The 57174-nt window shown below is 56.5% G+C and carries 55 protein-coding genes (1 of these 55 only partly in view); 33 read left to right on the forward strand and 22 right to left on the reverse strand.

The annotated features are described in order from the left end of the window. The 6 genes from ACMGG5_RS10460 to adrA form a co-directional block, all read left to right on the forward strand. A protein-coding gene (locus ACMGG5_RS10460) for an extensin family protein (protein WP_148768967.1) crosses the window boundary here: on the forward strand, positions 1-149 show its end. Its footprint begins 535 nt before the window's first position; 149 of the gene's 684 nt are visible here — the last part of the coding sequence; the start codon falls outside the window, past its left edge; the stop codon is at positions 147-149. A 168-nt stretch (positions 150-317) separates the two neighbouring features. Next, positions 318-1532 carry a multidrug efflux MFS transporter gene (locus ACMGG5_RS10465; protein WP_024906785.1) on the forward strand — a complete coding sequence of 405 codons (1215 nt, stop codon included), beginning with the start codon at positions 318-320 and terminating at the stop codon, positions 1530-1532. Between the two features lie 210 nt (positions 1533-1742). Beyond that, a complete protein-coding gene (gene iraP / locus ACMGG5_RS10470) occupies positions 1743-2003 on the forward strand; it encodes an anti-adapter protein IraP (protein WP_024906786.1) in 261 nt (86 codons plus the stop codon). Positions 2004-2102: 99 nt separating this feature from the next. Beyond that, entirely contained in the window at positions 2103-3518 is a 1416-nt protein-coding gene (gene phoA, locus ACMGG5_RS10475) for an alkaline phosphatase (RefSeq protein WP_420277822.1), read from the forward strand. Positions 3519-3607: 89 nt separating this feature from the next. Beyond that, entirely contained in the window at positions 3608-3928 is a 321-nt protein-coding gene (gene psiF, locus ACMGG5_RS10480; RefSeq protein WP_023334671.1) for a phosphate starvation-inducible protein PsiF, read from the forward strand. A 102-nt stretch (positions 3929-4030) separates the two neighbouring features. Further along, a complete protein-coding gene (adrA, locus tag ACMGG5_RS10485; protein ID WP_420277823.1) occupies positions 4031-5134 on the forward strand; it encodes a diguanylate cyclase AdrA in 1104 nt (367 codons plus the stop codon). Between the two features lie 16 nt (positions 5135-5150). Here adrA and proC read toward each other — a convergent pair whose 3' ends face one another. Beyond that, positions 5151-5960, reverse strand: coding sequence for a pyrroline-5-carboxylate reductase (gene proC, locus ACMGG5_RS10490; protein ID WP_024906789.1), 810 nt, complete (start codon positions 5958-5960; stop codon positions 5151-5153). A gap of 97 nt (positions 5961-6057) precedes the next feature. On the opposite strand from proC, the gene ACMGG5_RS10495 reads away from it, so the two are divergent. The 5 genes from ACMGG5_RS10495 (at position 6058) to ppnP (ending at position 8694) form a co-directional block, all read left to right on the forward strand. Beyond that, the gene (locus ACMGG5_RS10495; RefSeq protein ID WP_010428006.1) at positions 6058-6516 is read left to right on the forward strand and encodes a YaiI/YqxD family protein; all 459 of its coding nucleotides are present in this window, start codon (positions 6058-6060) and stop codon (positions 6514-6516) included. 143 nt (positions 6517-6659) lie between these two features. Beyond that, a complete protein-coding gene (gene aroL, locus ACMGG5_RS10500; RefSeq protein WP_061715888.1) occupies positions 6660-7184 on the forward strand; it encodes a shikimate kinase AroL in 525 nt (174 codons plus the stop codon). Positions 7185-7228: 44 nt separating this feature from the next. Beyond that, positions 7229-7420: a protein YaiA gene (gene yaiA / locus ACMGG5_RS10505; protein ID WP_023334675.1), complete on the forward strand. Its 192-nt coding sequence runs from the start codon at positions 7229-7231 to the stop codon at positions 7418-7420. A 237-nt stretch (positions 7421-7657) separates the two neighbouring features. Further along, on the forward strand, positions 7658-8335 hold the full coding sequence (locus ACMGG5_RS10510) for an AroM family protein (protein ID WP_024906791.1): 678 nt from the start codon (positions 7658-7660) through the stop codon (positions 8333-8335). A 71-nt stretch (positions 8336-8406) separates the two neighbouring features. After that, on the forward strand, positions 8407-8694 hold the full coding sequence (ppnP, locus tag ACMGG5_RS10515) for a pyrimidine/purine nucleoside phosphorylase (protein WP_008503270.1): 288 nt from the start codon (positions 8407-8409) through the stop codon (positions 8692-8694). Positions 8695-8742: 48 nt separating this feature from the next. Here the strand turns inward: ppnP and rdgC are convergent, their stop codons facing one another. Next, entirely contained in the window at positions 8743-9657 is a 915-nt protein-coding gene (rdgC, locus tag ACMGG5_RS10520; RefSeq protein WP_023310540.1) for a recombination-associated protein RdgC, read from the reverse strand. Positions 9658-9780: 123 nt separating this feature from the next. On the opposite strand from rdgC, the gene mak reads away from it, so the two are divergent. Continuing rightward, positions 9781-10686, forward strand: a complete 906-nt coding sequence (mak, locus tag ACMGG5_RS10525) for a fructokinase (protein ID WP_061715887.1) — start codon at positions 9781-9783, stop codon at positions 10684-10686. Between the two features lie 66 nt (positions 10687-10752). Here mak and sbcC read toward each other — a convergent pair whose 3' ends face one another. Continuing rightward, entirely contained in the window at positions 10753-13884 is a 3132-nt protein-coding gene (gene sbcC, locus ACMGG5_RS10530) for an exonuclease subunit SbcC (protein WP_420277824.1), read from the reverse strand. Then, the gene (gene sbcD, locus ACMGG5_RS10535; protein ID WP_420277825.1) at positions 13881-15086 is read right to left on the reverse strand and encodes an exonuclease subunit SbcD; all 1206 of its coding nucleotides are present in this window, start codon (positions 15084-15086) and stop codon (positions 13881-13883) included. The genes sbcC and sbcD overlap by 4 nt, the downstream gene beginning before the upstream one ends. A gap of 187 nt (positions 15087-15273) precedes the next feature. On the opposite strand from sbcD, the gene phoB reads away from it, so the two are divergent. From phoB to ACMGG5_RS10570, 7 genes are all read left to right on the forward strand, one after another. Next, complete coding sequence (gene phoB, locus ACMGG5_RS10540; RefSeq protein ID WP_008503265.1) at positions 15274-15963, forward strand: phosphate response regulator transcription factor PhoB; 690 nt, start codon at positions 15274-15276, stop codon at positions 15961-15963. 21 nt (positions 15964-15984) lie between these two features. Continuing rightward, positions 15985-17280, forward strand: a complete 1296-nt coding sequence (gene phoR / locus ACMGG5_RS10545) for a phosphate regulon sensor histidine kinase PhoR (protein ID WP_023310544.1) — start codon at positions 15985-15987, stop codon at positions 17278-17280. Between the two features lie 409 nt (positions 17281-17689). Then, positions 17690-19009, forward strand: a complete 1320-nt coding sequence (gene brnQ, locus ACMGG5_RS10550; protein WP_024906795.1) for a branched-chain amino acid transporter carrier protein BrnQ — start codon at positions 17690-17692, stop codon at positions 19007-19009. 81 nt (positions 19010-19090) lie between these two features. Then, complete coding sequence (gene proY, locus ACMGG5_RS10555) at positions 19091-20464, forward strand: proline-specific permease ProY (protein ID WP_048225862.1); 1374 nt, start codon at positions 19091-19093, stop codon at positions 20462-20464. Positions 20465-20626: 162 nt separating this feature from the next. Then, entirely contained in the window at positions 20627-22444 is a 1818-nt protein-coding gene (gene malZ / locus ACMGG5_RS10560; protein WP_420277826.1) for a maltodextrin glucosidase, read from the forward strand. A gap of 88 nt (positions 22445-22532) precedes the next feature. Beyond that, entirely contained in the window at positions 22533-25142 is a 2610-nt protein-coding gene (locus tag ACMGG5_RS10565) for a DUF2339 domain-containing protein (RefSeq protein WP_420277827.1), read from the forward strand. Continuing rightward, positions 25139-26524: a DUF3999 domain-containing protein gene (locus tag ACMGG5_RS10570; RefSeq protein WP_420277828.1), complete on the forward strand. Its 1386-nt coding sequence runs from the start codon at positions 25139-25141 to the stop codon at positions 26522-26524. Before ACMGG5_RS10565 ends, ACMGG5_RS10570 begins: the two co-directional genes overlap by 4 nt. Positions 26525-26567: 43 nt before the next feature. Here the strand turns inward: ACMGG5_RS10570 and ACMGG5_RS10575 are convergent, their stop codons facing one another. Further along, positions 26568-27170, reverse strand: coding sequence for a peroxiredoxin (locus ACMGG5_RS10575; protein WP_008503347.1), 603 nt, complete (start codon positions 27168-27170; stop codon positions 26568-26570). A 127-nt stretch (positions 27171-27297) separates the two neighbouring features. Next, positions 27298-27879: an ACP phosphodiesterase gene (gene acpH / locus ACMGG5_RS10580; protein ID WP_024906800.1), complete on the reverse strand. Its 582-nt coding sequence runs from the start codon at positions 27877-27879 to the stop codon at positions 27298-27300. A gap of 92 nt (positions 27880-27971) precedes the next feature. Here acpH and queA point away from each other — a divergent pair, with 92 nt between their 5' ends. From queA to ACMGG5_RS10615, 7 genes are all read left to right on the forward strand, one after another. Next, the gene (gene queA, locus ACMGG5_RS10585) at positions 27972-29042 is read left to right on the forward strand and encodes a tRNA preQ1(34) S-adenosylmethionine ribosyltransferase-isomerase QueA (protein ID WP_032646148.1); all 1071 of its coding nucleotides are present in this window, start codon (positions 27972-27974) and stop codon (positions 29040-29042) included. Between the two features lie 53 nt (positions 29043-29095). Further along, positions 29096-30223 carry a tRNA guanosine(34) transglycosylase Tgt gene (tgt, locus tag ACMGG5_RS10590; RefSeq protein WP_420277829.1) on the forward strand — a complete coding sequence of 376 codons (1128 nt, stop codon included), beginning with the start codon at positions 29096-29098 and terminating at the stop codon, positions 30221-30223. Positions 30224-30245: 22 nt separating this feature from the next. Further along, positions 30246-30578 (forward strand): preprotein translocase subunit YajC, encoded by a 333-nt coding sequence (gene yajC / locus ACMGG5_RS10595; protein WP_003859109.1) that lies wholly within the window; start codon positions 30246-30248, stop codon positions 30576-30578. Positions 30579-30605: 27 nt separating this feature from the next. After that, positions 30606-32453 carry a protein translocase subunit SecD gene (secD, locus tag ACMGG5_RS10600; RefSeq protein ID WP_071995326.1) on the forward strand — a complete coding sequence of 616 codons (1848 nt, stop codon included), beginning with the start codon at positions 30606-30608 and terminating at the stop codon, positions 32451-32453. A gap of 10 nt (positions 32454-32463) precedes the next feature. Then, the gene (gene secF, locus ACMGG5_RS10605) at positions 32464-33435 is read left to right on the forward strand and encodes a protein translocase subunit SecF (RefSeq protein WP_024906803.1); all 972 of its coding nucleotides are present in this window, start codon (positions 32464-32466) and stop codon (positions 33433-33435) included. Positions 33436-33577: 142 nt separating this feature from the next. Next, on the forward strand, positions 33578-33943 hold the full coding sequence (locus ACMGG5_RS10610) for a VOC family protein (protein ID WP_032646150.1): 366 nt from the start codon (positions 33578-33580) through the stop codon (positions 33941-33943). A gap of 14 nt (positions 33944-33957) precedes the next feature. Then, the gene (locus ACMGG5_RS10615; RefSeq protein WP_048992545.1) at positions 33958-34638 is read left to right on the forward strand and encodes a helix-turn-helix transcriptional regulator; all 681 of its coding nucleotides are present in this window, start codon (positions 33958-33960) and stop codon (positions 34636-34638) included. An 88-nt stretch (positions 34639-34726) separates the two neighbouring features. On the opposite strand, the gene ACMGG5_RS10620 is transcribed toward ACMGG5_RS10615, so the two are convergent. Both ACMGG5_RS10620 and ACMGG5_RS10625 read right to left on the reverse strand, forming a co-directional pair. Beyond that, positions 34727-35590 carry a nucleoside-specific channel-forming protein Tsx gene (locus tag ACMGG5_RS10620; protein WP_024906806.1) on the reverse strand — a complete coding sequence of 288 codons (864 nt, stop codon included), beginning with the start codon at positions 35588-35590 and terminating at the stop codon, positions 34727-34729. Between the two features lie 267 nt (positions 35591-35857). Then, complete coding sequence (locus ACMGG5_RS10625; RefSeq protein ID WP_024906807.1) at positions 35858-36397, reverse strand: DUF3251 domain-containing protein; 540 nt, start codon at positions 36395-36397, stop codon at positions 35858-35860. 152 nt (positions 36398-36549) lie between these two features. Between ACMGG5_RS10625 and nrdR the strand changes: the two genes are divergently transcribed. From nrdR to thiL, 5 genes are all read left to right on the forward strand, one after another. Further along, entirely contained in the window at positions 36550-36999 is a 450-nt protein-coding gene (gene nrdR, locus ACMGG5_RS10630; RefSeq protein ID WP_008503337.1) for a transcriptional regulator NrdR, read from the forward strand. A 4-nt stretch (positions 37000-37003) separates the two neighbouring features. After that, positions 37004-38107, forward strand: a complete 1104-nt coding sequence (gene ribD / locus ACMGG5_RS10635) for a bifunctional diaminohydroxyphosphoribosylaminopyrimidine deaminase/5-amino-6-(5-phosphoribosylamino)uracil reductase RibD (RefSeq protein ID WP_420277830.1) — start codon at positions 37004-37006, stop codon at positions 38105-38107. An 87-nt stretch (positions 38108-38194) separates the two neighbouring features. Next, positions 38195-38665: a 6,7-dimethyl-8-ribityllumazine synthase gene (gene ribE / locus ACMGG5_RS10640; RefSeq protein WP_006176874.1), complete on the forward strand. Its 471-nt coding sequence runs from the start codon at positions 38195-38197 to the stop codon at positions 38663-38665. Between the two features lie 21 nt (positions 38666-38686). Beyond that, entirely contained in the window at positions 38687-39106 is a 420-nt protein-coding gene (gene nusB, locus ACMGG5_RS10645) for a transcription antitermination factor NusB (RefSeq protein ID WP_024906809.1), read from the forward strand. Positions 39107-39183: 77 nt separating this feature from the next. Continuing rightward, complete coding sequence (gene thiL, locus ACMGG5_RS10650; RefSeq protein ID WP_048992548.1) at positions 39184-40155, forward strand: thiamine-phosphate kinase; 972 nt, start codon at positions 39184-39186, stop codon at positions 40153-40155. A gap of 54 nt (positions 40156-40209) precedes the next feature. On the opposite strand, the gene ACMGG5_RS10655 is transcribed toward thiL, so the two are convergent. The 4 genes from ACMGG5_RS10655 to xseB form a co-directional block, all read right to left on the reverse strand. Next, positions 40210-41184, reverse strand: coding sequence for an aldo/keto reductase (locus tag ACMGG5_RS10655; protein WP_148769544.1), 975 nt, complete (start codon positions 41182-41184; stop codon positions 40210-40212). A 63-nt stretch (positions 41185-41247) separates the two neighbouring features. Continuing rightward, on the reverse strand, positions 41248-43110 hold the full coding sequence (dxs, locus tag ACMGG5_RS10660) for a 1-deoxy-D-xylulose-5-phosphate synthase (protein WP_024906812.1): 1863 nt from the start codon (positions 43108-43110) through the stop codon (positions 41248-41250). Between the two features lie 24 nt (positions 43111-43134). Further along, entirely contained in the window at positions 43135-44034 is a 900-nt protein-coding gene (gene ispA, locus ACMGG5_RS10665) for a (2E,6E)-farnesyl diphosphate synthase (RefSeq protein WP_008503332.1), read from the reverse strand. After that, positions 44035-44277 (reverse strand): exodeoxyribonuclease VII small subunit, encoded by a 243-nt coding sequence (gene xseB, locus ACMGG5_RS10670; RefSeq protein WP_370884074.1) that lies wholly within the window; start codon positions 44275-44277, stop codon positions 44035-44037. It lies immediately after the preceding gene. Positions 44278-44468: 191 nt separating this feature from the next. Here xseB and thiI point away from each other — a divergent pair, with 191 nt between their 5' ends. Further along, on the forward strand, positions 44469-45917 hold the full coding sequence (gene thiI, locus ACMGG5_RS10675; RefSeq protein ID WP_370884073.1) for a tRNA uracil 4-sulfurtransferase ThiI: 1449 nt from the start codon (positions 44469-44471) through the stop codon (positions 45915-45917). 69 nt (positions 45918-45986) lie between these two features. Here the strand turns inward: thiI and yajL are convergent, their stop codons facing one another. Together yajL and panE are read right to left on the reverse strand one after the other, a co-directional pair. Next, complete coding sequence (gene yajL, locus ACMGG5_RS10680; protein WP_157188684.1) at positions 45987-46577, reverse strand: protein deglycase YajL; 591 nt, start codon at positions 46575-46577, stop codon at positions 45987-45989. Beyond that, positions 46540-47451, reverse strand: coding sequence for a 2-dehydropantoate 2-reductase (panE, locus tag ACMGG5_RS10685; RefSeq protein ID WP_148769546.1), 912 nt, complete (start codon positions 47449-47451; stop codon positions 46540-46542). The genes yajL and panE overlap by 38 nt, the downstream gene beginning before the upstream one ends. 121 nt (positions 47452-47572) lie before the next feature. Here panE and ACMGG5_RS10690 point away from each other — a divergent pair, with 121 nt between their 5' ends. Further along, on the forward strand, positions 47573-48064 hold the full coding sequence (locus ACMGG5_RS10690; RefSeq protein WP_023334701.1) for a YajQ family cyclic di-GMP-binding protein: 492 nt from the start codon (positions 47573-47575) through the stop codon (positions 48062-48064). 31 nt (positions 48065-48095) lie between these two features. On the opposite strand, the gene ACMGG5_RS10695 is transcribed toward ACMGG5_RS10690, so the two are convergent. The 8 genes from ACMGG5_RS10695 to ACMGG5_RS10730 form a co-directional block, all read right to left on the reverse strand. Next, positions 48096-49457 carry an MFS transporter gene (locus ACMGG5_RS10695; RefSeq protein ID WP_024906816.1) on the reverse strand — a complete coding sequence of 454 codons (1362 nt, stop codon included), beginning with the start codon at positions 49455-49457 and terminating at the stop codon, positions 48096-48098. A gap of 149 nt (positions 49458-49606) precedes the next feature. After that, complete coding sequence (gene cyoE / locus ACMGG5_RS10700) at positions 49607-50494, reverse strand: heme o synthase (protein WP_157188686.1); 888 nt, start codon at positions 50492-50494, stop codon at positions 49607-49609. Positions 50495-50505: 11 nt separating this feature from the next. Next, positions 50506-50832 (reverse strand): cytochrome o ubiquinol oxidase subunit IV, encoded by a 327-nt coding sequence (locus ACMGG5_RS10705; protein WP_006176899.1) that lies wholly within the window; start codon positions 50830-50832, stop codon positions 50506-50508. Continuing rightward, complete coding sequence (locus ACMGG5_RS10710; protein WP_023334703.1) at positions 50832-51446, reverse strand: cytochrome o ubiquinol oxidase subunit III; 615 nt, start codon at positions 51444-51446, stop codon at positions 50832-50834. Before ACMGG5_RS10710 ends, ACMGG5_RS10705 begins: the two co-directional genes overlap by 1 nt. Beyond that, complete coding sequence (gene cyoB, locus ACMGG5_RS10715) at positions 51436-53427, reverse strand: cytochrome o ubiquinol oxidase subunit I (protein WP_014168864.1); 1992 nt, start codon at positions 53425-53427, stop codon at positions 51436-51438. Before cyoB ends, ACMGG5_RS10710 begins: the two co-directional genes overlap by 11 nt. A 16-nt stretch (positions 53428-53443) precedes the next feature. Then, the gene (gene cyoA, locus ACMGG5_RS10720; protein WP_232938508.1) at positions 53444-54391 is read right to left on the reverse strand and encodes a cytochrome o ubiquinol oxidase subunit II; all 948 of its coding nucleotides are present in this window, start codon (positions 54389-54391) and stop codon (positions 53444-53446) included. A 477-nt stretch (positions 54392-54868) separates the two neighbouring features. After that, positions 54869-56344: a muropeptide MFS transporter AmpG gene (gene ampG / locus ACMGG5_RS10725; RefSeq protein ID WP_032646163.1), complete on the reverse strand. Its 1476-nt coding sequence runs from the start codon at positions 56342-56344 to the stop codon at positions 54869-54871. 46 nt (positions 56345-56390) lie between these two features. After that, the gene (locus ACMGG5_RS10730; RefSeq protein ID WP_023310568.1) at positions 56391-56969 is read right to left on the reverse strand and encodes a lipoprotein; all 579 of its coding nucleotides are present in this window, start codon (positions 56967-56969) and stop codon (positions 56391-56393) included. Positions 56970-57174: the final 205 nt, after the last annotated feature.

Raw genomic sequence — 57174 nt, forward strand, 5'->3', positions numbered from 1 at the left:
GCTGGAAGGCGGCAACAACGCAGCCCTGGCTGAAAGCCATGCTGGCGGCAAGCTGCGGCTACTACGGAAACGGCCTGGGGCCGGAGTATAACGCGGCGCATGCTAACCATTTTCATCTGGGCATGCGCGGTTTCGGACTCTGTCGGTGAAGCATAATATTCCGCCAGGAAATGGATGAATTGTGACTTATTTCACAAATATGATGACTGGGAAGATAAAACACCAAAGTCAGTCAGGCCGCATCTCTGGTGCGACGTCAAAACGCGTAACTTGCTAATCTGACGGCGAATTCGCCTAAAAATGAAGACTATTTCTTTATGGAATCCTGGAAAGTTAATCTCATCTCGGTCTGGTTCGGCTGCTTCTTCACCGGGTTGGCCATCAGCCAGATCCTGCCGTTCCTGCCGCTGTACGTCTCGCAACTGGGGGTGACTTCGCATGAAGCGCTCTCCATGTGGTCCGGTCTGACGTTCAGCGTCACGTTTCTGGTCTCCGCCATTGTGTCTCCGATGTGGGGCAGCCTGGCGGATCGGAAAGGCCGAAAACTGATGCTGCTGCGCGCTTCGCTCGGGATGGCGATTGCCATTCTGCTGCAGGCCTTCGCCACCAACGTCTGGCAGCTGTTTTTCCTGCGCGCGGTGATGGGGCTGACATCCGGGTACATTCCGAATGCCATGGCGCTGGTCGCCTCTCAGGTGCCGCGCGAGCGTAGCGGCTGGGCGCTGAGTACGCTTTCCACGGCACAGATCAGCGGCGTCATCGGCGGTCCGCTGCTGGGGGGCTTTCTGGCGGACCACGTCGGGCTACGCGCGGTATTTATCATCACTGCGGTTCTGCTGGTGGTCAGTTTTCTGGTGACGCTCTTTCTGATTAAAGAGGGGGGCCGTCCGGTTATCAGTAAATCTGAACGTCTCAGCGGCAAGGCTGTCTTCGCCTCGTTGCCTTACCCGGGGCTGATGATCAGTCTGTTTGTGACCACCATGGTGATCCAGCTCTGTAACGGTTCGGTCGGTCCGATTCTGGCGCTGTTTATCAAGTCGATGGAGCCGGATAGCACCAATATCGCTTTTCTGAGCGGCATGATTGCCGCCGTGCCGGGCGTATCCGCCCTGATTTCCGCGCCGCGTCTGGGAAAACTGGGTGACAGGATCGGCACGGCGCGCATCCTGATGGCGACGCTGATCTTTGCGGTGGTACTCTTCTTCGCGATGTCGTTTGTCACCTCTCCGCTTCAGCTTGGCGTATTGCGATTTCTGCTCGGGTTTGCTGATGGCGCCATGTTGCCTGCGGTGCAGACCCTGCTGGTTAAATATTCCAGCGACCAGGTGACGGGGCGTATTTTTGGATATAACCAGTCATTTATGTATCTGGGGAATGTTGCCGGTCCGCTTATTGGCGCATCCGTTTCCGCGATGGCCGGTTTTCGCTGGGTATTTGCGGCGACAGCGATTGTTGTTTTAATCAATATTATCCAGCTGGCTATTGCGCTGCGACGCCGCAGACAAATGGCGGAGGCCAAATCGGCGAGATAACACTTTCGCAGATGTATTATATATTCTTATGGTCGCCGCATTTTTATATAACAAAATGCGGCGTCTTTTTATAGAAAAACGTTTCGATCACGGCGCTACCTCTTTATTTCTGTTCCTGTGTCACTTTTGCATACCATAATTAATTTCTTCTCTTTGCAATAGGGATTCAGAGTGATAACGTCAGACAAAACTGAAAAAGGAACTGGCACGATGAAAAACCTCATTGCTGAATTGCTGGTTAAGCTGGCACAAAAGGAAGAAGAGTCAAAAGAGCTGGTGGCTCAGGTCGAAGCGCTTGAAATTGTGGTCACCGCGCTGCTGCGACAAATGGCAAAAACCGATCAACAGGCGTTGATAGAGAGCGTGGAAGGTGCGCTGGACAGCGTCAGGCCTGAATCGCAGGTTCCGGTTGAGGATGCCGAGATGCTCCACCAGTACGTAAAGAAGCTGTTAAGGCATCCTCGCAGCTAAACCGTCACAGGACGTAACGACGTGTCATAGAATTGTCATGCAGGATGCCTATAGTCGCTCTGTTTTTATTTTTATGTATTTGTACATGGAGAAAATAAATTGAAACAGAGCGCACTTTTCATTGCATTACTTCCCCTGTTAATTACCCCTGCCATTTATGCTGATACGACGCAAACCAGCGTGCTGGATAATCGTGCGGCAAAAGGGGATATCACCCAGCCTGGCGGCGCGCGCCGTTTATCAGAAGATCAAACTGCCGCTATTCGCGCTTCGCTGAATGATAAGCCGGCGAAAAATATTATTCTGCTGATTGGCGATGGAATGGGCGATTCCGAAATCACGGCGGCGCGAAATTATGCCGAGGGAGCGGGCGGCTTTTTTAAAGGTATCGATGCCTTACCGCTGACCGGACAATATACCCATTACGCGCTGGATAAAAAAACCGGTAAACCGGATTACGTAACGGACTCCGCGGCCTCTGCCACGGCGTGGTCCACCGGCGTGAAAACCTATAATGGCGCGCTGGGTGTGGATATTCACGAAAAAGATCATCAAACCCTTCTGGAGATGGCAAAAGCGGCGGGCCTGGCGACCGGCAACGTCTCCACTGCTGAACTCCAGGATGCAACGCCCGCGGCGCTGGTGGCGCACGTTACATCGCGTAAATGCTACGGCCCGTCAGCGACCAGCGAAAAATGCCCAACGAATGCGCTGGAAAAAGGCGGCAAAGGCTCGATTACGGAACAACTGCTGAACGCGCGTCCTGACGTGACCCTGGGCGGCGGCGCGAAAACCTTCGCGGAAACCGCGACGGCGGGCGAGTGGCAAGGCAAAACGCTGCGCGAGCAGGCGCAGGCTCGCGGCTATCAGCTGGTGAGTGACGCAAATGCTCTGTCGGCGATAAGCGAGGCGAACCAGGACAAGCCGCTGCTGGGGCTGTTCTCTGACGGCAACATGCCCGTGCGCTGGGAAGGACCAAAAGCCTCTTATCACGGCAACATCGATCAGCCTGCCGTGACCTGTACGCCGAACCCGAAACGTACGGACAGCATACCGACGCTGGCGGCGATGACCGATAAAGCGATCTCTCTTTTGAGCAAGAGCGAAAAAGGGTTCTTCCTGCAGGTTGAGGGCGCGTCGATCGATAAACAGGATCATGCCGCGAATCCGTGCGGTCAGATTGGCGAAACCGTCGATCTGGACGAAGCGGTGCAGAAGGCGCTCGCGTTCGCGAAAAAAGACGGTAACACCCTGGTGATCGTCACCGCGGACCATGCGCACGCCAGCCAGATCATTCCGCCAGATACCAAAGCCCCTGGCCTGACGCAGGCGCTGAACACCAAAGATGGCTCCGTCATGGTGATGAGCTACGGCAACTCTGAAGAAGAGTCCATGGAGCACACGGGCACCCAGCTGCGCATTGCCGCCTACGGTCCGCATGCGGCCAACGTGGTAGGCCTGACCGATCAAACGGATCTGTTCTACACCATGAAGGCGGCGCTGGGTCTGAAATGATAAAAGCCCGGCGGAAATCACATCTGTCGGCTGGTTTTTTTCCTGTCACGAACCAGACTTACAGGGAATGTTCACAAAAGGATGGTGCAATGAAAACAACATTACTGGTTACTCTGCTCTCCGGCCTGTTCCTGGTCGCATCGGCGAACGCGGAAGAGAAAACGTTAACGCCGCAGCAGCAGCGTATGACCACCTGTAATCAACAGGCGACGTCTCAGAGTCTGAAGGGCGATGCTCGCAAGACCTACATGAGCGACTGCCTCAAAAACGGCGCCGCGAAGCCGGCTGAAAAAAGCCTGACCCCGCAGCAGCAAAAAATGCGCGAGTGTAATGCGAAGGCAACCGAACAGTCCCTGAAAGGGGACGACCGCAGCAAGTTCATGAGTGCCTGCCTGAAGAAAAAAGTGTAGTTCTAACGGGTGAGCGGCTCCGGCGGCTCACCCGAAATTTCATACTTTCCCCGCAGACCCCCTCTCTATAATTTGGGAAAATGTTTCAGAATATTCCCAAAAATGATGAATGATGAAACGTATTACAACAAAAAGCGCATTCGGGAAGAGTGGAATTTAACCCTTTCTCAGGATGACCCTCACCGCGCCGGCATTCAGTTTGCCCGGCGAGTTAGGCTGGCGCGCGCCGTGGGGCTGGCGGCGATGTTTTTCCCGGTTGCGGGAATGCTGGTCACCCATTTTTTACCCGGAGGCTGGTGGCTTTTACTGGTGGGGTGGTCGTTCGTCTGGCCCCATTTCGCCTGGCAGCTATCCTGCCGGGCCACGTCACCTCATCAGCAGGAAACTTTCAATCTTAAAGTAGATGCCACTATTGCCGGGCTCTGGATCGGCGTGATGGGGATGAATGCGTTACCCACGGCAGCGCTGGTGATGATGGTGGGGATGAATATGATGGGCTCCGGGGGCTGTCGTCTGTTCATCCCGGGGATCGCGTTGACGCTGCTCTCCGCGCTGGTGACCCTGCCACTCGTCGGGAAGGTGGCCGTCTTCAACCCCGACCCCGTGGAGTGGGGCTTAACACTGCCTGTTCTCGTATTTTATCCTATGCTGTTTGCCTGGCTCAGCCACCGCACTGCCGTCAGGCTTGCGGAGCACAAGCAGCGGCTGGAAATGATGAGCACCCGCGACGGCATGACCGGGGTCTTTAACCGCCGACACTGGGAAATGCTGTTGCGAAATGAATTTGAGCATTGTCGGCGCGACCACAGCACCGCCACGATACTGCTGATTGATATCGACCACTTTAAAAACATCAACGACACCTGGGGGCACGACGTGGGCGATGAGGCGATCATTGCTATTACGCGCCAGCTCCAGCGGTCAGTACGGTCAGGCGATGCTATCGGCCGGTTTGGTGGGGATGAGTTTGCGGTGATCATGTCCCAGACAGCAGCTGAAAGCGCCATCGCCGTGATGTCGCGGTTGCATGAGCGGCTGGAAAACCTGACGTTACCGTGCGCGCCAAAAGAAGCGCTGCGCATCAGCGTAGGCGTTGCCCCCTGGGGACCGCAGTTTGGACATTATCGGGAATGGCTGAAGGCGGCTGACGTGGCGCTGTACAGGGCGAAAAATGCCGGGCGCGGCCGCACCGAAGTGGCGGCCTGACGCCCGACGGAGAGTATCAGGATTTACTCAGCTTCTCTGATTTTTCCATGCATTTTGCCATCGCTTCAATGACCGCCGAGCGGAACCCGCGCTCTTCCAGCACCCGCACCGCTTCGATGGTGGTACCGCCCGGGGAGCAGACCATATCTTTCAGTTCACCCGGGTGTTTGCCGGTTTCCAGCACCATTTTGGCGGAGCCCATGACGGCCTGCGCGGCGAACTTATACGCCTGCGCGCGCGGCATTCCGCCAAGCACGGCGGCGTCGGCCATCGCTTCTAAAAACATGAAAACATAGGCAGGGGCTGAGCCACTCACGCCGACCACCGGATGGATCATCGATTCGGCAATCACTTCAGCTTCACCAAAGCAGCGGAAAATGTTCAGCACATCGGCCACTTCTTCCGTGGTCACCAGCGCGTTAGGCGTGACGGAGGTCATGCCGGCGTTGACCAGCGAAGGGGTGTTGGGCATCGCGCGGACGATTTTACGATCGTGACCCAGCGCGCGCGCCAGCTGATCGAGCGTGACGCCCGCGGCAATCGACACGACCAGCGTTTCTTTGTTCAGGCTGGAGGTGATATCGCTCAGCACTTTGATCATGATGTTCGGCTTGACGGCGCCAAAGACGATATCGGCGACCTGGGCCACTTCCTGCGCGCTTTCGGCAGCGTTGATCCCGTATTGATCGCGCAATGCGGCGACCTTGTCCGGTGACGGGGTATAGACCCAAATCTGACCCGGCAGCACCTGCCCGCTGGCGATCAGACCGCCCAGGATGGCTTTGCCCATGTTACCGCAGCCGATAAACCCGATTTTCTTGTCCATCACGATTCTCCGTCATTATGCGTTGTTTTCTCTGATTGATAGCTTAACAACGAAATGCAGGCGACAATAGTCGACAGAGTCATTATGGGGAGACAATATGGCGATTTGGGTTGATGCGGACGCGTGTCCGAATGTGATTAAAGAGATTTTATTTCGCGCCGCCGAGCGCGTTCAGATGCCGCTGACGCTGGTGGCAAACCAGAACATTCGCGTGCCGCCTTCGCGGTTCATCCGCTCTTTGCGCGTGCCGGCCGGGTTCGACGTGGCGGATAACGAAATTGTTCGCCTGTGCAGCGCGGAGGATCTGGTGATCACTGCGGATATTCCGCTGGCCGCTGAAGTGCTCGAGAAAGGGGCGGCGGCGCTCAATCCGCGCGGGGAGCGTTACTCGCCTTCGACCATTCGGGAAAAGCTCACCATGCGCGATTTTATGGATACGATGCGGGCCAGCGGCGTGCAGACCGGTGGACCGGACAGCTTGTCCCAGCGCGATCGCCAGCAGTTCGCTGCCGAACTGGATAAATGGCTGCTGGAAGTGAAGCGCCGCACAGCGTAATGATAATTATTGTCAATTTGTGGTACAGTGTGGCCTCCACAGGGTTGTCATCCCGTACCGCTTTGCAGTAAAGTAATCGAAACATCTTCTGCAATTATTTCTTTACACTCTTCAGCCATTCGGCATCAAGGGGAACACCTGGCATGACCCAACCCATCTTTTTAGTTGGCCCCCGCGGCTGTGGGAAAACCACCGTTGGCCTGGAGCTGGCACGCGTGTGTCATCGCCAGTTTGTTGATACCGACCACTGGCTGCAAACCGAGGCCGGAAAAACCATCGCTGAGATCGTTGAGCAAGAGGGATGGGAGAGCTTTCGCGCACGCGAAACCGACGCACTGAAAGCGGTCACTACCCCGTCTGCCGTGATCGCGACCGGGGGTGGCATTGTTCTGGCGGAGTGTAATCGTCACTTTATGCGCGAAAAGGGGATCGTGATTTATCTCAGTGCGCCGGTGTCGGCTCTGGTCGGGCGTCTGGAAGCTTTTCCGGAAGAGGGGCAACGCCCTGCGCTGACCTCCAGGCCACTCAACGAAGAGGTGAGTGAAGTGCTGGCCGAACGCGATGCGTTATACCGCGAAGCGGCTCACCACGTGGTGGATGCGTCAGCCACTCCCGAAGACGTTGTGATTCAGATTATTACCGCCCTGCGTTTGGCGTGTGCCAGCTAAGCGGCGTCTATACTTATAGCTCAGACATAAAAAAAGGATGAGCTATGCCAACCAGACCTCCCTATCCGCGTGAAGCGCGCATTGTTACCGTTGAAAAAGGCCATACGGGTCATACCGTGACCTGGTATCAACTGCGTGCGGATCACCCAAAACCGGACTCGCTGATCAGTGAACACGAGACTGAGCAGGAAGCGCTGGATGCGAAACGGCGCTATGAAGATCCCGACATAACCTGAATGTTTTCCTAAACGCTCCAGGATCGTGCCTGAATCACACTTTTTACCCATCGGGAAAGTTAAGCAGGAGTTAATATTTAGTTATTACAAGTAACTCCGGTATCGGCAGGCGATCTTTACATTTCGATGTCGGGATCACCTGCTACGCTTGGTGCTGTTTTGTTGAAAAAATGAACTGTGCAGCGTAGTGAGCCTGTACCTGTGTACACGATGTTGGAGTAATGGAAGGCGATAAAAATGAAGGCAACGTTGGCGATCCTCACCATTGGTGTGGTCCCTGTAAGCGAAGTGTTACCGCTCTTAACCGAGCACGTATCTGAACAACAGATAACGCATCTCAGCCTGCTGGGGAAGATGAGTCGGGAAGAGGTCATGGAAGACTACGCTGTCGAGGCGGGGGAGGATCCCCTGGCGACGTTATTAAGTGACGGTAAACTGGCGCACGTTTCACGCCAGAAAATCGAGCGCTCGCTGCAGGGCGTGATAGAAGTGCTCGATAATCAAGGTTATGACGTTATTTTGCTGATGAGTACTGCCCCCATTAAAGGTCTCACGGCGCGTAATGCGATTTTGCTGGAACCGATGCGCATCATTCCGCCGCTGGTGGCCTCTATCGTTGATGGTCATCAGGTGGGGGTGATTGTTCCCATTGAGGAGCTCATGGATAACCAGGAGGCAAAATGGCACGTGCTGGAAAAAGTGCCCTTGTATGCGCTGGCAAATCCGTTCTGGGACAGTGACGCTAAACTCATTGCTGCCGGGAAGGAGCTGCTGGAGAGAGGGGCAGATGTCTTGATCCTGGACTGCCTGGGGTTCCACCAGCATCATCGTGATTTGCTGCAAAAAGCGCTGGATGTGCCGGTGCTGTTATCCAACGTTCTGATGGCTCGCCTGGCCTCGGAACTCCTCATGTAATGATTTTGCGTGACAGGTGATGAGCATGGCCCCTATAGTGAATTTTTATCTAAAAATATAAGGGCCAGTTCATGCTTCAGAGTAACGAATACTTTTCCGGTAAAGTGAAATCCATTGGTTTTACCAGCAGCAGCACTGGCCGCGCCAGTGTCGGCGTAATGGCGGAAGGGGAATACACCTTTGGCACCGCGGAAGCGGAAGAAATGACGGTGGTCAGCGGCGCGCTGAACGTCCTGCTGCCGGGTGAAACGGAATGGAAAGTTTACGCTGCCGGACAAGTTTTCAACGTCCCTGGCCACAGCGAATTTCATTTGCAGGTGGCTGAGCCTACCTCTTATCTGTGCCGCTACCTGAAATAAAAAATTAGCCGGGTGGCGCTAACGCTTACCCGGCCTACGTTTTGCCCGTTATCTCTGCGCTTCGCCGCCGAGACCTTCCACCAGATTCTGAATCAACGCGGCCAGCTCGCCGGTCATCAGGATGAAGTCCGCGTCAAAACGCTGGGCGTAATCTTCCCTGTCGATATCTTCGTTCTGATCGCGCAGCTCATCGCAGAACTTCAGACGCTTCACGGAGCCGTCGTCGCACATCACGAACTGAATACGCTGCTGCCAGTCGAGCGCCAGTTTGGTGACCACTTTACCCGCTTCGATGTGTACGGCGATCTCGTCGCTCACCAGATCCTGCTTCTTCGCGCGGATCACGCCACCGTCTTCCAGCAGGGCTTTCAGCTCGGCTTCATCAAGGATCTGGAAACCCTGTGCCGCAGCACCGCTGCGTACCCATTCGGTCAGCGTTAACTCAATTGGCGTTTCCAGCGCCAGCGGCACGACCGGTAACGAGCCGATGCTTTTGCGCAGCAGGGCCAGCGTATCTTCTGCTTTCTTGGCGCTGGCGCAGTCCACCATGATCAGCCCGTTAACGGTATCGATCCACATCATGGTCTGGCTGAAGCGGCTGAAGGCGCGCGGCAGCAGGGAGTGCAGCACTTCGTCTTTCAGCGAATCTTTTTCGGTCTTTTTCAGCTTGCGGCCCTGTTCGGCTTCCAGCTTGAAAATTTTCGCTTCGAGCGCCTGCTTAACCACCGGCGTCGGCAGGATTTTCTCTTCTTTACGGGCGCAGACGATGATTTGACCCGTGCTGCTGGCGTGGGTCAGTGCATCGCTTTGTGAACCCATTGGCGGAACCCAACCGGTTTTCGCCATATCCTGGCTACCGCAAGGGGAAAAGGTATAAGCGGCTAACTGTTTTTCCATCTCTTCTGCACGCAGCGAAACGTCGCGGCTGAGACGGTAAACCATCAAATTTTTGAACCACAGCATGATAATTTCCACGGCCTTGTCGTTAAATCAGCGGGCATGATAACGAATTGTCGCATCGCTTGCATTGCTAATCGGGAAGCGTGCTTCTACTCTGTTGATAATCAAAATAATGAGGAGAGTCTTGTGCGTATTGGGATCGATTTGGGCGGCACCAAAACAGAAGTTATCGCACTGAGCGAGCAGGGGGAGCAGCTGTTTCGCCACCGTCTGCCGACGCCGCGCGATGATTATCACCAGACTATCGAGACGATTGCCAGGCTGGTTGAGATGGCAGAGCAGGCGACTGGGCAAACCGGCAGCGTCGGGATGGGGATCCCGGGGTCGATCTCGCCGTATACCGGCGTGGTTAAAAATGCTAACTCCACCTGGCTCAACGGCCAGCCGTTTGATAAAGATTTAAGCGCGCGTCTGAACCGGGACGTGCGTCTGGCCAACGACGCCAACTGCCTGGCGGTCTCTGAGGCCATCGACGGCGCGGCAGCGGGTGCCCAGACCGTGTTTGCCGTTATTATCGGCACTGGCTGCGGCGCGGGGGTGGCGTTCGGGGGGCGCGCCCATATCGGCGGCAACGGCACGGCGGGCGAGTGGGGACACAACCCGCTGCCGTGGATGGATGAAGACGAGCTTAAATACCGCGCTGAAGTCCCATGCTACTGCGGAAAACAGGGCTGTATCGAGACGTTTATCTCCGGCACCGGGTTTGCGACCGACTACCACCGTCTGAGCGGCCAGCCGCTCAAGGGCAACGAAATCATGCGTCTGGTCGAAGAACAGGATCCTGTCGCCGAACTGGCGCTTAGCCGCTACGAAATGCGGCTGGCGAAATCGCTGGCTCACGTGGTGAATATTCTCGATCCTGACGTGATAGTGCTGGGTGGCGGCATGAGCAACGTCGATCGGCTTTACGCCACGGTGCCGAACCTGGTGAAACAGTGGGTCTTCGGCGGTGAATGCGAAACCCCGATCCGCAAAGCGCTGCACGGGGACTCCAGCGGCGTGCGCGGCGCGGCGTGGTTATGGCCAGAATAAACGTTTATTCCCTCTCCCTGTGGGAGAGGGTTAGGGTGAGGGCATCAGACCGCACGATCACCCCATTCATTCCACCGCAAACACCTTATCCAGCCTGCTATACCCCAGGCCGTTGATCTTCTTCACCTTAATCTGCACCGGAATGCGCTCTTTCATCGCCTCAACGTGGCTGATCACGCCGATGGTTTTCCCGGTGGCGTTCAGCGCGTCGAGCGCATCCAGCGCGGTATCCAGCGTTTCACTGTCGAGCGTGCCGAACCCTTCATCCAGGAACAGGGAATCGATCCGCGTCTTATGACTCACCAGATCGGAAAGGGCCAGCGCCAGCGCCAGGCTGACCAGGAAGCTTTCGCCGCCCGAGAGCGTACGGGTATCGCGAACCGCATCCGCCTGCCAGGTATCGACCACTTCCAGCTCCAGCGCGTCGCTGGCCTTACGCTGCAGCAGATAACGCCCGTGCAGACGGTTAAGCTGCTGGTTTGCGAGCCAGACAAGATTGTCCAGCGTCAGCCCCTGGGCGAACTTACGGAACTTGTCGCCGGTGCTGGAGCCGATCAGCGCGTTCAGGTACCCCCAGTCGTCCGCCTGGCGCGCGGCCTCTTCAATTTGCTGCATCAACGCCAGCTGGTGCTGACGGTTATCGCTGTCCTGCTTAAGCTGCTGGCGGATCTCGCCCTGATGCGTGGTGTTCTCGCGCAGCCGCTGCGCCAGCTGCTGCAGCTGGCTTTGCAGCGCAGGTGCATCGGCGTCGAGCCCTTCCGGCCGCAGCGCCAGATGAGCCTGCAGCTGCTGGTTAGCCTGGCCGGAAAGGGCCGCGGCCTGCTGTATCTGGCTTTCCAGCGACTGTTTCAGCTGTTCGAGGTGGCGAATAGCGTCGTCATCCAACAGCGCGGCAAGGAACGCGTCCCGATCGGCAAAGCAGCTTGCCGAGAGCGCCGCGGTGAACTGCGTCTGCGACTGCTGCAGACGCTCTTGCTCCAGCGTCTCCTGCTGCTGTTGCGCGGTCAGCTGGCTCTGTAGCGACACGCACTCGTCGTGGATGTCGCGCCAGTTATCAGGAATAACCGGTTCGGCGTCTGCGCTTTTCGTTGCCGGAAGCGCGTCGAGCAGCGGCTTCAGGGCGTTTATGCGTTCCTGAAGCACGCCGTGCTGCGTTTGCTTCTCCTGCCACTGCGAGAATTCCGCTTCGCGGGCGTGCAGCCAGGCGGCTTCATTACCGTCTTCAGGTACGTTGAGTGATAGCGAGAGCAGGGTGTGTTCCAGCGCCTGGCGCGCGGCCGTCAGCTGCTGCTGATACTGTCGCTCCTGCGCTTCCTGCTCGTTCAACTGGTTTTGCAGGGTCAGACGCTGGCTGAGCAGATAAAGCTGGCGCTCGTACTGTTCCTGTTCGTTCAGCCATGGCGCGATATCGTCCTGAATATTCAACGCTATATTCAGGGAAGCACAGGCCTCTATCCACTCTTTAGTGAGTGCTTGCTCTTCCTGAGAGAGCGTCTGAACTTCGTCTGTCTCGCGCTGGATCTGCTGAGCCAGGGCATTAATCTGTCCCAGCACCAGCAGGCCTTCCTCTTTAAGGGCGGCGACCTCTTTTTCCAGGGCATCACGGCGGCGCTGGTTATCCGTCAGCTCAAGAGACTGGTATTGCTCAACGGCGGGGTGCTCGCTGGAACCGCACAGCGGACAGGGTTTACCCGCCTCAAGCTGGGCACGATAGCTTTCCAGGTCTTTAATCGTCGCTTCGCGTTCGCACAGGGCCTTCAGGTCCAGATAGTGCTGGTGTTTCTCTTTGTACTGCTGGCGGCGCAGCATCAGCGTTTCATTGAGTTTATTTTGTTCGGCCTGGGCCTTCTGCACGCTTTCACCGCTCTGGCGCAGGCGCTTTTGCAGCGGCTGATAGCGGGCATGCAGCGACGTTAGCCGCTGGCGCAGCGTGCGTGACCGGGACTGCTGCTCCATGGCCGCGCTAACCTCATCCGCCGTCAGGGTCAGCGCATTTTCCGGCATCTCAGCCAGCCTGTTGCGTAATTCACTCATCCGCGCAGCAAGCGAGGCTAACTGCGTTTTATCGCGGTTAAGCTGCGAGAACTGGGCGCGCCAGCCGGCAATCTCCTGGCCCAGCAGCCGATAGCGCTCGTGCTCCGCCAGCCACTGCGCCAGCGCCGTCAGTTCGGTCTGAAGCTGCTCGTGGTTACGCAGGGCGGTATTGCGGATACGTGAGCGCAGCGCGGTTCTGGCTTGTAAGCGGGTATTTACTTCGATAATTCGCTGCTGTGTCTGTGCCAGACGCGCGGTTTGCTCCTGCTGATGTTCCCAGAGCGGTCGAAGCTGGGTGGCGGGCAGAGCAAGCTGGAGCTTTGCCAGCTCTGGCGCAGCGTTCGTCAGCGCCTGTTGCGCCTGCTGCTGCATCGCGGCGGCGCGCTGTTGCTCGCGCACGAGCTCATCATGACGCGTAAGCCACTGAAAATCTTTCTGCTGGCTTTGCTGCTGAACCAGCAGGGTTTTCTCTTCGTCAGTAAGTGCCTGCAAACTTTGCTGTAACTGCTGCTGCTGTTCTTCGCTCAACAGCACGACGCCCGCCGCCTGCGCCTCGCACTTTTCAAGCACGCTGCGGGCGGCTTTATGTTTTTCAAACACCATGGCGGAAATCTGGCCGTAGATCTCGGTGCCGGTCAGCTCTTCCAGCAGCTCGGCACGATCGCTCGGTTTGGCATTAAGGAAGGCGGCAAACTGCCCCTGTGAGAGCAGCATCGAGCGGGTAAAGCGCCCGTAGTCCAGCCCGGTAAGCGCGGCGGTTTGCTCCAGCTTATCCGACACTTTGTCGGCCAGGATTTTGCCATCTTCACAGCGCGCCAGCTCCACGCGCGGTGCCTGCAGGTTCCCGTCCGGCTGGTTGCGCGCCCGGTTCTGGCTCCAGAAGGCGCGATAGGCGGTGCCTTTTACCTCGAACTCCACTTCTGCCAGGCATTCGGCGGTGTCGCGGGTCATCAGATCGTTTTGCGCCTGAGAGACCTTCTGCAGTCGCGGCGTTTCGTGATAAAGCGCCAGACAGATGGCGTCGAGCAGGGTAGTTTTTCCTGCCCCGGTCGCACCGGTGATGGCAAACAGCCCGTTGCTGGCAAACGGCTCCTCGGTAAAGTCAATTTTCCACTCGCCCTTGAGTGAGTTGAGATTTTTCAGGCGCAGGCTCAAAATTTTCATGCGTTTTCTTCCTCATCATTGAGCGCATGCAGGGTACGGCTGAACAGTTCGCTGAGTCTTGCGCGCTTCGCGTCGTCAATCTCTTCCTGCGAGAGCCTGCGTTCAAACACCTCTTCAACCCGCAGTTCACTGAGCGTTTCACGTTGAGCGCTTAACAGAATTTTCTCGCGCTGCTCGCGGCTGCGGCGGACCAGTAAGACTTCGACGGGCAAATCCTCAGTCAGCGCCTGAATTTTGCGCTGCATATCGTGCAGGTAGTCATCGGTGGTGATTTCGATATCCAGCCAGACGGGGGGATCTTGTTCGACACCGCGCCACTGTTCCAGCTGGGCGGTGATGGCATCGAGATCGCCTTTCAGCACCGCCAGCGGCTGGGTGACCGGTACTTCCAGCGTCTCGACGGCGCGGAGTTTTCCCTCGCTGAAGCTCACCAGATGCACGGATTTGGCTTTCCCTGTTTCGTCAAAGCTGAGCGAAATAGGGGAGCCGCAGTAGCGGATGTGCTCGCTGCCGCCAATAACCTGCGCGCGGTGAATGTGTCCGAGCGCAATGTAGTCGGCTGGCGGGAAGTTCTGCGCCGGAAAGGCATCCAGCGTACCGATATAGATGTCACGCACGGCGTCACTTTTACTGGCCCCGACGGTGGTGAGATGCCCGGTCGCAATCACCGGAATAGGCTGGTCACCCCGCAGGGCACAGGCTTCGGCGTGCTGCTGGTGGTAATAGTCGGTGATGGCCTGTAAGAGATGTTGCTGCTTTTCTGCACCCGACAGCCCCGCCTGGCTTTGCACGATGTCCCGCGGACGTAAAAACGGTATCGGACACAGCACAGCGCCCGGCGAGCCGTCGCGTTTTTTCAGGATCTGCGGGGCGTGCCCGGCGCTGGCGACCACGGTGGTATTGAGAAATGCCAGGATATCGCGGGATTCATTGAGCGTGGCGACGGAATCATGGTTGCCGGCGACAATCACCAGGTGACAGCCGGTTTGCTGCAGATTCACCACGAAGCGGTTATACAGTTCACGCGCATAGCTGGGGGGCGAGCCGGTATCAAAGATGTCACCCGCCACAATAATCGCGTCCACCTCGTGCGTCCGGGCCGTTTCCAGCAGCCAGTTCAGGAACGCTTCATGTTCAGCCGCACGGCTTTTGCTGTAAAAATTTTGACCCAGATGCCAGTCCGAGGTGTGAAGTATGCGCATAGCTGATCCGTGGCAAAAAAGAGAAAGCAGGATTATAAACGTTCAGAGAAGGGAAAATAACCGCTGTAATAAAACAACGGTTTGCCCGTTATCGTGGTACTGTTTTTCATAAATCTGTCATAAATCTGACGCATAATGGCGCCGAATTACAAACTTGTAACTTAAATAAGATAAGACAGGGCAAAGTATGGCGAGACGTATTCTGGTCGTAGAAGATGAAGCTCCAATTCGTGAAATGGTGTGCTTCGTGCTCGAGCAAAACGGTTTCCAGCCGGTTGAAGCGGAAGATTATGACAGCGCAGTGAACCAGCTGAATGAACCCTGGCCCGATCTGATTCTGCTGGACTGGATGTTGCCTGGCGGCTCCGGACTGCAGTTTATCAAACACCTGAAGCGTGAAGCGCTGACCCGCGACATCCCGGTTGTGATGCTTACGGCGCGCGGAGAAGAAGAGGATCGCGTGCGCGGTCTTGAGACCGGCGCGGACGATTACATTACCAAACCGTTCTCCCCCAAAGAGCTGGTCGCCCGCATTAAAGCCGTGATGCGCCGTATTTCGCCGATGGCGGTGGAAGAGGTGATTGAGATGCAGGGGCTGAGCCTTGATCCCACCTCACACCGCGTGATGACCGGTGAAAATCCCCTCGACATGGGGCCTACCGAATTTAAACTCCTGCACTTCTTTATGACTCACCCGGAACGCGTGTACAGCCGCGAGCAGTTGCTGAATAACGTCTGGGGAACTAACGTGTATGTCGAAGACCGGACGGTTGACGTACATATTCGCCGCCTGCGAAAAGCACTGGAACTGAGCGGCCACGATCGCATGGTGCAGACGGTCCGCGGCACGGGTTATCGTTTTTCTACCCGTTTCTGAACAATGACAGGAGTGTGACGCGTGCTGGAACGTCTGTCATGGAAAAGGCTCGTCTTTGAACTGATCTTATGCTGTATTCCGGCCTTCCTTCTGGGGGCCTTTCTTGGACACCTGCCGTGGTTTCTGCTGGCGTCGGTCACCGGGCTGCTGATCTGGCATTTCTGGAACCTGCTGCGCCTCTCCTGGTGGCTGTGGGTTGACCGAAGTATGACGCCGCCGCCGGGAAGCGGCAGCTGGGAGCCGCTGCTGTACGGTCTGCATCAGATGCAGATGCGTAATAAAAAGCGTCGCCGCGAGCTGGGAAGCCTGATTAAGCGTTTCCGCAGCGGTGCAGAGTCGCTGCCGGATGCCGTGATTCTGACGACCGAAGAAGGGACGATCTTCTGGTGTAACGGCCTGGCGCAGCAGCTGCTGGGCCTGCGCTGGCCGGATGACAATGGTCAAAATATCCTCAACCTTCTGCGCTATCCCGAGTTTACGCTGTACCTGAAAAAGCGTGATTTTACCCGTCCGCACAATCTGAAGCTCAATAATGGTCGCCATCTGGAGATCCGCGTGATGCCCTACAGCGATAAGCAGTGGCTGATGGTGGCGCGCGATGTTACCCAAATGCACCAGCTGGAAGGGGCGCGTCGCAACTTCTTCGCCAACGTCAGTCACGAACTGCGAACCCCGTTGACCGTGCTACAGGGCTACCTGGAGATGATGCAGGAGCAAACGCTGGAAGGCGCGCCGCGTGAAAAAGCGCTGCACACCATGCGCGAGCAAACGCACCGGATGGAAGGGCTGGTGAAGCAGCTGCTGACGCTCTCGAAGATTGAAGCGGCGCCAACGCTGGCACTAAATGACACCATTGATGTCCCGATGATGCTGCGGGTCGTGGAGCGTGAAGCGCAGACGTTAAGCCACAAAAAGCATCACCTGACCTTTGAGGTCGACAATACGCTGAAGGTGCTGGGCAGCGAAGATGAACTGCGTAGCGCCATTTCCAACCTGGTGTATAACGCGGTGAATCATACGCCTGAGGGGACAAATATCGTGGTGCGCTGGCACCATGCCCCAACGGGGGCGGAGTTTAGCGTGGAAGACAATGGGCCGGGGATCGCGCCGGAGCATATTCCGCGTCTGACCGAGCGCTTTTACCGTGTGGATAAAGCGCGATCCCGGCAGACGGGCGGAAGCGGCCTGGGGCTGGCAATTGTGAAACACGCGGTGAATCACCATGAAAGCCGTCTCGATATTCAAAGTACGCTGGGTAAAGGAACCCGTTTCAGTTTCGTTATTCCGGAACGATTAATTGCCAAAAAGATCGCCTGACGGCAGGCGTGTCATTTTACCTTTCCACGGGTCAGCCATCGCTGGCCCGTTTGCTTTGCAGTCAAGCGAAACGCGGATGAATTTTATACGGCTGTCTGTTTTTTGTTCGCATGATTAGCCATGGGTTTTTCTTATAAACAGCGTATTATTCTAACGTGTATTTTCATGCTGGCATATTGTTCTGGTTTTGCGATCCCACCTTGCCTTTAAACGTTATAAGCGTTTAAATTGCGCCCCAGATACTGTCAGACCGACTGTATTTGCGTGGTAAATCGAAAAACTATTCTTCTCCACGCCAGGACGGGAGCATTTCCCGCTGAAATTGAGCAAATTTTCGGCTGTATCATCCCGTCAGGGATATCGAAAATCTCAATGTTTTCAACACCACATCCACAGGCAGTAAGGTTTTATGACCCATCACTTAAAATCGCGTGACATCATCGCGCTGGGCTTTATGACATTTGCGCTGTTCGTTGGCGCAGGCAACATCATTTTCCCTCCAATGGTTGGCCTACAGGCGGGTGAACACGTCTGGACCGCCGCGTTTGGTTTCCTGATTACTGCCGTGGGTCTGCCGGTTCTCACCGTCGTCGCGCTGGCGAAAGTCGGTGGCGGTGTGGATAGCCTTAGCACCCCGATTGGTAAAGTGGCGGGCGTTCTGCTGGCAACCGTCTGCTATCTGGCCGTGGGCCCGCTGTTTGCGACCCCGCGTACGGCGACCGTTTCCTTTGAAGTGGGGATTGCTCCTCTGACCGGTGACGGCGCGATGCCGCTGTTTATCTACAGCCTGATCTATTTCGCGATCGTGATTCTGGTTTCCCTCTATCCGGGCAAACTGCTGGATACCGTGGGTAACTTCCTGGCTCCGCTCAAAATTGTGGCGCTGATTGTTCTGGCGGTAGCGGCCATCGTCTGGCCAGCGGGCCCGATTAGCGATGCGATGGATGCCTATAAAAACGCCGCGTTCTCTAACGGCTTTGTGAACGGCTACCTGACGATGGATACGCTGGGCGCCATGGTGTTTGGTATCGTTATCGTTAACGCCGCGCGTTCCCGCGGTGTGACCGAAGCGCGTCTGCTGACCCGCTATACCATCTGGGCTGGCCTGATGGCCGGTGTGGGTCTGACGCTGCTGTATCTGGCGCTGTTCCGTCTGGGCTCCGACAGCGCCATGCTGGTCGATCAGAACGCCAACGGTGCGGCTATCCTGCACGCCTACGTTCAGCACACCTTCGGCGGTGCGGGCAGTATGCTGCTGGCGGCACTCATCTTCCTGGCCTGTCTGGTCACCGCGGTTGGCCTGACCTGCGCCTGCGCAGAGTTCTTTGCACAGTATCTGCCGCTCTCTTACCGCACCCTGGTGTTTATCCTCGGCATCTTCTCTATGGCGGTGTCAAACCTCGGTCTGAGCCACCTGATTCAGGTCTCTATTCCGGTGCTGACGGCGATTTATCCGCCGTGCATCGTACTGGTGGTGTTGAGCTTTACTCGCCCGTGGTGGAACAACTCTTCACGAATTATTGCGCCAGCCATGTTTATCAGCCTGATTTTTGGTATCCTTGACGGGATTAAAGCATCAGCTTTCGCGCACATACTGCCGGCATGGACACAGCGTCTGCCGCTGTCCGAGCAGGGTCTGGCCTGGTTGATGCCTACCGTTGTTGCACTGGTTCTGGCCATTATCTGGGACCGTGCTGCAGGGCGTCAGGTCGCATCGAACGCCCATTAATCAACGGCAACAAACTGTTTAACCACGGGGCTTAAGGCCCCGTGGTTTTTTGTTTTTTTCGTGTTGAATGGCAAGATTTAAATGGAAAGCACTAACAAACTTAAACGTGGATTGAGCACGCGCCACATCCGCTTTATGGCGCTGGGCTCTGCTATCGGCACCGGTCTTTTTTATGGCTCGGCAGATGCCATCAAAATGGCCGGTCCCAGCGTGCTGCTGGCGTACATCATCGGCGGCGTGGCGGCGTATATCATCATGCGCGCCCTCGGCGAAATGTCGGTTCACAACCCGTCTGCCAGCTCATTCTCCCGCTACGCGCAGGAAAACCTCGGCCCGCTGGCCGGGTTTATCACCGGCTGGACCTACTGCTTTGAAATCCTGATCGTGGCGATTGCCGACGTGACGGCGTTTGGCATCTATATGGGCGTCTGGTTCCCGGCGGTGCCGCACTGGATATGGGTGCTGAGCGTGGTGCTGATCATTTGCGCCGTCAACCTGATGAGCGTGAAGGTGTTCGGCGAGCTGGAGTTCTGGTTCTCCTTCTTCAAGGTCGCCACCATCATCATCATGATTGTGGCCGGTTTTGGCATCATCATCTGGGGAATCGGCAACGGCGGGCAGCCGACCGGCATCCATAACCTTTGGAGCAACGGCGGCTTCTTCAGCAACGGCTGGCTCGGCATGGTCATGTCGCTCCAGATGGTCATGTTCGCCTACGGCGGTATCGAGATTATCGGTATTACCGCCGGGGAAGCGAAAGACCCGGAGAAGTCTATTCCGCGCGCCATCAACTCGGTGCCGATGCGTATTCTGGTGTTCTATGTAGGTACGCTGTTCGTGATCATGTCCATCTACCCGTGGAACCAGGTGGGCACCAATGGTAGCCCGTTTGTTCTGACCTTCCAGCACATGGGGATTGCGTTTGCCGCCAGCATTCTGAACTTTGTGGTGCTGACCGCGTCGCTCTCCGCGATCAACAGTGACGTCTTTGGCGTGGGCCGTATGCTGCACGGCATGGCGGAGCAGGGCAGTGCGCCGAAGGTGTTCGCCAAAACCTCACGCCGCGGCACGCCGTGGGTGACCGTTGTGGTGATGACCGTGGCGCTGCTGTTCTCGGTTTACCTGAACTACATCATGCCGGAGAACGTCTTCCTGGTGATTGCATCGCTGGCGACCTTCGCGACGGTGTGGGTGTGGATCATGATCCTGCTGTCGCAGATTGCCTTCCGCCGTCGCCTGTCGCCGGATGAGGCGAAAGCGCTGAAGTTCAAAGTACCGGGCGGCGTTGCGACGACCGTCGTCGGGCTGATCTTCCTGGTGTTTATCATTGGCCTGATTGGCTACCATCCGGATACCCGCATTTCCCTGTACGTGGGCTGCGCGTGGATCGTCCTGCTGCTGGTGGGCTGGGTGTTTAAATGCCGCCGCGACCGTCTGCTGGCAGAAGCGCAGTAATCTTTTTTCTCCCTCTCCCTGTGGGAGAGGGTTGGGGGGAGGGCATCAGGCCGCACTGATGCCTCCTCCTCCTTTCTCCTCCCCCAATAATCCCGATCGTGATGAGCTATCCTTAACCACCCTGTGGCAAGGTGACGTCAATTTCATCAAAGGGGATTCGTGATGTTAAACGCCTGGCACCTTCCGGTTGCCCCATTTGTTAAGCAAAACAAAGACAACCTTGTGATTACGCTCTGGCTGGCGGGTGAAAATCAGCCTGAACGCGTGACGCTCCGCGCCGAAATCGATAACGAAGAGACCGGGCTGAAAATGCACAAGCTGCGCAGCCAGCCGCAGCCGGGGATCACCGCCTGGCGGGCGAATATCGACCTGCGTAGCGGACAGCCGCGCCGCCGCTACAGCTTTAAGCTTTTGTGGAACAACCGTCAGCTGTGGTTTACCCCGCAGGGGTTTAGCCGTTTCCCGCCCGCACGGCTGGAGCAGTTTGCAGTCGATTACCCGGATAACGGCCCGCAGTGGGTTAACGATCAGGTCTTTTACCAGATTTTCCCGGACCGCTTTGCGCGCAGCGAAAAACGCACTGCCGACCAGGATAAGGTCTACTACCACCATGCGGCGGGTCATGACATTATCCTGAAAGCGTGGGATGAGCCGCTGACCGCGCAGGCGGGCGGATCGACCTTCTACGGGGGCGATCTCGACGGTATCAGCGAAAAGCTGCCGTACCTGAAAAAACTGGGCGTGACGGCGCTGTATCTCAACCCGGTGTTTAAGGCCCCGAGCGTACACAAATACGATACCGAAGATTATCGCCACGTTGACGCGCAGTTTGGCGGTGACGAGGCGCTGCTGCGCCTGCGTAAGAACACCCAAAACGAAGGCATGCGCCTCATTCTTGACGGCGTGTTCAACCACAGCGGAGATTCACACGCCTGGTTTGACCGTCATAATCAGTCGATGGGCGGGGCATGTCATAACCCGGATTCGCCGCAGCGCGACTGGTACAGCTTTAACGAGGAGGGCCGTGCGCTGGACTGGCTGGGCTACCCGAGCCTCCCGAAGCTGGATTTCCAGTCGCCAACGCTTGTGAACGAGATTTACGGCGGGGAAGACAGCATCGTGCGTCACTGGCTGAAGGCGCCGTGGAATATGGACGGCTGGCGCCTGGACGTGGTGCATATGCTCGGCGAAGCGGGCGGGGCGCGGAATAACCTTCAGCACGTCGCCGGGATTACGCGCTCGGCAAAAGTAGCCCAGCCGGAGGCGTTCGTCTTTGGCGAGCACTTTGGCGACGCGCGCCAGTGGCTGCAGAACGATGCGGAAGATGCGGCGATGAACTATCGCGGCTTTACCTTCCCGCTGTGGGGATTCCTCGCTAACACCGATATCTCCTACGATCCGAATCATATCGACGCTGAAACCTGCATGGCGTGGATGGAGAACTACCGCGCCGGCCTGTCGCATCAGCAGCAGCTGCGGATGTTTAACCAGCTCGATAGCCACGATACCGCGCGCTTTAAATCCCTGCTGGGCAAGGATGTCGCGCGTCTGCCGCTGGCGGTGACCTGGCTCTTCACCTGGCCGGGCGTACCGTGCATCTACTACGGAGACGAGGTGGGGCTGGACGGCAACAACGATCCGTTCTGCCGCAAAACTTTCCCGTGGGAGCCAGCGAAACAGGACAAGGTGCTGTTCAGCCTGTATCAGCGGCTGGCAAAGCTGCGTAAGCAGAGTCTCGCCCTGCGCTACGGCGGCTGTCAGGTGGTGTACGCCCACGATAACGTGGTGGTATTTGCTCGCGTCTATAACCAGCAGCGCGTGCTGGTGGCGATTAACCGGGGAGAGGCCTGCGAAGTGGTGCTGGATGATTCACCGCTGCTGAAGGTAGCGACGTGGAAGAATAAAGAGGGCAAGGCAACAATACAGGACGGCGTGCTGGCACTGCCTGCGGTATCCGCGACGATCTGGTTCGGCAGCTAAGACCTGCTAATGTTTCCACCTTTTAAGATGGCGCAAATGCAACTATTTGTGTCAATCTTAACGGATCGTTTACGGTGAAGGTGGAAACATGGACGAGCTTTACATCCTTGGCTGTTTGTTCCTGGTATTTGCGCTGGTGGTGGCACCCGTGCTTGCGGTTATAGGCTTTAATCGAAGTACGGCGGCGCGACAGGAGATTGCCCGGCTGCGCCAGCGCATTGAGGCGCTTGAGCAGCGCGGCGTGCCTGAGGACGCGCCGGAGCCGGTGCAGACCACGGCGCCGTCGCCTGTGACCGCGCCGGTGGTTGAGGACGCTCCCGCGCCTGTCGACCCCTGGCGCCCCGATACTCCCGCTGCCGTGGCAGAACCGGCCCCGGCGCCTGCGGCAAAACAGCCTTCTGCCTTTGGCGGCATCCTGACGTCGCTGGTACGCTGGTTTATGCAGGGTAATCCGCTGGCGAAGCTTGGGATCCTGCTGCTTTTCCTTGGTCTTTCATTCCTGCTGCGCTATACCGTGGAACATTCCCTGTTCCCGCTTGAGCTGCGCCTCGTGGCAACGGCGCTGTTTGCCATCGTTCTGCTGGCGGTTGGGTGGCGGCTGCGGCACAGGCAGCGCGTCTATGCGCTGATCCTCCAGGGCGGGGCGACCGGCGTGCTCTACCTGACGGTGTTTGGCGCCTTCCGGCTCTGGCAAATGTTGCCGATGACGCTGGCCTTTGCGCTGCTGGTGGTGATTTGCGCGGCGAGCGTCGGGCTGGCGGTGCTGCAGAAGGCGCTGAGCCTTGCCATGCTGGCGAGCCTCGGCGGCTATCTTGCGCCGCTCCTCTTGTCTACCGGGGGCGGCAGCTTTGTCGCGCTGTTCTCTTTCTATCTCCTGCTGTCTATCGGTATTCTCGCGATCAGCATCTGGCAGCACTGGCGCGAGCTGAACCTGCTTGGGCTGCTGTTCACGTTCGGCGTCGGCGGCCTGTGGGGGCTGAGTGACTACCAGCCTGAAGACTATTGGATCTGCCAGCTGTTCCTGATTGCCAATACGCTGATATTCGGCGTCCTGAGCGTGGCGCTGTCGCTGCGGGCGCAGGAGAAAGGGAAGCAGATTATTGACGGCGTGCTGCTGTTTGCCCCGCCGCTAATCGGTTTTGGGATGCAGTACGGCATGACCCGGCACTGGGAATATGGTCCGGCCCTGAGTGCGCTGGGATACGGCGCATTTTATCTTACCCTCGCGTTCCTTGCGCTGCGGCGCTATCCCTCCGTCGGACGACCGCTGGTCATGGCGGCGCTGGCCATCGGCGGCGGGTTCGCGACGCTCGCCATTCCGCTGGCGCTGTCAGCGCGCTGGACGGCGATGGCCTGGGCGCTGGAAGGGCTGGGTATCCTCTGGCTGGGCGTGCAGCAGCACCAGCGTCGCATGAGCTATAGCGGGACGGCGCTGCTGGTGCTGGCGCTCGGCAGCGCGCTGTGGGCACAAACGAACGGCGTTACGTCGCTGAGTCTGCTCCTTATCTTCGCCATCCTCAGCCTTTGCTGGCTGGCTGCGGCCTGGCTGTGGCGGACTCTCTTTATGCCGGTCAGCTGGGCGCTGCTGGCAGGCGGGCTGCTGTTCTGGCTCGTGGCGCTATTGGGCGCATCGCGGCTGGCGCTGACGCAGGAATTACCGATTCTGGCGGGCGTGCTGGCGCTGACGGCGGCGTCGGTCTGGGGCTGGCGGCAGGTGGCCGCTCGTCTGGCGTGGCGAGAGCTGGACGCCAGCAAATGGCTGCTCTGGCCGGTTATGCTGCTGATGGTGGGTTATCAGCTCTGGCACCAGCAGATCGTCTCCGCCGGCTGGTCAAACCTGGCCTGGTGCGTTGCGCTTCCTGCCTCGCTAATGCTGCTGCGGCGCGACGGTGAAAGACTCCTGCCACGCATCGCGATGGGGCTGCATTTGTCACTCTTCTGGATGATTTTACTGGCGCTGGCCGCCGAGCTTTACTGGTTTGCCCGGTCTCTGCCCTGGGGCATGGCGGCCTGGGGTAGCGGTTTAGCGATGGCCGCAGGCGGCGGGGTGATTATGGCGCTCTCTGCTGCGGTACGGCGTCGCGTGTGGCCATTCCGGGAGTGGCCTGCGCTCTACGCCTGCCTGGCACCGATTCCTGTAGTCGTGGCGCTGCTGGTATTGCTGGTGGTGACCAATTTCCAGGACGGCGTGGTCTATCGTCAGACCTGGCTGCCGCTGGTGAACCCGCTTGAGGAAGGCGCGGCGTTCGCGTTGCTGGGGCTGGTCGTCTTTTATCGGGCGGTGGATCGCTACTACCCGGCGTGGCTTGCGCAAGCGCGCCCGTGGCCTGCCGTCGCGCTCATGGCGTTTGGCTTCTGGTGGCTTAACGGTGCGCTGATGCGCGCCCTGGCCTGGTACGGCGACGTGGCCTGGAATATGGCATCGCTGTGGGATTCGCGGCTTATCCAGACCAGCTTTGCCCTGTTCTGGATGCTGAGCGCGCTGGTGGTCATGATCCATGCCACCCGTCGGGCTTCCCGGCAGGAGTGGCTCTGCGGTGCCGCGCTGCTGGGTGTGGTAATGGTTAAACTGATGCTGGTGGACAGCGCGGGCGGAGGCGGTTTGTCGCGCGCGATAGCGTTTATCGGCGTGGCGATACTGGTTCTGATTGTGGGGTATTTCTCACCGCTACCGCCCAAAACAGGAGATGAAAAATGAAATGGATGAAAGCGGTAGCGTGTACCGCGCTGCTGGCGCTTTCCGGCCCGGCGTTCTGCGACGAGGGACAAACGGAATCGCCCCGGGACTATGCTTTTGGTCTTTCACTCGATACGTCTGTTCCTTCCCAGTGGTATCGGGTGATGCTGCCGCTCGCCGTCTATGAGCAAAGCACGTCGCCAGATCTGCATGATGTCCGCGTCTTTAACCAGTCGGGCGAGCCGGTTCCCTTCAGCCTGGTCAGCGCGACGCGTCCGCAGGCGTCAGTGCAATCCACGGCGCTGCGCCTCTTCCCGCTGGATGCCTCGCCGCTTGCGGCTTCGCAAGGATCCGGTGATAGCGATAAGATCCTGCTCCGCTCCGGAAACGGCGTTGAGATTGTGCTGGAGGGGCAAAAAGCCGCCGCAGCCGGGCAACATTATCTGCTGACCCTGCCGGAGCAGGCTACGGGGGAGATGGCCATATCCCAGCTGCAGCTGCTCTGGAATTCTCCTCAGACGCCGTGGCAGGGAACGGCGTCGGTCTATTACAGCGAGGATCTTAAGCGCTGGTATACCCTGCGCGAGGATATGCCATTGCTTGACGCCGTCAGCGGCCAGGATCGTCTTAAGCTCGATCGGATCGATACCGATACGGTTTTATCTCCCGATGCGAATCGCTATCTCATGGTGGTGCTGAACGCGCAGAGCCAGGGGATAACCTTGACCGGCGTTAACGCAATCATCGCACCTGCCCAGGCGATCCCGGAAGCGGTCGAGCTTGAGGGGGAAGGGGAGCAGCTATCGACAAGCGAAGCGCAGTGGCGCTGGGCGCGCCCGCAGCCGCTGAGTGCTGTCAGCATCTCACTGAATGGCGATGGCGTCCTTCCCGTGGAGATAGCGTGGCGGAGTACGGAAAAAGACGCATGGCACCCCCTGAAAAAAGAGGTCCTTTACCGTCTTGAGGGAAAAACGTCGCCACCGGTTTCGCTTAACGGGGGCCTGGTGCAGGCAGTGAAAATCACGACGCTGAATGCGCGTCTGCCAGAATACCTGCCGAGCGTCACGGGACATCGCGACCGCTACGATCTGGTGTTTAACGCCCAGGGGAAAGCGCCGTGTGTGCTCGCCTGGGGCAACGGTGCCGCAAAGCCTGCCAGCGTGGAGCCCGGCATGCTGATCCCAGCCGACCTGCGCAAGACCTATGCTATGGCGAACCTGCCGCAGGCCGACATTGTGGATGACGTTGCGTTAGGCGGCGAGGGGCGTCTGACCGCCACCTCTGCGGTCGATCGGGCGAGCTGGATGAACGCCCTGCTGGTGTGGGGCGTGCTGATTGCGGGCGTGCTTCTGCTGGCGGGAATGGCCTGGCGCATCTGGCGTGAAACGCAGCGTAAGGCATAAAAAAAGGCCCGCATAAGCGGGCCTTTCTCGTAAACCGTGCCGATTACAGGCTGGATACGTTCTCAGACAGGTATTTAGCCACGCCGTCTGGGGAAGCAGCCATACCTTCTTTACCTTTTTCCCACTGAGCCGGGCACACTTCGCCGTGCTCTTCGTGGAACTGCAGCGCGTCAACCATGCGCAGCATTTCGTCGATGTTACGACCCAGCGGCAGATCGTTCACAACCTGGTGACGAACGATGCCGTTCGCGTCGATCAGGAAGGAACCGCGCAGCGCAACGCCAGCGTCCGGATGTTCGATACCGTAAGCCTGCTGGATTTCGCGTTTGATGTCCGCAACCATTGCGTATTTCACCGCACCGATGCCGCCTTTGTCGACAGGGGTGTTACGCCATGCGTTGTGTACAAATTCAGAGTCGAAGGAGACGCCAACAACTTCCACGCCACGCTTCTGGAATTCTTCATAACGTTTGTCGAAAGCGATCAGCTCAGACGGGCAAACGAAAGTGAAGTCCATTGGCCAGAAGAACAGAACGGTCGCTTTACCGTTGGTGTGCTGTTTGAAGTTGAAGTTTTCAACGATTTCACCGTTGCCCAGAACTGCTGCAGCTGTAAAATCCGGAGCCGGACGAGTTACCAGAACCATATGATTCTCCTGTAGATACTAAGGTTATTTGGAACGCAACGCGAGCCAGTATAGAGAGTGTTCATGGATAAGACAAAGAGGTGGTGACAATCGTTCCGCCAGCTTTTACCTATCAATCCAATCTCCATTAAAGTTGTTTGTTTTTCGCCTGCGCCATCATGCGCGGGTAAAACTGCCAGAATCGGGTCTCCAGCGCATCGTAATGTTCATCCAGGTCATACCAGGAGTCGCGCAGCGCATCCAGGCGCGGGCGACGGCTCGCCATCCCATTCAACACGTTCTGGATGAAGTCCATCTCGCGATAGCGCTCCAGCCAGCGTTCCGACCACAGGTAGTTATTCAGATTCACAAAGCGCGGCGGCGAGTCGGGCAGAATAATCGACACCTGCTGGTGGGCATAGCGCACAAACGCCGGCAGCGGCATCTCCGGTGACAGCTGTTCCCAGTGGCGCGACAGGAAGTGATCCCACATCACGTCGAGCGTGATCGGGGCAACGCGGCGCGTTTCCGGGCGGAACCAGGCTTTGGCTTCCGTCACTTCCGGCAGCTTATCCGTCAGCACGTCGATGCGGCGGTGCATAAAAATCCCGTCGACAACCTCAGGGGAGTAGTCTTCTGCGGGATTACCGCGTACGAAATCGGCCAGCAAATTGCCCGAGAGGGAGCTGTCAGCAAGGTGCGCGAGATGCAGGTGAGCGAGAAAATTCATGCGTTTTATTTGTCCGGGGGCGGCTAGTTGTTGCAGCAAAAGGGTGTGAGCACTAGACTATGCCGCCTGTTTTTAAGTCACGAGTATACGTCATGCGCGTCGCCGATTTCTCCTTTGAACTACCTGAATCCCTGATTGCTCACTATCCCATGCCTGAGCGCAGCAGCTGTCGCTTACTGTCACTGGATGGGCCAACGGGCGAGCTGACGCACGGTACTTTCACCGATTTGCTCGACAAGCTCAACCCTGGCGATCTGCTGGTCTTTAACAATACCCGCGTGATCCCGGCGCGCCTGTTTGGCCGTAAAGCCAGCGGCGGTAAGATTGAAGTGCTGGTCGAACGTATGCTCGATGATAAACGTATTCTGGCACATATTCGCGCTTCTAAGGCGCCGAAGCCGGGCGCGGAGCTGCTGCTGGGCGATGATGAGAGCATCAAGGCGACCATGACCGCGCGCCACGACGCGCTGTTCGAGGTGGCGTTTGACGACGAGCGCACGGTGCTCGATATCCTGAACGCCATCGGCCACATGCCGCTGCCGCCATATATTGAGCGTCCGGACGAAGAGGCCGATCGCGAGCTGTACCAGACCGTCTACAGCCAGAAACCGGGTGCCGTCGCTGCGCCGACCGCAGGCCTGCATTTTGATGAGCCGCTTCTCGAGAAACTGCGTGCGAAGGGCGTGGAGATGGCGTTCGTGACGCTGCACGTCGGCGCGGGGACCTTCCAGCCGGTGCGCGTGGACAGCATTGAAGACCACATCATGCACTCTGAGTATGCTGAAGTGCCTCAGGACGTAGTGGACGCGGTGCTGGCGGCGAAAGCGCGCGGTAGCCGCGTCGTGGCGGTCGGGACGACGTCTGTGCGCTCGCTGGAGAGCGCTGCGCAGGCGGCGAAAAACGATCTTATCGAGCCGTTCTTTGGCGATACGCAGATCTTTATCTACCCGGGCTATCAGTACAAAGTGATTGACGCGCTGGTAACCAACTTCCATCTGCCTGAATCGACGCTGATTATGCTGGTCTCCGCGTTCGCGGGCTATCAGCATACGATGAATGCCTACAAGTCTGCGGTAGAACAAAAATATCGCTTTTTTAGCTACGGGGACGCGATGTTTATCACGTACAATCCGCTGGCTTTGAATGAGCGTGTCGGGGAATAAGTCCGCGGCACCGTTTTACAACGTTGGACTGTTTTTCTGACGTCGGAGAAAAAATGAAATTTGAACTCGATACCACCGACGGTCGCGCGCGTCGCGGTCGCCTGGTGTTTGATCGCGGCGTGGTGGAAACCCCCGCGTTTATGCCTGTGGGCACGTACGGCACCGTCAAAGGGATGACGCCGGAAGAAGTAGAAGCCACTGGCGCACAGATTATCCTCGGCAACACCTTCCACCTGTGGCTGCGTCCGGGTCAGGAGATCATGAAACTCCACGGCGATCTGCACGATTTCATGCAGTGGAAAGGCCCCATCCTGACCGATTCCGGTGGCTTCCAGGTCTTCAGCCTGGGCGATATCCGCAAGATCACCGAGCAGGGCGTACACTTCCGTAACCCGATCAACGGCGATCCGATTTTCCTCGATCCCGAAAAGTCGATGGAGATTCAGTACGATCTCGGCTCTGACATTGTGATGATCTTCGACGAATGTACTCCGTTCCCGGCGGACTGGGACTACGCAAAACGCTCTATGGAGATGTCCCTGCGCTGGGCGAAGCGTAGCCGTGACCGTTTTGACTCTCTGCAGAACAAAAATGCGCTGTTCGGCATTATCCAGGGCAGCGTTTACGAAGATTTACGCGATATCTCTGTTAAAGGTCTGGTAGAGATAGGTTTTGATGGCTACGCTGTCGGCGGTTTGGCTGTGGGTGAGCCGAAGGAAGACATGCACCGTATTCTGGAACATGTCTGCCCGCAAATCCCGGCGGATAAACCACGATACCTGATGGGCGTGGGTAAACCAGAAGATCTGGTTGAAGGCGTACGCCGCGGCATTGATATGTTTGACTGCGTCATGCCAACCCGCAACGCGCGTAACGGCCACTTGTTCGTTACCGATGGCGTGGTGAAAATCCGTAACGCGAAGCATAAGAGTGACACCAGCCCGCTCGATTCCGAGTGCGATTGCTATACCTGTCGCAATTATTCTCGCGCGTATCTGCATCATCTCGATCGTTGTAACGAGATTTTGGGCGCGCGTCTCAATACCATTCATAATCTTCGTTATTATCAGCGCTTAATGGCTGGTTTACGTAAGGCTATCGAAGAGGGTAAATTAGAGAGCTTCGTGACCGATTTCTACCAACGTCAGGGGCGGGATGTTCCACCGTTGAACGTTGATTAATTTTAATAATGAGGGAATTTGAATGAGCTTTTTTATTTCTGATGCGGTAGCGGCAACAGGTGCTCCAGCGCAGGGCAGCCCGATGTCTCTGATTCTGATGCTGGTTGTGTTCGGTCTGATCTTCTACTTCATGATTCTGCGTCCACAGCAGAAGCGCACCAAAGAGCACAAAAACCTGATGAACTCCATTGCGAAAGGCGATGAAGTACTGACTAACGGTGGTCTGGTCGGTCGCGTAACCAAAGTGGCTGAAAACGGCTACATTGCTATCGCCCTGAACGACACCACTGAAGTGGTCATCAAACGTGACTTCGTAGCTGCCGTTCTGCCGAAAGGCACCATGAAGGCGCTGTAATCCCAACTTTTCCCAAAGGGAACTGCCGTGTTAAACCGTTATCCTTTGTGGAAGTACATCATGCTGGTCGTCGTGATTCTCGTCGGCCTGCTGTACGCGCTTCCCAACCTGTATGGTGAGGATCCGGCTGTTCAAATCACTGGCGCGCGCGGTGTCGCCGCCAGTGAGCAAACGCTGATCCAGGTCCAGAAAACGTTACAAGAAGAAAAAATTACCGCTAAGTCTGTGGCTCTGGAAGAGGGTGCAATTCTTGCTCGCTTCGACACCACCGACACGCAGCTCCGCGCTCGCGAAGCGCTGATGGGCGTGCTGGGTGACAAATACGTCGTGGCGCTTAACCTTGCCCCTGCAACCCCGCGTTGGCTGGCTGCGATGAAAGCTGAGCCAATGAAACTCGGTCTTGACCTGCGTGGCGGCGTTCACTTCCTGATGGAAGTGGATATGGATACCGCGCTTGGCAAGCTGCAGGAACAGAATATCGACAGCCTGCGCAGCGATCTGCGTGATAAAGGCATCGCTTACACCACCGTGCGTAAAGAAGATAACTACGGCATGAGCATCACGTTCCGCGACAGTGCGGCGCGCGATCAGGCTGTAGATTACCTGACCCAACGTCACCGTGACCTGGTCATCACCTCTCAGGGCAGCAACCAGCTGCGCGCGGTGATGACCGATGCGCGTCTGAAAGAAGCGCGTGAATATGCCGTTCAGCAGAACATCAACATTCTGCGTAACCGTGTAAACCAACTGGGCGTGGCTGAGCCGCTGGTACAGCGTCAGGGTGCTGACCGTATCGTGGTTGAACTGCCGGGTATCCAGGACACTGCGCGTGCGAAAGAGATTCTGGGTGCGACCGCAACCCTGGAATTCCGTCTGGTGAACTCCAACGTCGATCAGTCCGCTGCAGCCGCAGGGCGTATTCCGGGTGACTCCGAAGTGAAACAGACTCGCGAAGGTCAGCCAGTTGTGCTGTACAAACGCGTGATTCTGACCGGTGATCACATCACCGACTCCACGTCGAGCCAGGACGAATACAACCAGCCGCAGGTTAACATCTCGCTGGATAGCGCGGGTGGTAACATCATGTCTAACTTCACCAAGGACAACATCGGCAAGCCGATGGCGACCCTGTTCGTGGAGTACAAAGACAGCGGTAAGAAAGATGCAAACGGTCGTGCGGTGCTGGTGAAAGAGGAAGAGGTGATTAACATCGCCAACATCCAGTCTCGTCTGGGTAACAGCTTCCGCATTACCGGTATTAGCAACCCGAACGAAGCGCGTCAGCTCTCCCTGCTGCTGCGTGCCGGTGCGCTGATTGCGCCAATTCAGATTGTTGAAGAACGTACCATTGGTCCAACACTGGGTATGCAAAACATCCAGCAGGGTCTGGAAGCGTGTCTGGCCGGTCTGGTTGTCTCTATCCTCTTCATGATCTTCTTCTATAAGAAGTTTGGTCTGATTGCGACCTCCGCGCTGATCGCCAACCTGGTGCTGATCATCGGCATTATGTCCCTGCTGCCGGGGGCGACGCTGACCATGCCGGGTATTGCGGGTATCGTCCTGACCCTTGCGGTGGCGGTCGACGCCAACGTACTGATTAACGAACGTATCAAAGAAGAGTTGAGCAACGGTCGCTCTATTCAGCAGGCGATTGACGAAGGCTATAAAGGGGCGTTCAGCTCCATCTTCGATGCGAACGTAACAACACTGATTAAGGTTCTTATCCTGTATGCAGTGGGTACTGGCGCGATCAAAGGCTTTGCGATTACAACCGGTATCGGTGTCGCAACGTCAATGTTTACCGCTATTGTCGGCACCCGTGCCATCGTGAACCTGCTGTACGGCGGCAAGCGCGTCAAAAAGCTGTCTATCTGAGGAGTGCGTTGTGGCACAGGAATATACTGTTGAACAATTGAACCACGGCCGTAAAGTCTGGGACTTTATGCGCTGGGACTACTGGGCCTTCGGCATTTCAGGTTTCCTGCTGATTCTGTCCATCGTCATTATGGGCGTGAAAGGCTTTAACTGGGGTCTCGATTTCACCGGTGGTACGGTTATCGAGATCTCCCTGGAAAAACCGGTCGATATGGACCAGATGCGCCTGTCTCTGCAGAAAGCGGGCTTTGAAGAGCCGCTGCTGCAGAACTTCGGCAGCAGCCGCGACATCATGGTGCGTATGCCGCCGGTGCACGATGCTAACGGCAGCCAGGAGCTGGGCAGTAAGGTTGTTAGCGTGATTAACGAAACAACCAGCCAGAACGCGGCGGTTAAGCGTATTGAGTTCGTCGGCCCAAGCGTGGGTGCTGACCTGGCGCAGACCGGCGCGATGGCGCTGCTGGTGGCGCTGATTTCCATCCTGGTGTACGTCGGTTTCCGCTTTGAGTGGCGACTGGCGGCCGGTGTGGTTATCGCCCTGGCGCACGACGTGGTGATCACCATGGGCATACTGTCGCTGTTCCACATTGAGATTGACCTGACGATTGTGGCATCCCTGATGTCCGTTATCGGTTACTCACTGAACGACAGTATCGTGGTATCTGACCGTATCCGTGAAAACTTCCGTAAGATCCGTCGCGGTACGCCGTACGAAATCTTTAACGTGTCGTTGACCCAGACGCTGCACCGTACCTTGATCACCTCCGGTACCACATTGATGGTGATCCTGATGCTGTTCCTCTTCGGTGGTCCGGTACTGGAAGGCTTCTCGCTGACCATGCTGATTGGTGTCACCATCGGTACGGCATCGTCTATCTACGTTGCGTCTGCACTGGCTCTGAAACTCGGCATGAAGCGCGAGCACCTGCTCCAGCAGAAAGTTGAGAAAGAAGGGGCGGATCAGCCGTCCATTCTGCCGTAAAGCGACGTTTAGCGCGTTATCGAAATCCCGGTCTGTTGACCGGGATTTTTTTTATCTGCTCCTGACAAACACTCCTGACAGTATGCTGTCAGGAGCCCTGTCGTAGACTCCTTCTGAACCCAAACAACAGTCAGGAGGATGTATGAAAAGCGTCATTAACTGGTTTGAAATTCCGGTCACGGATATGGATCGCGCCATCAAATTTTATGAGCCAGTGATGCAGCTAGCGCTGCGTCGCGAGAAAATGGACTGCGCTGAGCTGGCCGTTTTCCCACATGAGGATCCGGGTACCGGCGGGGCGCTGGCAAAATTTGACGGCGTTACACCGTCTTTGCAGGGCGCTATTATTTACCTGCATACTGACAACCTGGCGGCCACGCTCGATCGCATCGCTTCTGCGGGCGGCGAGTGCGTGTTTGGCCCGCTGGAACTGCCGCATGGCATTGGCACTATCGCCTTGTTTACCGACAGCGAGGGTAACCGCGTCGGTCTCCATCAACCTGCCTGAGAGCGGAATAAGATATGACCCGACGCGCTGACCGTTTGTTTCAGATTGTGCAGATCCTGCGGGGCAGGCGTCTGACAACGGCAGCGCATCTGGCGGACCGGCTTGGTGTTTCCGAGCGCACGGTCTACCGCGATATCCGCGACCTGTCGCTTTCCGGTGTGCCGGTGGAAGGTGAGGCAGGGAGCGGATATCGCCTCATGTCGGGCTTTGACCTGCCGCCACTGATGCTGACAAATAAGGAATCTGAGGCGCTGATCGTCGCGATTCGCCTGCTCAAAACCTGGGGAGGCGAATCGCTGTCGCGCGAGCTGGAGTCGGCTCAGGAAAAGGTGCTGGCTATCCTGCCCGAGGAGAGTCGTCGAAAGGCGGAGCAGACGCGGATCTACGCCCCGGATTTTTGCATGCAAAGCCACTCCCGCAGCGATTTTGACAGGATTCATCAGGCGATTTCCGCCCAACAGGTGCTGGCGCTGCATTACCGTGATGAAGCAGGACAGCTGTCTAATCGTGAGGTTCAGCCGCTGGGGCTGTTCTTCTGGGGAGAGCGCTGGCTGCTGGCGGCGTGGTGTGAACGGCGCGATGACTATCGCTGTTTCCGGCTCGACAGATGCCTCAATATTGTGACTACGGAAAGGCGGTTTAGCGAGAGTGCGGACAGGTCTCTGGCAGATTTTTTGCGGAAGGTTAAGCAGTAAAAAGCCGGGTGGCGGCTACGCCTTACCCGGCCTGCATTCGGATCGTTGGCCCGGTAAGCGTAGCACCACCGGGCGAAACCCACACTGATTAGAAGTTGTAACCTACAACCAGGTAGCCACCCCAACCGGTTGATTTAGACGTGAAGTCACCCTCACCCCAGTTAACGGTATCCCCACCTTTCCACTGGCCGCCGTTATGGAAATAACGCGCGACGACAGAGTAGTGCCAGTGATCGTAGTTCAGGGCCAGAACGTGGCTGGACGCGATAGAGTTACTGGTACGGTTCTTGTCATCACCCAGATCTGAGCCCCAGTCGAAGTTGGTGAAGCCGATGTAGGTCAGCTGGCCACCCCAAACCTGAGTGATTGGCACAAAGTATTTTACTTTGAAACGGTAGCCATCCCACTCGTTTTCGTTTGAAGCGCCATAGTTCTGCCACTGGTATTTAGCATACACGTTCAGAGACAGGCCCATTGGCAGACCGGTATCGATATCTGTACCCAGACCCATGTACCAGGTGCTCTGACGGCTGCCTTTGTTATCGCCCATATCGTAGATATAGTTGTTGGCGAAATACCATTCTTTGAACGGACCAAAGCTCAGGTCGGTACCCGTCAGTTTATCAATAGAGAAACGCGGTTCGATTTCCATGAACAGCGGGGAACCGTCGGACCAGATACCTTTGTCGTTACCGTTACCCCAGTCAAAGGTCTTAGGAATATCGATATAGCCGTAGAAATCAAACCAGTCTTTTTTAGCAAACGCTTCGTATTCCAGATAAACGTCGTTGTTCAGCTTCGGAGAAAAGCGCGTGTGGTAGCTGCCGACCACGTTAACGCTCTGGTGCCACCAGTCGGAGAGGTATTGTGGTTTATCGTTTTCCGCTGCGTTAACAGTGAAAGAGGAAGAAAGTGCCAGCACGGCGCCAGCTGCGAGTAATGTTTTTTTCATAATCATGCCACTGATTGAAATTCCCTTCCGGGAGTGAAAAATGCGCGAATTGCGTTTCTAAATATTTCGTGTTTCTGCGGTGCCTATTATAGGAATCCCTGCTCACAAAAATATGTGTTGTTTCACATATCTCTCACACACGTAATCGATTGCGTTCACGTTTGCGTACTTTAAACGGCCGGGATTGTAGCGGCAATCATTTATGTTGCCAATCCATACGAAATGTAAATGTTAGCGGAGTGACATTTCACTCCGCTAAAAGAGGGGTTACTGAGCGGCGGGCTGGATATCGTGAATGCGGATGAAACCTAACTGATCCGGAGTCAGTCCGTTAAGCTGCAGTGGAATGTCAACATCGCTCGGAGCCAGCACGCTGGCCGGTGCGGTGAACAGCTGACGATTAACATTCACCTCCTGGTAGCTCTCCGTGGTGCCCTGGATCTGTCCCCATTCGACGGTGCCGCTGAAGGCTGGCAACGGATCGTTGGATTCTCCCTGGATGCGTAATGTTGCGCGAGTACCATTTGCATTCGCCGCCACGTTCACCAGAGACATTTTCAGCGTGCCAATCTGACTATTGAGCCGCGCGGGCGTATTCGCCCCCGGTAGCAGATAAACCCCGCTGCTGGATTTAGCATTCAGCGCGTTTTGCTGGGTGATCTTCACCGTTTCTTTGTTCAGTTTGTCCATCGCCGTATTGAGCGTATTCACGCTCTGTTTCATCTGACGGACTTCGGTTTGCTGTGCACAGGCGCTAAGGGTGAAGAGGCTCCCCACCAGCAAAATTTTTAGGTAACGTCTTGTCATTGCGTTTATTTCCTTGAAATAACGGATCGTCCTAATGGTAGCCAGCATCATCGTGTCAGATATAGATCCTTTGTCTCAAAAAGCTCTTCCTTTGTTGTCAGGCCAGATCAGGGTAAAATGAAAATCAGTTAATCGGATAACAGGGATACCGTATGCATTGCCCATTCTGCTCCGCTGTGGATACCAAAGTCATCGACTCTCGTCTTGTGGGCGAAGGGTCATCCGTACGCCGTCGTCGGCAATGTCTGGTGTGCAACGAGCGTTTCACGACCTTTGAGGTTGCTGAGCTGGTAATGCCGCGCGTGGTAAAAAGCAACGACGTGCGCGAGCCGTTTAACGAAGAGAAACTGCGCAGTGGGATGCTGAAGGCCCTGGAAAAACGTCCCGTCAGCGCGGACGACGTTGAAATGGCGTTAAACCACATAAAATCTTACCTTCGTGGTTTGGGTGAGCGTGAAGTGCCGAGCAAAATGATCGGCAACCTGGTGATGGAGCAGCTGAAAAAGCTCGATAAGGTCGCCTATATCCGCTTCGCCTCGGTCTACCGCAGTTTCGAAGATATCAAAGAGTTTGGCGAAGAGATCGCCCGCTTACAGGATTAAGCTCATGCAGGATGAGATTTACATGGCGAGAGCCATGAAGCTGGCGCAGCGCGGTCGTTTTACTACCCATCCTAACCCGAACGTCGGGTGCGTTATCGTCAAAGATGGCGAGATCGTGGGGGAGGGGTTTCACTATCGTGCCGGCGAACCGCATGCTGAGGTTCATGCGCTGCGCATGGCCGGCGAGAAGGCGCGCGGTGCTACGGCCTACGTCACGCTGGAGCCCTGCAGCCATCACGGGCGTACGCCGCCGTGCTGCGAAGCGCTGATCGCGGCAGGTGTTTCGCGCGTGGTCGCATCGATGCAGGATCCGAATCCGCAGGTAGCCGGACGCGGTCTGTATCGCCTGCAGCAGGAAGGCATTGACGTCAGCCATGGCCTGATGATGCAGGACGCGGAAGCGCTCAACAAAGGCTTTCTGAAGCGCATGCGCACGGGGTTCCCGTATATTCAGCTCAAGCTGGGCGCCTCGCTGGACGGTCGTACGGCGATGGCAAACGGCGAAAGCCAGTGGATCACGTCGCCACAGGCAAGGCGCGATGTGCAACGTCTGCGCGCGCAAAGCCATGCTATTCTCACCAGCAGTGAAACCGTTCTGGCTGACGATCCTGCTATGACCGTGCGCTGGGACGAACTGAATGCCGATACTCAGGCGCTTTACCCGCAGGAGAACCTGCGTCAGCCGCTGCGTATTGTCATTGATAGCCAGAACCGGGTGACGCCGGAGCACCGCATCGTCCAGCAGCCGGGTGAAACCTGGATTGCCCGCACCAAAGAAGATACGCGCGAATGGCCGGAAGGCGTGCGCAGCATTATGGTGCCGGAGCATAACGGTCATCTGGATCTGGTGGTGCTGATGATGCTGCTCGGCAAGCAGCAGGTGAACAGCATCTGGGTCGAAGCCGGGCCAACGCTCGCCGGTGCGCTATTACAGGCCGGACTGGTGGATGAACTGATTGTTTACGTTGCGCCTAAACTGTTAGGTCACGATGCGCGCGGCCTGTTTGTGCTGCCTGGCCTTGAAAAACTGGCCGACGCACCGCAACTCAAATTTAGCGAGATTCGTCCGGTAGGTCCGGATGTCTGCCTCCACTTAACGACAGCGTAATTGCTCCTGAAATAGGGAAGCAGTGCGCAAAGTATTATGATAAAATCCGCCCCCCTGCGGGGCCAAATGAACCCGTAAAGGAAGAGTATGAACATTATTGAAGCTGCTGTAGCTACCCCGGACGCTCGCGTCGCCATCACCATTGCGCGTTTCAACAACTTCATCAACGACAGCCTGCTGGAAGGTGCTATTGACGCCCTGAAACGTATCGGCCAGGTTAAAGATGACAACATTACCGTTGTTTGGGTTCCAGGCGCTTACGAACTGCCACTGGCGGCGGGCGCGCTGGCGAAAACCGGTAAATATGACGCGGTGATTGCACTGGGTACCGTTATTCGTGGCGGCACTGCGCACTTCGAATACGTTGCGGGCGGTGCAAGCAACGGTCTGGCACACGTTGCGCAGGATGCTGAAATTCCTGTCGCGTTCGGCGTGCTGACCACCGAAAGTATTGAACAAGCCATCGAACGTGCTGGCACCAAAGCCGGTAACAAAGGTGCAGAAGCTGCACTGACCGCGCTTGAAATGATCAATGTATTGAAAGCCATCAAGGCCTGATTTTTTTGTAAGGGGAATTCCGTGAAACCTGCTGCTCGTCGCCGCGCCCGTGAATGTGCCGTCCAGGCACTTTACTCCTGGCAGTTGTCCCAGAACGACATCTCTGATGTTGAATACCAGTTCCTGTCAGAACAGGACGTGAAAGACGTTGACGTTCTGTACTTCCGTGAACTGCTGTCGGGAGTGGCGACTAATAGCGCGTATCTCGATGGTCTGATGAAGCCTTACCTGTCCCGTCTGCTCGAAGAGCTGGGCCAGGTAGAAAAAGCAGTGTTGCGTATTGCGCTGTTTGAGCTGTCTAAACGTGATGATGTGCCGTATAAAGTGGCCATCAACGAAGCGATCGAACTGGCGAAAACCTTCGGCGCTGAAGACAGCCACAAGTTTGTAAACGGCGTACTTGATAAAGCAGCACCTGCGATCCGTCCCCACAAAAAGTGATCCGCAAACCGGAGTCCTGCATTGCCTGACGGGCAGTGCGGCTCCGGTTTTTTCTTTTATTTGCTGAGGCATAACGTATGGCATGCGGCGAATTCTCCCTGATTGCCCGTTATTTCGACCGTGTCAGAACCTCTCGTCTTGATGTTGAAACCGGCATTGGCGATGACTGTGCACTTCTCAATATTCCCGAAAAACAGACGCTGGCAATCAGCACCGACACCTTAGTGTGCGGCCGTCATTTCTTACCGGATATCGATCCTGCCGATCTGGCGTATAAAGCGCTGGCGGTGAACGTCAGCGATCTGGCGGCGATGGGTGCCGATCCTGCGTGGCTGACGCTGGCTTTGACCCTGCCAGAGGTGGATGAAGCCTGGCTGGAAGCCTTTAGTGATGCGCTGTTTGAGCAGCTTAGCTACTATGATATGCAGCTGATTGGCGGTGATACCACTGCCGGTCCGCTGTCGATGACGCTGGCGATCCACGGCTACGTGCCGCTTGGCCGCGCGCTGAAGCGCTCAGGCGCAAAACCCGGTGACTGGATCTACGTGACCGGTACGCCGGGCGACAGCGCAGCAGGGCTGGCGATCCTTCAGAACCGTTTAACGGTTGAAGATGCTGATGATGCGGCATATCTGGTGAAACGCCATCTGCGGCCAACACCGCGTATCTTGCACGGCCAGGCGCTGCGTGAACGGGCGAGCTCGGCTATCGATCTCTCTGACGGGCTGATCTCGGACCTCGGCCATATTCTGAAGGCCAGCGGTGTCGGCGCGCGCGTTGACCTGGATCTGTTCCCGCTGTCAGAGGAACTGCTTCGTCATGTCGAACCTGAGCAGGCACTGCGCTGGGCGCTGTCCGGTGGCGAAGATTATGAGCTGTGTTTTACCGTTCCGGAGCTGAACCGCGGAACGCTCGACGTGGCGTTAGCGCATCTCGGCGCGAAATTTACCTGCATCGGTCAGATCATGCCGGAGAGTGAAGGGTTGAAGTTTGTGAAAGACGGTGAGCCGGTTACGCTGGACTGGAAAGGGTACGATCACTTCGCGTGATGTTGTGCGCTCTGTATTGCCGGGTGGCGGCTCCGCCTTACCCGGCCTACGTGCTTACTTAAATCCTACCACCGGATGCTGCTGATACGGCGTCTCCAGCTCGGCAACCTGCTCCGGCGTCAGCGTGATATCCACCGCATTTAGCAGTTCGTCAAGCTGCTCTTGCCGGGATGTGCCGATAATCGGCGCCGCGACGCCGCGTTTACCCAGCAGCCAGGCCAGCGCCACCTGGGCGCGGGTTGCCCCGGTATCGTCGGCAATTCCGGCTAAGCGTTCGGCAATTAGCGCATCGCTGGCTTCTGTACCGCCATACAGATTTTTTCCCACTTCATCCGATACCAGACGGGCCGTGGTTTCTCCCCACGGACGGGTCAGACGACCGCGCGCCAGCGGGCTCCACGGGATCACCGCCACGCCCTCCTGATGGCACAGCGGCAACATCTCGCGCTCTTCTTCACGATAGATCAAGTTGTAGTGATCCTGCATGGTGACGAAGCGCGCCCAGCCGTGCTGCGCCTGGAGATCCAGCGCCTGAGCAAACTGCGACGCGTGCATAGACGACGCGCCGATGTAGCGTGCTTTACCGGCTTTGACCACGTCGTTCAGCGCTTCAAGCGTCTCCTCGACTGGCGTGTTGTAATCCCAGCGGTGAATTTGCAGCAGGTCTACGTAATCCATGTTCAGGCGTCTGAGGCTGTCATCAATGGAGCGCAGGATCTGTGCGCGAGAAAGGCCCTCAGCCAGGTCGCCTACCGGATAGTAGACCTTGGTGGCGACGACGATGTCATCACGACGGGCAAAATCGCGCAGGGCGCGGCCAACAATCTCCTCGCTGCTGCCGTCGGAGTAGCTGTTGGCGGTGTCAAAGAAGTTAATGCCGCCCTCGATGGCGCGTTTGATAATCGGACGGCTGCTCTCTTCCGGCAGCGTCCAGGCGTGGTTTCCCCGATCGGGTTCGCCAAAGGTCATGCATCCCAGACAAAGTCGGGAAACCTTAAGGTCCGTTTTTCCTAATGTTGTGTATTGCACGGTTCCGCTCCTGCTGTTTAAACACCAGGTTTAAGCATAGCAGGAGCGGAAAGGGGGAAGGGGTCAGTCCAGCCAGCGGCGGATTTTAGCTTCGATACCGGCAGCGTCCAGGCCAATCGCCGCACGGGCTTCATCCTGGGTACCCTGAGGAATGAAATGATCCGGCAGGCCGAGGTTTAGCACCGGCACGGCTTTACGATTTGCCATCAGCACCTCGTTCACGCCGCTGCCCGCGCCGCCCATAATGGCGTTTTCTTCCAGCGTGACCAGCACGTCATGCGTCTCCGCCATACTCAGGATCAGCGATTCGTCGAGCGGTTTCACAAAGCGCATGTCCACCAGGGTGGCATTCAGCGCTTCAGCCGCTTTCGCCGCCTCTGGCATCAGCGTGCCGAAGTTCAGGATCGCCACTTTTTCACCGCGACGCTTCACCAGACCTTTACCGATCGGCAGTTTTTCCAGCGGCTGGAGCTCAACGCCCACCGCATTGCCGCGCGGGTAGCGAACGGCGCTTGGGCCATCCTGATAGTGGTAGCCGGTAAACAGCATCTGACGACATTCGTTCTCGTCGCTTGGCGTCATGACGACCATGTCCGGAATACAGCGCAGGAACGACAGGTCAAACGCGCCCTGGTGCGTCTGGCCGTCGGCACCGACGATGCCTGCACGATCGATAGCAAACAGCACCGGCAGCTTCTGAATCGCCACGTCGTGGATGACCTGATCGTAGGCGCGCTGCAGGAAGGTGGAATAGATCGCGACAACCGGCTTGTAGCCGCCAATGGCAAGGCCCGCCGCAAACGTCACCGCATGCTGTTCGGCAATGGCAACGTCAAAATACTGGTCAGGGTATTTTCTGGAGAACTCCACCATGCCGGAGCCTTCACGCATGGCCGGGGTGATCGCCATCAGCTTGTTGTCTTTCGCGGCGGTTTCGCACAGCCAGTCGCCGAAGATTTTTGAATAGCTCGGCATGCCGCCGCTGCTTTTTGGCAGACAGCCGCTGGACGGGTCAAATTTCGGTACCGCGTGGAAGGTAATCGGATCTTTTTCCGCCGGTTCGTAGCCACGCCCTTTTTTGGTCATGATGTGCAGGAACTGCGGGCCTTTCAGGTCGCGCATATTCTTGAGCGTGGTTACCAGACCGAGCACGTCATGGCCGTCAACCGGGCCGATATAGTTAAAGCCCAGCTCTTCAAACAGGGTGCCCGGCACGACCATGCCTTTGATGTGCTCTTCGGTACGCTTGAGCAGCTCTTTGATTGGCGGCACGCCGGAGAAGACTTTCTTGCCGCCTTCACGCAGCGAGGAGTAAAGCTTGCCGGAGAGCAGCTGCGCCAGATGGTTGTTCAGCGCGCCGACGTTCTCGGAAATCGACATTTCGTTATCGTTAAGGATAACCAGCATGTCCGGCTTGATGTCGCCCGCATGGTTCATGGCCTCAAAGGCCATACCGGCGGTGATGGCACCGTCGCCAATCACGCAGACGGTGCGGCGCTGCTTGTTCTCTTTTTCGGCGGCAACGGCAATCCCGATGCCCGCCGAAATGGAGGTAGAGGAGTGGCCGACGCTCAGCACGTCGTACTCGCTCTCACCGCGCCACGGGAACGGGTGCAGGCCGCCTTTCTGACGAATGGTGCCAATTTTATCGCGACGTCCGGTCAGAATTTTGTGCGGATAAGCCTGGTGGCCCACGTCCCAGATGAGCTGATCGAACGGCGTGTTATAGACATAGTGCAGCGCCACGGTCAGCTCTACCGTGCCAAGCCCGGAGGCGAAATGGCCGCTGGAGCGGCTAACGCTGTCGAGCAGGTAGCGACGCAGCTCGTCGCACAGCTTCGGCAGGCTCTCTTTCGGCAGCAGACGTAACTCCTGGGTGGAGTCAACTAACGCCAGTGTCGGGTATTTGGCAATATCAAAACTCATCAAAGGCTCATCGAGATATATAGTTTATTTATCACGCTGGATTATATAGTCCGCTAGCGCTTCCAGTGCCGAGGTATCCAGCGATTGCGCGGCCAGTTCATTTAGCGACTGGCGGGCATCGTCAATCAGATCCCGGGCTTTACGTTGGGCTTGCTCAAGGCCCAGCAGGGCGGGGTAGGTACTTTTGCCAAGCTGCTGGTCCGCACCCTGACGTTTACCCAATGTTGCAGTATCGCCCACCACATCCAGAATGTCATCCTGAACCTGGAATGCCAGACCGATACTTTCTGCGTATCTGTCCAGAATCGGCAGGGCTTTGCGCCCTTGTTCACCCGCGCTCAGCGCGCCCAGGCGAACGGCGGAACGGATCAACGCCCCTGTTTTATGGCGATGAATACGCTCCAGCTGTTCCAGATTAACCTGACGTCCTTCCGCTTCAAGATCCAGCGCCTGTCCGCCGCACATGCCGGCTACGCCGCTGGCCATTGCCAGCTCGGAGATCATCGCCAGGCGGTCGCGGTCAGCCACTTCCGCCATCGGCGCGTCGCTCAAAATCGAGAACGCCAGCGTTTGCAGGGCATCACCCGCCAGAATGGCATTCGCCTCGCCAAACTTGATATGGCAGGTGGGTTGACCCCGACGTAAATCGTCGTCGTCCATGGCCGGGAGATCGTCGTGGATCAGCGAGTAGGCATGGATGCACTCAACGGCGGCTGCCGGGGCGTCCAGCGTGTTATCGCTGATGCCAAACATATTGCCCGTGGCGTACACCAGGAACGGGCGCAGGCGCTTTCCACCCAAGAGTGCGCCATAGTGCATGGCTTCAACCAGTGGAGTGTTCTGAAAAGGCTGTGGCGCGATAAAACGGCGCAGGGCGTCGTTGGCGCGTACGACACGCGCCTGAAGCTCATTGGCAAAATCCATTTACTCGGCGTCCGGTGTGAAAGGCGTGGTTTTCGCGTCTTCGCTGTCGGAAAGCAGGATCTGCACGCGCTGCTCGGCCTGCTGCAGCTTGACCTGCCCCTGGCGCGCCATCTGCACGCCGCGCTCGAATTCGTTGAGCGCCTCTTCCAGCGGGAGATCGCCGCTCTCAAGGCGGGTAACAATTTGCTCCAGTTCACTCAGCGCAGTTTCGAAACTGGCCGGTGCGTCGTTCTTCTTCGGCATAGTGAATTGACTCTTATATTCTCAGCCCCGACATGGTAACGGACTCAGGGCAATTATCAAATAACGCGCAATGTGCACAGGAGCGGCGCGATGGTGGTATACTTGCGCGCCTGGATGCAGCCACGGGTGTGGGCTGCTGTACTCTTTTCCATTACAAGCCTTAATACGCTTGCCTAAGAAACATTGCCGCCATGAAGTTTATCATTAAATTGTTCCCTGAAATCACCATCAAAAGCCAATCTGTGCGTTTGCGCTTTATTAAAATTCTCACCGGGAACATTCGTAACGTATTAAAGCACTACGACGAAACTCTCGCCGTGGTGCGCCACTGGGACCACGTGGAGGTCCGTGCCAAAGACGAAAACAAACGTCAGGATATTCGCGACGCCCTGACCCGTATTCCGGGTATCCACCATATCCTGGAAGTGGAAGATGTCCCGTTCAGCGATATGCACGATATCTTCGAGAAAGCGCTGGTCCAGTACCGCGACCAGATCGAAGGCAAAACCTTCTGCGTGCGCGTAAAGCGTCGCGGCAAGCACGAGTTCAGCTCCATTGAAGTGGAGCGTTACGTCGGCGGCGGTCTGAACCAGCACGTCGAGTCTGCTCGCGTGCGCCTGACCAACCCGGACGTGACCGTCAATCTGGAGATCGAAAACGATCGCCTGCTGCTGGTGAAAGGGCGCTATGAAGGCATCGGCGGCTTCCCGATCGGCACCCAGGAAGACGTCCTGTCCCTGATCTCCGGCGGCTTCGACTCCGGCGTCTCCAGCTATATGCTGATGCGCCGCGGCTGCCGCGTACACTACTGCTTCTTCAACCTGGGCGGCGCGGCGCACGAAATCGGCGTTCGTCAGGTCGCGCATTACCTGTGGAACCGTTTCGGCAGCTCTCACCGCGTGCGTTTCGTGGCAATTAACTTCGAACCTGTGGTTGGCGAAATCCTCGAAAAAGTAGACGACGGCCAGATGGGCGTCATCCTGAAGCGCATGATGGTGCGCGCGGCGTCCAAAGTGGCTGAACGCTACGGCGTGCAGGCGCTGGTCACCGGCGAAGCGCTGGGCCAGGTCTCCAGCCAGACGCTGACCAACCTGCGTCTGATCGACAACGTGTCTGATACGCTGATCCTGCGTCCGCTGATCTCCCACGACAAAGAGCACATCATCGATCTGGCGCGCGAAATCGGCACCGAAGATTTTGCCCGCACCATGCCGGAATACTGCGGCGTGATCTCAAAAAGCCCAACGGTGAAAGCGGTGAAGGCGAAGATCGAAGCGGAAGAAGAGCACTTCGATTTCAGCATTCTGGAAAAAGTGGTGGCGGAAGCGTCCAACATTGATATCCGCGAGATTGCCCAGCAGACCGAGCAGGAAGTGGTAGAAGTGGAAACCGTGAGCGGTTTCGGCGCTAACGATGCGATTCTGGATATCCGCTCTATTGATGAGCAGGATGACAAGCCGCTGCAGGTTGAAGGCGTCGACGTGGTTTCTATGCCGTTCTACAAGCTGAGCACGAAGTTTGGCGATCTCGACCAGAGCAAAACGTACCTGCTGTGGTGTGAGCGCGGGGTGATGAGCCGCCTGCAGGCGCTGTATCTGCGCGAGCAGGGCTTTGCGAATGTGAAGGTGTATCGCCCGTAGTTTCTCGCCGGGGAGTGCGGCCTGATGCCCTCACCCCGGCCCTCTCCCACAGGGAGAGGGAGAAAACACCTATTCGTAATAATTATAAATCCCCGCCGGCATCACCAGCGACGATGCCACTTCGTACGCCTTTTCTCGCCCGACCAGCAGGTCTATAATCTTTAAGCCAAAATCAATTGCGGTGCCGGGTCCCTGGCTGGTCAGCAGGTTGACGCGCGGGTCCCAGACGACGCGTTTATCCACCCAATGCTCATCCGGGATCGTATCCTTAAGCCCCGGGAAGCCGGTCATGTTGCCGATAGGGAAGATATCGTGCGGAATCAGCACCGTGCCAGCGGCGGCACAGATAGCGGCGACGATACGGCCGGATAAATGAAACTGACGCACGGTCTCGACCAGCAGCGGGCTGTCGCGAAAACATTCCGCGCCTTTCAGGCCACCGGGCAAAACGATGATGTCGTAATCCCCGTCGGCTACCTGCACGAGCGGGGCATCCGCGAGCAGCTTCACGCCGCGCGAGCAGGTAATCGCCAGGCTGCCGTCGCTGGCGACGCTGGCGGTTGTCACCTTAATGCCACCGCGCACCATCAAATCAATGGTGGTGACCGCTTCCATCTCTTCGCTACCAGGGGCGAGGCAGATCAGGGCTGACGCGCTCATATTCACTCTCCTTACGTTTAACCAGGTCATACAGACGGGCGTTTTCCGGCACCGCGATGCCGTGCGCGCGGGCGCGTTTTAGCAGATAACCGGTGATATAGTCGATCTCCGTGTGGCGTAATGCCCGAACGTCCTGCAGCATCGAGGAGATGTTTTCTGCCGTGCTTTCAATAACCTGCTCGACGTAGCAGCGCAAATCGTCCGCCGACGTGTGCAGGCCTTCCCGCTCAACGACCGCCGCGATTTCTGCACACAGCACCGCAACGTCCTGTGGATGATTTTTCAGCTCTCCGTTCGGACAGTTCCACAGCGCCGTCAGCGGATTGATCACGCAGTTTACGGCCAGCTTGCGCCAGAGCTGAGGACGAATATGGTTATGCCAGGCCACGTCCGGCAGCACCTTCTGCAGCACATCGGCCAGATAGCTATAGTCGCCATCCTGCGTTCTGGCGGGTCCAATGTGCGTCACCCCGCTGGCGACATGCACGATGATGTTACCGTCGCGACGGGCAGCGTGCGTGGTCGACGCCATCAGCAGGGGCTGCGGAACGCTTTTCAGCTCGTCAAGGGTCCCCATGCCGTTATGCAGCAGCAGTATGGGCGAAGTGGGGGGGAGCTGGGCGGACAGCGTCTTTACCGCGTCTGAGACCTGCCACGCTTTGAGCGTCACCAGTAAAAGGTCACTTTGCGCCAGGAAATCAGGATCGTTCGCGGTGAGGGATTCGTTAAAGATGCTTCCGTCTTCACCAATCAGGTTTACACTGCAATAGGGCTGGGGCACGCGCAGCCAGCCCTGAACCTCATGTCCGTGCTTGCACAGCGCGGTCAGCCACAGCTGACCAAGGGCTCCACATCCGAGCACTGTAATTTTCATTGTTCCTCCTCACCTGCAACTGCGCCAGGTGTTACAGCTTAATTATACAGCTAAGCTTCTGTTGAGTTATGCCTCGTAGCGGGTATTATGCAACGCAACAAAAGTGAAGGGAGAAGAAAAGATGCCATCTTTCGATATTGTTTCCGAAGTTGATATCCAGGAAGTTCGCAACGGCGTTGAGAACGCAACCCGCGAAGTTGAGTCACGTTTCGATTTTCGTGGCGTTGAGGCGTCGTTTGAGCTGAACGATGCAAATAAGACCATCAAGGTGTTGAGCGAGTCTGATTTCCAGGTAAATCAGCTGCTCGACATTCTGCGCGCCAAGCTGTTAAAGCGCGGCATCGAAGGGACGTCTCTGGATGTACCGGAAGAGTTTGTGCACAGCGGTAAGAACTGGTTTGTTGAAGCTAAGCTGAAGCAGGGCATCGAGAGCGCGGTGCAGAAGAAGATTGTGAAGCTCATCAAAGACAGCAAGCTGAAGGTGCAGGCGCAGATCCAGGGCGAAGAGATTCGCGTCACCGGGAAATCCCGTGATGACCTCCAGTCGGTGATGGCGCTGGTGCGCGGCGGCGATCTGGGGCAGCCGTTCCAGTTTAAAAACTTCCGCGATTAATATAAAAAGCCCGGTTTAACCGGGCTTTTTTTCACGCTTTGAGCGCCTGCTCAACTTCGAAGCGGTTGGTCATTTTACTGTCTATTTTGACGTAAGCGCTGCGCTCTTCGGGGACAATCAGCACTTCTGTCACGCCTTCTTTTGCTTCCAGACGCTGTTTCAGCGCATCGCTAATCTCAACGTCATTCGGGATTTCCACGCGCAGGCTGCTCACGTAGCGCGGCTCTTTCATGGTGCTGGCGACCAGCAGCCAGACTGTCGCCAACAGCGCACCGGCGAGAAACACGGTTTGTGAATCAAACAGGCCGTCCACCCAGCCGCCAAGCGAGCCGCCGATTGCCACGCCGAGAAACTGGCTGGTGGAATAAATGCCCATTGCCGTGCCTTTGTAACCGGCGGGGGACTCTTTGCTGATAAGCGACGGGAGCAACGCTTCCATCAGGTTAAAGGCCAGGAAGAACAGCTGCACGCCGGCAATCAGCTCCCAGAAGTGCGGGCCGGCCCCCCAGAGCACGATCTCGGCAATCAGCAGTATCGCCACGCAGCCCACGAAGACGCGCTTCATTTTGCGCTTCACTTCGGCGTAGATGATGAACGGCACGACGGAGACAAACGAAATCAGCATCGTGACCAGATAGATTTTCCAGTGCTCAGCAGCCGGAAAACCCGCTGCGGCAAGCTGGCCGGGCAGGGCAACAAAGGTCGACATCAGCAGGATGTGCAAACACATAATGCCAAAATTCAGCTTCAGCAGGCGCGGCTCGACAATCACTTTGCTGAAGCAGCCTTTTACCATCCCCGATTCACGGTTGAGGACGTGGTTTTTGCTGTCCGGAACCACCCACAGGGTTAAGGCAATACCGATGGTCGCCAGCACGGCAATCATCCAGAACAGCGCGTGCAGACCCAATGTGTGCGTAATAATGGGGCCCAGCACCATCGCAATCGCAAACGTCACGCCAAAGCTCACGCCAATGAACGCCATCGCTTTAGTGCGGTTCTGCTCGCGGGTTAAGTCTGACAGCAGCGCCATCACCGCAGCGGCAATCGCGCCGGAACCCTGCAGGGCGCGGCCGAGAATAATTCCCCAGATGGAGTGGGAGAGGGCGGCAATGACGCTCCCGAGCACAAAGACCAGCAGCCCACCGACGATCAGCGGCTTTCGGCCCACCCGGTCAGAGAGCAGGCCAAACGGGATCTGGAACACCGCCTGCGCCAGACCGTAGATGCCGATTGCGAGCCCAATCAGCGCCTCGCTGGCCCCCTGCAGCGCCATACCGTACGTGGTCAGAACAGGCAGGACCATAAACATGCCAAGCATCCGTAGCGAGAAGACAGTCCCTAAGCCCCAGGTCGCGCGAAGCTCGCCTGGCGTCATTTTATAATCGTTCATTACCACCTCAGTTCAAAAGCAGGCCATAGTGTAGTGCGGGGAAGGGGCGGGGTAAATAAAGGGTTATTTAACAAATATTACATGCGTTATTAATAAATTCCGTGAATAAAAAAGGGTGCCGAAGCACCCCTTTATTCACCTGTTGTGGCTTACCAGACGTAAGTTAGCAGGTTGTGTGAATCTGGCACCATGAAATCGACAGACATCATCACGGACAGCGAGGTGATGGCCACAATCGAGAACACAAACAGTTTGCGCGCCCAGACTTTGTCATCTTCCACTTTGTAACCGCGCAGCGCCATACCGAGCCACCAGACGCTCACCGCAGCCGCTACCGCCAGATATTTATATCCAGCGTAACCACCCAGAGAGAGCATCAGCGTTGCCACGGCAAAGGCGATGATGTACAGCGTGATGTGGTTCTTGGCAACCGAAATGCCTTTCACGACGGGCAGAACCGGGATGTTCGCTGCCTGATAATCCTTAAAGCGGAAAATCGCGATGGCATAAGAGTGCGGCATCTGCCACAGGCTAAAGATAGCCAGCAGGATAGCCGCACCGCTGTCGAACTCGTTCGTGACCGCGCAGTAGCCAATCACCGGCGGCGCAGCGCCGGAGAGAGAACCAATCAGCGTGCCGTAGACGGAGTGGCGTTTCATATACAGGCTGTAGACGCCCACATACACCACGAACCCCATCACCCCCAGCCAGCAGGCCAGCGGGTTAGCGCCAAACCACAGCAGCATAAAGCCAGCAATACCCAGCAAGGTGGCGTACACCAGCGAGACGGAAGGGGCGATCAGGCCTTTCACCAGCACCCGATTTTTGGTCCTTTCCATCTTCTTGTCGATATCCATGTCGATGTAGTTGTTAAATACACAACCGGACGCAACAACCAGTGACACACCGACCAGCGTGTAGATAAAGAGGGTGTAATCAATGCTGCCCTTAGAGGCCAGCAGGAACCCTCCGATCACGGAGATCAGGTTGCCAAAGATGATGCCTGGTTTCGTTACTTGCAGGTATTGCTTAAACATACTCGCCGCTCTTAGTGAACCATCATGTTGTAGTTGAGGTTCCACATAATCCAGATGGAACCGACTACCAGGATAGCGATGATAATCACGGTAAAGATAAAGGCGGTCATATTCCAGCCTTCATCGGACTTGGTGTTCATGTGCAGGAAGCAAACCAGATGCACCAGAATCTGAATCACCGCGGTCACCAGGATTGCACCCAGAATAACCGGCTTAGACGCAGAACCGCTCATCACCATCCAGAACGGGATCACCGTCAGGATGATCGACAGGATGAAACCTGTCATGTAGGTTTTTACGCTACCGTGGGAAGCGCCATGATCGTTTGAATGACTCATTACATCGCCCCCATCAGATATACAACAGAGAACACACAGATCCACACCACGTCCAGGAAGTGCCAGAACAGGCTCAGGCACATAATACGGGTACGGTTAGTGCTGGTCAGGCCGCGACGGGATACCTGGAACATCAGTACCGCCATCCAGATCAGACCAGAGGTGACGTGCAGACCGTGGGTGCCCACAAGCGCGAAGAACGCGGACAGGAAACCACTGCGATCCGGACCGAAACCTTCCAGAATCAGGTGATGGAATTCATAGATTTCCATCCCGATAAATCCAGCACCAAACAACCAGGTCAACGCCAGCCAGGAAACAACCTGGCTCTTGTTGTTTTTGTACATGGCGATAGCCGCCATGCCGTAGGTGATGGAGCTGAATAACAGCAGTGCGGTTTCAACCAGAACGAACGGCAGTTCAAAGATATCCTTGCCAGCCGGGCCGCCCGCCGTGCCGTTCACCAGAACGGCATAGGTCGCGAACAGACAGCAGAATAGAATGCAGTCGCTCATCAGGTAGATCCAGAAACCGAAGACTTTGGTCGGTCCTGTATCGTGGTGCGCATGTTCATGCGCGTGGGCAGTTGAGTGCGCCAGAGTATCAGTTGCCATTTTTCAGCCCCGCTTTAGAAATCTCGTCGAAATGCTGATTTTCCAGCTTCTCAACTTCACGGACTGGTACGTAGTAGTCCACGTCCTCGTCAAAGCTCTTCACAATCCAGCTGATTACGATGCCGGCGAAGCCAACAATCGCCATCCACCAGATGTGCCAGATCATTGCGAAACCAAATACCGTTGCGAAGGCGGCAATCACGATGCCCGCACCGCTGTTTTTCGGCATGTGGATCTCTTCGTAATGAGCAGGTTGCTTGTACGCTTCACCTTTTTCTTTCATTTCCCAGAATGCGTCGCGTTCATGAACCTGCGGCACGATGGCAAAGTTATAGAAAGGCGGTGGAGAAGAGGTTGCCCACTCCAGCGTACGGCCACCCCATGGGTCACCGGTCAGGTCACGGTTCTGGTCGCGGTCGCGAATAGACACGTAGAACTGAATCAGCTGAGACGCGATACCACAGGCAATCAGCACGGCACCGCCCGCTGCAACCATCAGCATTGGGTGGAACTGCGGATCGATCTGCTGGCTCAGACGACGGGTCATACCCATGAAGCCCAGCACGTACAGCGGCATAAATGCCACGAAGAAGCCGATGATCCAGAACCAGAACGCGCGTTTACCCCATTTTTCGTTCAGCGTGAAGCCGAACGCTTTTGGCCACCAGTAGGTTACGCCAGCGAAGCAGCCGAAGACCACGCCACCGATGATAACGTTATGGAAGTGCGCAATCAGGAACAGACTGTTGTGCAGAACGAAGTCAGCACCTGGTACCGCCAGCAGTACGCCGGTCATCCCACCTACGGAGAAGGTCACGATGAAGCCGATGGTCCACAGCATCGCTGAGTGGAACACGATACGGCCCTGGTACATGGTGAACAGCCAGTTGAAGATCTTCACCCCGGTAGGGATGGCGATAATCATAGTGGTGATACCGAAGAAGGCGTTTACGTTCGCGCCCGCACCCATGGTGAAGAAGTGGTGCAGCCAAACGATGAACGACAGAACGGTAATACACACGGTTGCCCACACCAGAGAGGTGTAACCAAACAGACGTTTACGCGAGAAGGTTGCCGCGATTTCGGAGAACACACCGAACACAGGCAGAACCAGAATGTACACTTCCGGGTGACCCCAGGCCCAAATCAGGTTGATGTACATCATCATGTTGCCACCCATATCATTCGTGAAGAAATGGGTGCCCAGGTAGCGGTCCAGGGTCAGCAGCGCGATGGTGACGGTCAGAATTGGGAAGGAGGCAATAATCAGGATGTTGGCGCACAGAGATGCCCAGGTAAATACCGGCATCTTGAACATGGTCATGCCAGGGGCACGCATCTTGATAATGGTCACGAAGAAGTTGATACCGGTCAGGGTAGTACCGACACCGGAGAGCTGAAGCGCCCAAATCCAGTAGTCGACGCCAACGCCCGGACTGTACTCAATTCCTGACAGCGGCGGGTAAGCCAGCCAGCCGGTCTGCGCGAATTCGCCCACACCCAGTGACAGGTTAACCAGAATAACGCCGACAACCGTGAACCAGAAGCTCAGGTTGTTCAGGAACGGGAACGCCACGTCGCGCGCGCCGATTTGCAGCGGAACGACAACGTTCATCAGACCGATAACCAGCGGCATCGCCACGAAGAAGATCATGATAACGCCGTGAGCGGTAAAGATCTGATCGTAGTGGTGCGGCGGCAGGAAGCCGGCTTCACCCGCTGAAGCGAGTGCCTGCTGGCTACGCATCATGATCGCATCCGCAAAGCCACGAATTAACATGACGATACCGACGATGCAGTACATGATACCGAGTTTTTTGTGGTCAACCGAAGTCAGCCACTCGTTCCACAGGTAGCTCCACTTACCGAAGTAAGTGATCAGGGCCAGTAAGGCCGCGCCACCAATGATAATTGCAGCCACCGTAACCACGATAATCGGTTCATGGTAGGGCACTGCATCCAGTGTCAATTTTCCGAACATTTTCTTCCTCGGCCCCTTAGTGAGCGGTTTCCGCGTGGCTCATGTCCATGCCTTCCATACCTTCATGCGCGCTGTGCTGGCCTTCAGGCTGGGTCATGTCCATGCTCTTGCCGTGATCCATAAATTTGCCAATAACGTCTTTGAACAAATCTGGTTTCACATTAGAGAAGTACTCCACCTTGTTGTATTCGCTAGGTGCAGCCACTTTTTCGAACGCCGCCATGTCAGACATGGTGTTTGGAGACTGCTTCGCTTTTTCAACCCACTGGTCGAAAGCGGCACGGTCCGGCGTCGCAATAGCTTTGAACTTCATACCTGAGAAGCCCGGGCCGCTATAGCTGGCGGAGATACCATCATAGGTGCCTGCTTCATTCGCGATCAGGTGCAGATTGGTCTGCATACCGGCCATCGCGTAAATCTGGCTACCCAGACGTGGGATGAAGAAGGAGTTCATTACGGAGTTGGAGGTCACTTTGAACTGAACCGGAGTGTTCGCCGGGAAGGCGATTTCATTCACGGTAGCAATACCCTGCTCTGGATAGATGAAGAACCATTTCCAGTCCATGGAGACCACTTCAATGGTAATAGGTTTCTCATCGTGAACCAGCGGTTTGCTTGGCTCAAGTGCGTGAGTGGTTTTCCAGGTCAGTACGGCAAGGAACAGGATGATCAGAATAGGTACCGTCCAGACCACAGCTTCCACTTTATTGGAGTGTGACCAGTTAGGGCTATACTTCGCATCTTTATTGCTCGCACGATACTTCCAGGCGAAACCAACAGCCATCAAAATGGCAGGAATAACCACAATCAACATCAGGCCAAAAGCCGTCAATATCAGTGAACGTTGTTCCAGTCCAATCTGTCCTTTGGGGTCTAGTAGTGCAGAATCGCAGCCACTGAGTAATACAGTGCCCGCGAATAATGACAACCATCCCAAACTTTTATTGTATTTCCCGAGTCTCATTTAACGACCTCAATTCCACGGAGTCTGGTGGCGTTTAAAGTGTGCGGGCATTTTACGGGAAGGTTACATTACTGTAAACATCATTAGGCCTGTGTCAGGAAGGTGTTACCGGGTTCTGCCGCACGTGTCACAAGTGTTGCAAATTATGTCGGTTCTTATGACCGAAGCCGCATGGCATGGGCTTTATAACGAAAGGACCCCCAAGCATACCCTAAAAGGGGCAATTGGTATAACCATTGTTGAAAATAAACAAAAAATTAACAATTAATTATCAATAAAAAGACATCTAAAAAACGAAAAATCAAACTCTCGCATGCTGAATCGTTTAATGAAAAATAGCGTTTTGGAATGGGAGCCAATAATTTCCAAATCCTATCCCGCACAAAACAACAAATATTTTTTTTGCGGTTGATGGCTATTTCGCCGTTATAATTTCGGTTAGTGATTACAACGGAAAATAACCTTTCGCATTTTTCTTCAGGTCATCTGCGTTTTACGCAAGGCCATGAAATCGAGCAGGCCCCCGGTCAGGATCCCGGCGATAGCCAGCAGGGCGCCTGCGTCCAGCAGAAGGGCTTCGAAGGGGAGTGCCAGTGACGTGCTGGCATTAATAATGAGCACCACCAGCCACAGTGCCAGAGCAAGGCAGCCCACCATTAACAGACGTAACGCAAAACGGTAGGCGCGGTGATATTCGGTGCGCGGCATAAAGTGTTCTGTCCGCTGGGTATATTCCAGCGTCTGGCGACACACCAGCAACAATAAAATCCCCGGCACGGCGGCCACGACAGAAAAGAGATAAAATGTTGGCCAACCGTGGGCTTCCACGAACCAGCCGGCAATCGGGCCAACGTACACGCGGCCTACGGCAGAGAGCGCCGAGAGCAGAGCGAACTGCGTGGCGGAAAATGACTTGTTGCACAGGGTCATCAGCAGGGCGACAAACGCCGCTGTGCCCATACCGCCGCAGAGGTTTTCGAAGAACACCGCCGCGGCCATGCTGATCGTATGTTTATCGGTAATCGACAGCAGCCAGTAGCCTGCGTTAGAGGCGCCCTGAAGGATGCCGAAAATCAGCAGCGCGCGGAACAGCGTCAGGCGCTGCATCAGCACGCCACCGTATAATGCCCCGACAATGGTCGCAAACAGCCCCAGCGTTTTATTCACCACACCCACTTCGCCGGCGTCAAAACCGACACCGCGGATCAGGAAGGTGGTGGTCAGGCTCATGGCAAAGGCATCGCCCAGCTTATAAAGGACGATGAGCAACAGGATCAGCCAGGCGTTGTTGCGGCCAAAGAAGTCACGAAGCGGTTCGGCGACGGCCTGCTCCAGCGAGCGGGGAACCGGGATAACGTCACTCGGTTCGGGCGCCAATAAGGTCGCGATAATGCAGGGGATCAGCAGGGCGGCCATCAGCCAGTACATGCCCTGCCAGCCGAGGTAACGGTCGGCAAGCCACAGCGCCAGCCCACCGGAGACCAGCATCCCGAGGCGATAGCCCAGCACGCTGATTGCCGCACCGGCGCCACGCTCTTCCGCAGGTAACACGTCCGTCTTCCAGGCGTCGAACACGATATCCTGAGAGGCGGAACAGAAGGCAATCACCACCGCAAGCGCCGCCATCCAGCGAAGCTGCGTGGTAGGTTCAAGAAAACCCATCGCCGCAATGGCCAGCAGCAGTAGGATTTGCGTCATCACCAGCCAGCCGCGACGACGCCCGAGGAAAGGCGGCGTGTAGCGATCCATGACCGGAGACCACAGGAACTTAAAGACGTAGGCCTGGCCCACAAGCGAGAAGAAGCCAATGGTTTTCAGATCGATGTTCTCGACCGTCATCCACGCCTGAAGCGTGCCGGAAGTGAGTGCGAGGGGTAAACCCGAGGCAAAGCCGAGGATCAGCAGAATCGCTGATTTCGGTTGCTGGAAAATGCGTAAGTAATGGCTGGACATGTTCTTATAAAACTGACCCGGTGATACACCGGGTCAGCGAGCGGGATTAACGCGCGTTCTGCTTGATGAAGTCGTGAATGCTGGTGTCCTGCGCCATATCGGCGATGGTATCGGTCAGCACGCTATTAACGGCGTTAGCAATGTTCTGGTTGGAGGCCTGGAACGCACCTTCAACAGAGTAGCTGGCGCGGTAGTTTTTGGTCATCTTGTTGCCATTCTTCGCGGTGGCAATGATGGCGATATCCGCTTTGGTCGCGATGTTGTAGCGCACGTTGCCCTGAGACACGTCAGCATACAGGTTGTTCACGATGATCTGCAGATCAACCGCGCCGCTTGGGCCAATCATGTAGCCGCGAGCGGTCATCTGTTTCTCCAGCACTTCCTGGAGCAGGAAGCGCAGGTCGCGGGACGCGGTGAGGGTAACCTGCTGGTTATCGCGGGTCACTTTTGCCAGCGCCTGATCCTGACGCTGATCGGCACCGTTAATGCTCACGGTGACGCCCATCAGGCTTGGGTCCTGCTGAGGCAGGGTGATTTTTGGTGAGACATCAATAGTGGTAGGCGGGGTAGCGCAGCCTGCCAGCATAAAAAGGGCTACCAACGGAAAGAAGAGTTTTTTTAACATTTTCGGGTTCTCAACGAATCGTAAGCATATAAAGAGAAAAATTGCCGCCATCATAACATCGCCAACGGCGAGGGGAAGTGGTCAACGCATGTAAATTCATCGCCTTGTCCGAAAACTGACCAGTTCACCGTTTTTCCCAATCCGTGTATGACAAAACGTATGAGTCTCACAGTGAACTTCATTCGTTTGAATGAGAAAATCAGAC

Origin of the sequence: Enterobacter sp. BNK-34 (assembly GCF_048684445.1) — a bacterium.
In the GTDB taxonomy this organism is placed as follows: domain Bacteria; phylum Pseudomonadota; class Gammaproteobacteria; order Enterobacterales; family Enterobacteriaceae; genus Enterobacter; species Enterobacter pseudoroggenkampii.

Coding starts and splice junctions, on each gene's coding strand:
- thiI (WP_370884073.1), top strand. CDS start 44,469: ATGAAGTTTATCATTAAATTGTTCCCTGAAATCACCATCAAAAGCCAA.
- ACMGG5_RS10565 (WP_420277827.1), top strand. CDS start 22,533: ATGGACGAGCTTTACATCCTTGGCTGTTTGTTCCTGGTATTTGCGCTG.
- ampG (WP_032646163.1), bottom strand. CDS start 56,344: ATGTCCAGCCATTACTTACGCATTTTCCAGCAACCGAAATCAGCGATT.
- sbcD (WP_420277825.1), bottom strand. CDS start 15,086: ATGCGCATACTTCACACCTCGGACTGGCATCTGGGTCAAAATTTTTAC.
- dxs (WP_024906812.1), bottom strand. CDS start 43,110: ATGAGTTTTGATATTGCCAAATACCCGACACTGGCGTTAGTTGACTCC.
- ACMGG5_RS10705 (WP_006176899.1), bottom strand. CDS start 50,832: ATGAGTCATTCAAACGATCATGGCGCTTCCCACGGTAGCGTAAAAACC.
- ACMGG5_RS10610 (WP_032646150.1), top strand. CDS start 33,578: ATGAAAAGCGTCATTAACTGGTTTGAAATTCCGGTCACGGATATGGAT.
- cyoE (WP_157188686.1), bottom strand. CDS start 50,494: ATGTTTAAGCAATACCTGCAAGTAACGAAACCAGGCATCATCTTTGGC.
- iraP (WP_024906786.1), top strand. CDS start 1,743: ATGAAAAACCTCATTGCTGAATTGCTGGTTAAGCTGGCACAAAAGGAA.
- phoB (WP_008503265.1), top strand. CDS start 15,274: ATGGCGAGACGTATTCTGGTCGTAGAAGATGAAGCTCCAATTCGTGAA.
- ACMGG5_RS10495 (WP_010428006.1), top strand. CDS start 6,058: ATGGCGATTTGGGTTGATGCGGACGCGTGTCCGAATGTGATTAAAGAG.
- ACMGG5_RS10510 (WP_024906791.1), top strand. CDS start 7,658: ATGAAGGCAACGTTGGCGATCCTCACCATTGGTGTGGTCCCTGTAAGC.
- ACMGG5_RS10465 (WP_024906785.1), top strand. CDS start 318: ATGGAATCCTGGAAAGTTAATCTCATCTCGGTCTGGTTCGGCTGCTTC.
- ACMGG5_RS10615 (WP_048992545.1), top strand. CDS start 33,958: ATGACCCGACGCGCTGACCGTTTGTTTCAGATTGTGCAGATCCTGCGG.
- yaiA (WP_023334675.1), top strand. CDS start 7,229: ATGCCAACCAGACCTCCCTATCCGCGTGAAGCGCGCATTGTTACCGTT.
- thiL (WP_048992548.1), top strand. CDS start 39,184: ATGGCATGCGGCGAATTCTCCCTGATTGCCCGTTATTTCGACCGTGTC.
- malZ (WP_420277826.1), top strand. CDS start 20,627: ATGTTAAACGCCTGGCACCTTCCGGTTGCCCCATTTGTTAAGCAAAAC.
- cyoA (WP_232938508.1), bottom strand. CDS start 54,391: ATGAGACTCGGGAAATACAATAAAAGTTTGGGATGGTTGTCATTATTC.
- tgt (WP_420277829.1), top strand. CDS start 29,096: ATGAAATTTGAACTCGATACCACCGACGGTCGCGCGCGTCGCGGTCGC.
- ACMGG5_RS10730 (WP_023310568.1), bottom strand. CDS start 56,969: ATGTTAAAAAAACTCTTCTTTCCGTTGGTAGCCCTTTTTATGCTGGCA.
- ppnP (WP_008503270.1), top strand. CDS start 8,407: ATGCTTCAGAGTAACGAATACTTTTCCGGTAAAGTGAAATCCATTGGT.
- xseB (WP_370884074.1), bottom strand. CDS start 44,277: ATGCCGAAGAAGAACGACGCACCGGCCAGTTTCGAAACTGCGCTGAGT.
- aroL (WP_061715888.1), top strand. CDS start 6,660: ATGACCCAACCCATCTTTTTAGTTGGCCCCCGCGGCTGTGGGAAAACC.
- ACMGG5_RS10695 (WP_024906816.1), bottom strand. CDS start 49,457: ATGAACGATTATAAAATGACGCCAGGCGAGCTTCGCGCGACCTGGGGC.
- ispA (WP_008503332.1), bottom strand. CDS start 44,034: ATGGATTTTGCCAATGAGCTTCAGGCGCGTGTCGTACGCGCCAACGAC.
- yajC (WP_003859109.1), top strand. CDS start 30,246: ATGAGCTTTTTTATTTCTGATGCGGTAGCGGCAACAGGTGCTCCAGCG.
- ACMGG5_RS10575 (WP_008503347.1), bottom strand. CDS start 27,170: ATGGTTCTGGTAACTCGTCCGGCTCCGGATTTTACAGCTGCAGCAGTT.
- yajL (WP_157188684.1), bottom strand. CDS start 46,577: ATGAGCGCGTCAGCCCTGATCTGCCTCGCCCCTGGTAGCGAAGAGATG.
- ACMGG5_RS10620 (WP_024906806.1), bottom strand. CDS start 35,590: ATGAAAAAAACATTACTCGCAGCTGGCGCCGTGCTGGCACTTTCTTCC.
- panE (WP_148769546.1), bottom strand. CDS start 47,451: ATGAAAATTACAGTGCTCGGATGTGGAGCCCTTGGTCAGCTGTGGCTG.
- queA (WP_032646148.1), top strand. CDS start 27,972: ATGCGCGTCGCCGATTTCTCCTTTGAACTACCTGAATCCCTGATTGCT.
- nrdR (WP_008503337.1), top strand. CDS start 36,550: ATGCATTGCCCATTCTGCTCCGCTGTGGATACCAAAGTCATCGACTCT.
- proC (WP_024906789.1), bottom strand. CDS start 5,960: ATGGACAAGAAAATCGGGTTTATCGGCTGCGGTAACATGGGCAAAGCC.
- ACMGG5_RS10570 (WP_420277828.1), top strand. CDS start 25,139: ATGAAATGGATGAAAGCGGTAGCGTGTACCGCGCTGCTGGCGCTTTCC.
- ribE (WP_006176874.1), top strand. CDS start 38,195: ATGAACATTATTGAAGCTGCTGTAGCTACCCCGGACGCTCGCGTCGCC.
- acpH (WP_024906800.1), bottom strand. CDS start 27,879: ATGAATTTTCTCGCTCACCTGCATCTCGCGCACCTTGCTGACAGCTCC.
- cyoB (WP_014168864.1), bottom strand. CDS start 53,427: ATGTTCGGAAAATTGACACTGGATGCAGTGCCCTACCATGAACCGATT.
- ACMGG5_RS10710 (WP_023334703.1), bottom strand. CDS start 51,446: ATGGCAACTGATACTCTGGCGCACTCAACTGCCCACGCGCATGAACAT.
- ACMGG5_RS10625 (WP_024906807.1), bottom strand. CDS start 36,397: ATGACAAGACGTTACCTAAAAATTTTGCTGGTGGGGAGCCTCTTCACC.
- rdgC (WP_023310540.1), bottom strand. CDS start 9,657: ATGCTGTGGTTCAAAAATTTGATGGTTTACCGTCTCAGCCGCGACGTT.
- ACMGG5_RS10690 (WP_023334701.1), top strand. CDS start 47,573: ATGCCATCTTTCGATATTGTTTCCGAAGTTGATATCCAGGAAGTTCGC.
- brnQ (WP_024906795.1), top strand. CDS start 17,690: ATGACCCATCACTTAAAATCGCGTGACATCATCGCGCTGGGCTTTATG.
- adrA (WP_420277823.1), top strand. CDS start 4,031: ATGATGAATGATGAAACGTATTACAACAAAAAGCGCATTCGGGAAGAG.
- proY (WP_048225862.1), top strand. CDS start 19,091: ATGGAAAGCACTAACAAACTTAAACGTGGATTGAGCACGCGCCACATC.
- ribD (WP_420277830.1), top strand. CDS start 37,004: ATGCAGGATGAGATTTACATGGCGAGAGCCATGAAGCTGGCGCAGCGC.
- sbcC (WP_420277824.1), bottom strand. CDS start 13,884: ATGAAAATTTTGAGCCTGCGCCTGAAAAATCTCAACTCACTCAAGGGC.
- psiF (WP_023334671.1), top strand. CDS start 3,608: ATGAAAACAACATTACTGGTTACTCTGCTCTCCGGCCTGTTCCTGGTC.